Annotated in this window: 43 protein-coding genes (1 of these 43 running past the window's edge); 10 read left to right on the top strand and 33 right to left on the bottom strand. The window is 35.8% G+C overall.

The annotated features are described in order from the left end of the window. The 11 genes from NBX25_RS21705 to NBX25_RS21755 form a co-directional block, all read right to left on the bottom strand. On the bottom strand, positions 1-272 hold a 272-nt coding region (locus tag NBX25_RS21705), incomplete at its 3' end, for a hypothetical protein (RefSeq protein WP_250255394.1). Positions 273-275: 3 nt separating this feature from the next. Then, positions 276-2,468: a hypothetical protein gene (locus NBX25_RS21710; RefSeq protein ID WP_250255395.1), complete on the bottom strand. Its 2,193-nt coding sequence runs from the start codon at positions 2,466-2,468 to the stop codon at positions 276-278. Between the two features lie 330 nt (positions 2,469-2,798). Then, complete coding sequence (locus tag NBX25_RS21715; RefSeq protein ID WP_250255396.1) at positions 2,799-3,305, bottom strand: M15 family metallopeptidase; 507 nt, start codon at positions 3,303-3,305, stop codon at positions 2,799-2,801. 415 nt (positions 3,306-3,720) lie between these two features. Further along, on the bottom strand, positions 3,721-5,181 hold the full coding sequence (locus NBX25_RS21720) for a hypothetical protein (protein WP_250255397.1): 1,461 nt from the start codon (positions 5,179-5,181) through the stop codon (positions 3,721-3,723). Positions 5,182-5,395: 214 nt separating this feature from the next. Further along, the gene (locus NBX25_RS21725; protein WP_123910635.1) at positions 5,396-6,163 is read right to left on the bottom strand and encodes a LytR/AlgR family response regulator transcription factor; all 768 of its coding nucleotides are present in this window, start codon (positions 6,161-6,163) and stop codon (positions 5,396-5,398) included. Positions 6,164-6,236: 73 nt separating this feature from the next. Beyond that, positions 6,237-7,556 carry a RagB/SusD family nutrient uptake outer membrane protein gene (locus NBX25_RS21730; RefSeq protein WP_250255398.1) on the bottom strand — a complete coding sequence of 440 codons (1,320 nt, stop codon included), beginning with the start codon at positions 7,554-7,556 and terminating at the stop codon, positions 6,237-6,239. Between the two features lie 11 nt (positions 7,557-7,567). Next, positions 7,568-10,900 (bottom strand): SusC/RagA family TonB-linked outer membrane protein, encoded by a 3,333-nt coding sequence (locus NBX25_RS21735; RefSeq protein WP_250255399.1) that lies wholly within the window; start codon positions 10,898-10,900, stop codon positions 7,568-7,570. Positions 10,901-10,906: 6 nt separating this feature from the next. After that, positions 10,907-13,492 carry a zinc-dependent metalloprotease gene (locus tag NBX25_RS21740; protein WP_502799803.1) on the bottom strand — a complete coding sequence of 862 codons (2,586 nt, stop codon included), beginning with the start codon at positions 13,490-13,492 and terminating at the stop codon, positions 10,907-10,909. Positions 13,493-13,605: 113 nt separating this feature from the next. Next, a complete protein-coding gene (locus NBX25_RS21745; RefSeq protein ID WP_250255400.1) occupies positions 13,606-15,189 on the bottom strand; it encodes a sensor histidine kinase in 1,584 nt (527 codons plus the stop codon). Between the two features lie 269 nt (positions 15,190-15,458). After that, positions 15,459-16,025, bottom strand: coding sequence for a cysteine hydrolase family protein (locus NBX25_RS21750; protein ID WP_250255401.1), 567 nt, complete (start codon positions 16,023-16,025; stop codon positions 15,459-15,461). A 6-nt stretch (positions 16,026-16,031) separates the two neighbouring features. Next, positions 16,032-16,976, bottom strand: a complete 945-nt coding sequence (locus NBX25_RS21755) for an alpha/beta hydrolase (RefSeq protein ID WP_250255402.1) — start codon at positions 16,974-16,976, stop codon at positions 16,032-16,034. Between the two features lie 136 nt (positions 16,977-17,112). Between NBX25_RS21755 and NBX25_RS21760 the strand changes: the two genes are divergently transcribed. The 4 genes from NBX25_RS21760 (at position 17,113) to NBX25_RS21775 (ending at position 19,689) form a co-directional block, all read left to right on the top strand. Continuing rightward, positions 17,113-17,475, top strand: coding sequence for a winged helix-turn-helix transcriptional regulator (locus NBX25_RS21760; RefSeq protein WP_123857197.1), 363 nt, complete (start codon positions 17,113-17,115; stop codon positions 17,473-17,475). Between the two features lie 186 nt (positions 17,476-17,661). Further along, the gene (locus NBX25_RS21765; RefSeq protein WP_250255403.1) at positions 17,662-18,837 is read left to right on the top strand and encodes a thioredoxin family protein; all 1,176 of its coding nucleotides are present in this window, start codon (positions 17,662-17,664) and stop codon (positions 18,835-18,837) included. An 8-nt stretch (positions 18,838-18,845) separates the two neighbouring features. Beyond that, positions 18,846-19,478, top strand: a complete 633-nt coding sequence (locus NBX25_RS21770) for a DUF3575 domain-containing protein (protein WP_123910627.1) — start codon at positions 18,846-18,848, stop codon at positions 19,476-19,478. Between the two features lie 4 nt (positions 19,479-19,482). After that, a complete protein-coding gene (locus tag NBX25_RS21775) occupies positions 19,483-19,689 on the top strand; it encodes a hypothetical protein (RefSeq protein ID WP_065398796.1) in 207 nt (68 codons plus the stop codon). Between the two features lie 104 nt (positions 19,690-19,793). Here the strand turns inward: NBX25_RS21775 and NBX25_RS21780 are convergent, their stop codons facing one another. Further along, positions 19,794-20,990, bottom strand: coding sequence for an exo-beta-N-acetylmuramidase NamZ family protein (locus NBX25_RS21780; protein ID WP_250255404.1), 1,197 nt, complete (start codon positions 20,988-20,990; stop codon positions 19,794-19,796). A 4-nt stretch (positions 20,991-20,994) separates the two neighbouring features. Here NBX25_RS21780 and NBX25_RS21785 point away from each other — a divergent pair, with 4 nt between their 5' ends. Continuing rightward, positions 20,995-22,224, top strand: a complete 1,230-nt coding sequence (locus tag NBX25_RS21785) for an ABC transporter permease (protein WP_250255405.1) — start codon at positions 20,995-20,997, stop codon at positions 22,222-22,224. Between the two features lie 116 nt (positions 22,225-22,340). After that, a complete protein-coding gene (locus NBX25_RS21790; RefSeq protein WP_123857203.1) occupies positions 22,341-23,324 on the top strand; it encodes a PLP-dependent cysteine synthase family protein in 984 nt (327 codons plus the stop codon). Between the two features lie 56 nt (positions 23,325-23,380). Here the strand turns inward: NBX25_RS21790 and NBX25_RS21795 are convergent, their stop codons facing one another. The 3 genes from NBX25_RS21795 to NBX25_RS21805 are packed head-to-tail and all read right to left on the bottom strand — an operon-like array spanning position 23,381 to position 25,159. Continuing rightward, positions 23,381-23,908 carry a hypothetical protein gene (locus tag NBX25_RS21795; protein ID WP_250255406.1) on the bottom strand — a complete coding sequence of 176 codons (528 nt, stop codon included), beginning with the start codon at positions 23,906-23,908 and terminating at the stop codon, positions 23,381-23,383. A 33-nt stretch (positions 23,909-23,941) separates the two neighbouring features. Beyond that, complete coding sequence (locus NBX25_RS21800; protein WP_123857205.1) at positions 23,942-24,244, bottom strand: chaperone modulator CbpM; 303 nt, start codon at positions 24,242-24,244, stop codon at positions 23,942-23,944. 3 nt (positions 24,245-24,247) lie between these two features. Next, complete coding sequence (locus tag NBX25_RS21805) at positions 24,248-25,159, bottom strand: DnaJ C-terminal domain-containing protein (protein ID WP_123910623.1); 912 nt, start codon at positions 25,157-25,159, stop codon at positions 24,248-24,250. Positions 25,160-25,252: 93 nt separating this feature from the next. Here NBX25_RS21805 and NBX25_RS21810 point away from each other — a divergent pair, with 93 nt between their 5' ends. Then, on the top strand, positions 25,253-26,452 hold the full coding sequence (locus NBX25_RS21810) for a dicarboxylate/amino acid:cation symporter (protein ID WP_250255407.1): 1,200 nt from the start codon (positions 25,253-25,255) through the stop codon (positions 26,450-26,452). Between the two features lie 90 nt (positions 26,453-26,542). On the opposite strand, the gene NBX25_RS21815 is transcribed toward NBX25_RS21810, so the two are convergent. Next, positions 26,543-26,926 (bottom strand): DUF779 domain-containing protein, encoded by a 384-nt coding sequence (locus NBX25_RS21815; RefSeq protein WP_123910621.1) that lies wholly within the window; start codon positions 26,924-26,926, stop codon positions 26,543-26,545. Positions 26,927-27,247: 321 nt separating this feature from the next. Further along, positions 27,248-28,777: an aldehyde dehydrogenase family protein gene (locus NBX25_RS21820; RefSeq protein ID WP_123910620.1), complete on the bottom strand. Its 1,530-nt coding sequence runs from the start codon at positions 28,775-28,777 to the stop codon at positions 27,248-27,250. 180 nt (positions 28,778-28,957) lie between these two features. On the opposite strand from NBX25_RS21820, the gene NBX25_RS21825 reads away from it, so the two are divergent. Beyond that, the gene (locus tag NBX25_RS21825) at positions 28,958-29,887 is read left to right on the top strand and encodes an AraC family transcriptional regulator (RefSeq protein WP_250255408.1); all 930 of its coding nucleotides are present in this window, start codon (positions 28,958-28,960) and stop codon (positions 29,885-29,887) included. 115 nt (positions 29,888-30,002) lie between these two features. Here the strand turns inward: NBX25_RS21825 and NBX25_RS21830 are convergent, their stop codons facing one another. From NBX25_RS21830 to NBX25_RS21900, 15 genes are all read right to left on the bottom strand, one after another. Next, complete coding sequence (locus tag NBX25_RS21830) at positions 30,003-31,466, bottom strand: RagB/SusD family nutrient uptake outer membrane protein (RefSeq protein ID WP_123910618.1); 1,464 nt, start codon at positions 31,464-31,466, stop codon at positions 30,003-30,005. A 14-nt stretch (positions 31,467-31,480) separates the two neighbouring features. Further along, complete coding sequence (locus NBX25_RS21835) at positions 31,481-34,276, bottom strand: SusC/RagA family TonB-linked outer membrane protein (protein ID WP_123910617.1); 2,796 nt, start codon at positions 34,274-34,276, stop codon at positions 31,481-31,483. Positions 34,277-35,139: 863 nt separating this feature from the next. Further along, positions 35,140-36,474: a RagB/SusD family nutrient uptake outer membrane protein gene (locus NBX25_RS21840; RefSeq protein WP_250255409.1), complete on the bottom strand. Its 1,335-nt coding sequence runs from the start codon at positions 36,472-36,474 to the stop codon at positions 35,140-35,142. A gap of 8 nt (positions 36,475-36,482) precedes the next feature. After that, entirely contained in the window at positions 36,483-39,374 is a 2,892-nt protein-coding gene (locus tag NBX25_RS21845) for a SusC/RagA family TonB-linked outer membrane protein (protein WP_250255410.1), read from the bottom strand. A gap of 412 nt (positions 39,375-39,786) precedes the next feature. Then, complete coding sequence (locus NBX25_RS21850; RefSeq protein WP_250255411.1) at positions 39,787-41,115, bottom strand: hydroxymethylglutaryl-CoA synthase family protein; 1,329 nt, start codon at positions 41,113-41,115, stop codon at positions 39,787-39,789. A 232-nt stretch (positions 41,116-41,347) separates the two neighbouring features. Continuing rightward, positions 41,348-43,858: a M1 family metallopeptidase gene (locus tag NBX25_RS21855; RefSeq protein WP_250255412.1), complete on the bottom strand. Its 2,511-nt coding sequence runs from the start codon at positions 43,856-43,858 to the stop codon at positions 41,348-41,350. 24 nt (positions 43,859-43,882) lie between these two features. Next, positions 43,883-44,101: a hypothetical protein gene (locus tag NBX25_RS21860; RefSeq protein ID WP_250255413.1), complete on the bottom strand. Its 219-nt coding sequence runs from the start codon at positions 44,099-44,101 to the stop codon at positions 43,883-43,885. 341 nt (positions 44,102-44,442) lie between these two features. After that, positions 44,443-45,882 carry a hypothetical protein gene (locus NBX25_RS21865; protein ID WP_250255414.1) on the bottom strand — a complete coding sequence of 480 codons (1,440 nt, stop codon included), beginning with the start codon at positions 45,880-45,882 and terminating at the stop codon, positions 44,443-44,445. A 98-nt stretch (positions 45,883-45,980) separates the two neighbouring features. Beyond that, positions 45,981-46,775, bottom strand: coding sequence for a thymidylate synthase (locus NBX25_RS21870; RefSeq protein ID WP_123910612.1), 795 nt, complete (start codon positions 46,773-46,775; stop codon positions 45,981-45,983). A gap of 157 nt (positions 46,776-46,932) precedes the next feature. Continuing rightward, positions 46,933-47,583 carry a hypothetical protein gene (locus tag NBX25_RS21875; protein WP_123910611.1) on the bottom strand — a complete coding sequence of 217 codons (651 nt, stop codon included), beginning with the start codon at positions 47,581-47,583 and terminating at the stop codon, positions 46,933-46,935. Between the two features lie 16 nt (positions 47,584-47,599). Then, positions 47,600-48,040 (bottom strand): hypothetical protein, encoded by a 441-nt coding sequence (locus tag NBX25_RS21880; protein WP_123910610.1) that lies wholly within the window; start codon positions 48,038-48,040, stop codon positions 47,600-47,602. Positions 48,041-48,155: 115 nt separating this feature from the next. Beyond that, positions 48,156-49,505 (bottom strand): alpha-amylase family glycosyl hydrolase, encoded by a 1,350-nt coding sequence (locus NBX25_RS21885; protein ID WP_123910609.1) that lies wholly within the window; start codon positions 49,503-49,505, stop codon positions 48,156-48,158. A 305-nt stretch (positions 49,506-49,810) separates the two neighbouring features. Then, positions 49,811-50,407, bottom strand: a complete 597-nt coding sequence (locus NBX25_RS21890) for an IS1096 element passenger TnpR family protein (RefSeq protein ID WP_123910608.1) — start codon at positions 50,405-50,407, stop codon at positions 49,811-49,813. Between the two features lie 134 nt (positions 50,408-50,541). Next, positions 50,542-51,573: a sensor histidine kinase gene (locus NBX25_RS21895; RefSeq protein ID WP_123910607.1), complete on the bottom strand. Its 1,032-nt coding sequence runs from the start codon at positions 51,571-51,573 to the stop codon at positions 50,542-50,544. 48 nt (positions 51,574-51,621) lie between these two features. Beyond that, the gene (locus NBX25_RS21900; protein WP_123910606.1) at positions 51,622-52,296 is read right to left on the bottom strand and encodes a response regulator; all 675 of its coding nucleotides are present in this window, start codon (positions 52,294-52,296) and stop codon (positions 51,622-51,624) included. 324 nt (positions 52,297-52,620) lie between these two features. On the opposite strand from NBX25_RS21900, the gene NBX25_RS21905 reads away from it, so the two are divergent. Beyond that, positions 52,621-55,410: a TonB-dependent receptor gene (locus NBX25_RS21905; RefSeq protein WP_123910605.1), complete on the top strand. Its 2,790-nt coding sequence runs from the start codon at positions 52,621-52,623 to the stop codon at positions 55,408-55,410. A 46-nt stretch (positions 55,411-55,456) separates the two neighbouring features. Further along, positions 55,457-56,863 (top strand): beta-helix domain-containing protein, encoded by a 1,407-nt coding sequence (locus tag NBX25_RS21910; RefSeq protein ID WP_123857227.1) that lies wholly within the window; start codon positions 55,457-55,459, stop codon positions 56,861-56,863. Between the two features lie 310 nt (positions 56,864-57,173). Here NBX25_RS21910 and NBX25_RS21915 read toward each other — a convergent pair whose 3' ends face one another. Next, positions 57,174-57,671, bottom strand: the 3' portion of a protein-coding gene (locus tag NBX25_RS21915; protein WP_250255415.1) for an amidohydrolase. The gene runs 741 nt beyond the window's last position; the window shows 498 of its 1,239 coding nt (coding positions 742-1,239); the start codon falls outside the window, past its right edge — the gene reads right to left on this strand; the stop codon is at positions 57,174-57,176.

A 57,671-nucleotide genomic window follows, 5' to 3' on the forward strand; every position in this document is an offset into this window, starting at 1 on the left:
GTATAATTATATACCCCTTTATTAGGATCGTTCATATAATTGATATATGAGTCATATTTTACAAATCCAGTTACAATAGTATTATCATTACCAGGAACTTGATCGACGCTCAAATATTTTGTTTTATCAATAAAAATGTATTTTACGTTATTTACTTTAAATCCATTTAATTGACCTTTAATATCAAATACCTGATCTGTTAACTCATATGTATTTGTTTTAATTCTGACAGGTCTTGGAAGATGAGGAGTTAAAACTACTATATTGCTCATATTTTATACTATTAATTTTTTATACGTTTCGTTAATTTCAAATACTTTAGACATAGATAAATTAGGTAACCATCTGGCATAGCTGTCAGAAACATATACCATATTATCAACAGAAGTCACATTAACATTAATCAAAGGAAACTTTATTGCTAATTTTCCCTCTTGATCTTCACCAATCACGCATAAATTGTATTTTTTGTATTCTATATTTTCAGTTGAGACAAAATAATTAACCTCATCACCTAGCTCATTTTTAAAATAAAATTTAGGATTGTTTAATTGATTGTCCTTAATTATCTTAATCAATTCTTTATTCTCATCATCAGTAATTCCAAGTACCTTTTTACTTGATAGCTCGCCTTGTTTTAAACCTAGTGATAAAGCCATTATAGATATTCCGTCAGGAGTGGTATATTGCTCCGTTTTAAAATAATAAGGTTTTTCAGGCTGATAAAAATTATTCCTTTTATCCGTATAAGAAACTGTTCCACTGTTAGAATTATCCAAATAAGCACTTCTACTTTCATAAAAACCAGAAGTACTTTGTCGTATATTATTCAGCAAAGTCTCATAAGTAACCCTTGGTAAACTTTCCGTACCATTCTTCATGATGATATCTTCTACTTTTTTGGTGGTTACTGTTGCAATATCCTTTTCTCCTTTATTTTCGAAATCAATAAGCAGTAGGTTCTGATCAATAATATAAACAAGCTCATTGGTTCCTTTCGTCTGAATTTTCGGAGTCACATTAATCAATCCGAAAATATCATCAATGTCTTTCAAATCATAAGTTGTACTTACAGCAGGATCACCTGGATTTGGACCAGGAGTTTCAGAAGTAATTTTCACTGTTTTCCCTTCATAAATCAACTGTATAAAAGAAGCAACCGTTTTACCGGCACTTGTTTTATCTAATCTGAAGGTAATAGGTTTCGTGAAATTGGTGTCCATTCCGTTTCCTTCCTCCTGAAGCAGGTTTTTCCCTCTGATAAAATAATCTTCATTGGAAGTATCTTGTAAAACGCCTTGTTTTACGTACATCGCAGCGGCATCGTTATTATCAGTTGTAAGTTGAACTACCAATGATGGTTGTGCAACCAACTCTTTTACCGGCCAGCCTGCCTCAAACTGCTCTAAAGAAAGGTTCGTCGTGGTTGGTCCAATTTTAATATTATGGGTACTTCCTTCCAGATTCTGATTTCCATAGAAATTATAAGATCTCTGTCGGCTTCCCTGAATGTACAAATAAGCTGTTTCAGCTGTTTTAAAGCCTGAAATCTGACTGCCAATTTGTTCTACTGTTTGCAAAACAGAGTTATCACTCATATGGATTTTCCCTTTCCCTTGAGTATGTAAGCCATAAAAGGCTGCTACATCAAGGAACTGAGTAGCAGTTTCCCTGATCAGTTTCTTTTGAAAAGCTGTATTACCAGTAGCCTGATCTAAAACGTAGTCAGCACTTCGGGCAAAAGCCAGATTCAATTGAAATGGGTTTGGATCGTTCGCTACCGTATAGTCTCCTTCGTTCAATACGATATCAATTCCTACACTTCCTGTAGCATTTCCAAGATGCGTTCCTCTTGGGATCATAGGCAGTTCAAAAGCTTTTTTAGGCTGTTCAGTAGCATTACCTCCTGTGACCTCAACTTTAGAGATCTTAAGGAAATAATCATCAATAAGATCAGTTTCTAATTGGGAATTTCCTACCGGAAACCCGATATGCTGAGCCGTAAACTGAGGGACAGTAATTCCCAGCATATTATAGAGTCCCTTAAATTCTTTTCTGATGACGTCTACAAAACCTGTTACTCCTGTTCCATCCTTAATGATGAGGTTGGAGTCAAAGAAGTCGGATCTGTTCAGGCCTCTGTATACGATATATTTGATCGCCAATCCTTTAATCGGCTGATTAAAAGGCTTCAGGATCGCATTTACTTTAGTGGTATCTGTACCACAAGGTTGTAAAAACACCTGTCCCTGGCAAATAGTATATATTTTGCCGGTACCGCTAAGGCTTACTTTGGAGGTGGTCCTGAATACAGTACCATTGGCTCCAAACTTTTCGGCCGGGCTTTGTGAGAATGCTTTTCCTTTCTCCAAGAAGAAGAAAGACTCCGGCAAAAGATCCGGCCGTACATTAAGCCCCTTGCTGTCGGGAGCTGTTGATAAGCTTCCCGATGGAATATTTTGTGGCATTTTTGTGATTTTTGGTGTTAATAAAAGATAAGACGGTGGTAATAATAAGTCTGATAAAACTGAAAAAGTATTCTGAACCCTTAAGGTTAATGAAGGCTGTAAGAATAATAAGCCTGGTTATTTTTTAAAGAGTGTTTTCTTAAAATTTAATATGATTTTTCTTCATGCATCTTAGCGGCTTCAATAATTTTTTTATTCAGAATTTTTTAGGTTTTAACAACTGTTCAATAAGGAAGAAAAGTTTTATTTTTCCGGAAAAGACAAAACCCTTCCTGTACAATCATTCCGGTTGATTGTAATATTGATTTTCACAGTGAAATAATCCCGGGACTATTTCGTAAAAATTACATATCCGGCTTTATCTTTTGGTAAATTTTGTAAGTTTCTCCAGGTCGCGTTGATCTTACGCTCTCCTTTCCAGATAAATCTGCGCTCAAAGTGCGACAGGTCTTTAAAGGTTTTCCAGTTTCCGCCCCATTCCCAGCCATGTTTGGCAAAGATTTTCACACATTCGTACCAGTCGGCTACGCCATCATTATCCCAGTCTTTCGCAGTGTCCCAACTTGCTGCTTTTCCGTCGATAATCAGGCAGATGTCTACCGCTAATCCGTAATTGTGAATACTTTGACCGGCTTTGGCATTGGTGACTTTCTTTCCGGCTTTTGTTCTTCCCTGTGCATATAATGCATCCTGTTCCTTAAAGGACCTTAATCCCTGAGTAATCCTCACTTTTGCTCTCCCGGTAAGGGCTTCATCACATTCTTTTACAATCTGTGTGACTTCTTTCCTTACCAATGGATGGAGATTTTTTATTCTGTTTTCACTTGGTTTATCCATGGATGGTTTACTATTTTGTGATTTGGTGTTTGATTCTTAAGCAAAGCTATTTCAGACTGACGCCAAAACTTGACGTGTTATATTGCATTATAAAAAAATGTGAAATGGTGTACTACCGCAGACCTGAACCTTTATCATCAGACAGGATAGCGATGCTAGACATTTAGATAAGCAAGTGTGCAGTCATTATAGCTTGTTGTTTAATTCTAAAGCAAAAGTATAGGTCTTTAACGTCAAAACTTGACGCAATATATTTTTTTCGAAAAAATTTAATCACAGAAGCAGGACTCACCGAAACTGGCTATTTAATAATGGTGGAAGAGGGAAATTAGAAAGTTTCTACTCTATCATTAAAACAAGAATCCGGCAACAGACTTACCATTCTATTGCCGGATTTATTTATTTCTGTATTCAGTTACTTCTTACATTTACTATAGTCCGAAATAATCTGTATCAGGTTTTGTTCGTTTTTAAGATCAAGGTTTTCACTTTTAAGCTGGTCAGAAACAGACTTACAATCTTTAAGATAGTCTGCCAGCTTTTCAGATAGTTTATCATTGGATCTGTTGTCCAACATTTGCCCTTTAGGCTGCAATTCTGTTTTGATGACATATTTCTGATGCTCCACAGGATCCTGAAGGAGCATAATCTTATTCTCTTTTGCTACCAATCTGTAGAAATAGGAATTATTACCATACAGACTTCCATAATTCTGCATTTTCTTCATGAACTCTCCTTTTACATCCAGTCCGTAGTAACATTCTTCATTTCCATTGGGGGAAACACAAAAATGTACTCCTGAATCGGCATCATATACTTTGGTAGCCATACTATTCATACCTGGTAATCTTTTCTTCAACGTTACACGCTGCCCAAACCGATCGGCTCCATCCTGCGGCAATTTCTGCCCTGTTCTTTCCGGATCGAGCATTTCAAACCAGATGGTAATGGCTCCTTCTGTTTTCTTTCCTGATTTCTCCACCAAATACCCCGGAACATCATATAAATTGATACTGCGATTGACAGCATCATTCATTTTTGCCTGATGAAGTTCCTGATTTTTATAGTAAGCCTGATGTTCAAGCGTATAGCCTTCAATAAAAAGATTGGCAACAAACTCATTGATAAATGCATAATCTGAAGGCGCATAAGGTCTTGTCGCGGTAAAGGTAAATTCATTATTATCAAAGGTTTTTACCAAATAAGTTTTTAATCCCTGATTAGTCTGATACATAGAAGCCACCTTCACACCATCCAGATCTGTCACTTCCAGACATGATCCTGTATTATTGAATCCTACACAGTTAAACGCTTTTGAATACCCAATAATTTTAGACTGATAGCCTCTACTATTGATGAGAATTTCTCCGTTTGATCCCATTCTCGGATTATAGAGGCTTCTGATATTGTCAAGTCTGCTTTTTCTCGCATTATCTTCAGCAATACTGTTGGTTTTTGCAGCCAGATATTTGTCGCCCAAATTTTCTCTCGGAGTACTAAAGAACTTCTCCAATTCGGCTTTATCAAAACCATTTTCATTGAAAAGGTGATATTTTACGGCCAATTGATAAGCTACAATTCTATCTACCTTAAATGAGGTAACCAATACTTCATAAGGAATCTGGGTGGTTTTTCCGTCTGCTGATTTCATATCCAGGTAATATAAAAACTGCTCTTTTGCCAGGGTAACTCCTTTTAAGTCTGCATCAAAAACTTTTTCATTAGCCAGATTATAAAACTCAAAATGGTCTCTGTAAGGTGATTTCAGGATTCCTACTTCCTTTTCATTGAAGAGAATCTTATCTTTTTTCAGCTGTATCTTTTGTGAAAATACTACCCCCGAAAGCATTAAAGTAAGCAATACATATATTTTCATAGTTCCTTGTTTAAACAATTAGTTTTAAGTAGGGAAAATACGAAAAAAATGGATAGGGAAAAGTAGAGAAACTGGAAATGGACATTGAGATTCTTCCTTCGTAAGAAGGACAAATCTTGAAAATTCAAAAAAGGATTTATGACAATATAAAAAGAACTTAAGAATGTATTCTTATTACAAGAACTTCCCTATTCCAGCATCAATATTAGAGTCTTTACTGATTCTTAAGCCAATTCAGACATTCTGTAATCTGCATTTTACTGATAAATACCTCAGCGCTCACTTCCGGTTTCGGAGAAAGTTTTAATTCTACTTTCTGGCTAGAATGTTTGATAATTTCTGTAATCGCTTCTTTATTGATAATAAACTTACGGTTTACTTTAAAGAAAACCTGTGGATTCAGCTTTTGGATAATATCCTTGATGGTATCATCATAAATATAGGTTTGATTATCCATTGTCGTCAGGAAAAGGTATTTCCCGGACGCAAAGAAATAAGCTGTATTTTGTTCATCTACAGGCTTCAGTTTATTTCCTTCTCTTACCATAAAACGTTTCATCACTTCAGCATCGTCTCCCTGACGTAACGTGGAAATAGATTTCAATACAGGTTCAGGGTCAAAATTATTCCTGATGGAAACAAATTTCTGCAATGCCTGATGAAGATCTTCCTCTTCAAAAGGCTTCAGGAGATAATCTATTGTAAAATGCTTGAAAACGCGCATTGCATATTCATCAAATGCCGTAATAAAAATAATAGGAGTAAAAAGTTCTACCTGTTCAAAGATCTCCAGACTCATCCCGTCACCAAGATGAATATCCATAAAAATAAGATCAGCAGCATCATTTTCAAAGAAGTCTATTGCCTTTTTTTTAGAACGAAGAACTACGACTTCCGTAACAGGAACGATGCTTTGTTTATCCAAAAGATCTTTAAGATAATTAACAGCCAGCAATTCATCTTCTATAATGGCAATTTTCATAAATGCAAAAGTACAAAAAAACCGCTAGAACGATTAAGCTCTAGCGGTTTCAGGGGTTGTTAATATGAATATGTTATAAATTAGGATTATTCTTCTTCGCACTCATTGGATATTCTATCGTATATCTCGGATCATTCTGCTGAAGAATATAGTCCTTACCGTTAATGGTATGTTTAATTTCTTTCTGGTTAGCTCTTCTCAGATCAAACCATCTGTGCCCTTCTACAGCAAACTCTCTGGTTCTTTCATCAAGGATGAAACTCATAAAGTCTGCAGCATTCATTGGGGTTATCGTATTCTGAACAGTAGTATATCCTTCCGGCGTATATCTGTTTTTAAGAACTTTTAATAACGTTTGTTTTGCTTCATCAAGTTTATTCAATTTCAGTAAAGCTTCAGATTTTATAAAATACATTTCTGTAGTTCTGAAAGATACCTTAAATTCTGAACTTCCTTTTTTGATGATCTTATACTGACTTCCATTTTTTTCAAAAGAAAGTTTGAACCTTTTATCTGTATTACTATTAAATTTTGAGATCAGTTCAGAAGAGGCAAAAGATAAATTCTGTGCTGCACTGTCAAATACATCATCCAACGCCATAATAGATTCTACAGACATATAATGATGAGGTGCAGTAGCACTTGTATTCAGGTCAACCAAATCCCCTTTCATAGCTAATGCCTGTTCTGCATAATACAAAGCTTTGTTCCAGTCACTTTGATAAAGAGCTGTTCTGGCCTGTAAAGCCATTAATGCAATTTTAGAGAATCTATAGTTGATACCCGCAGTCTGCTTCTGCTCTACCATAAGACCTTCTGCCTTACTCATATCTGCATGAATCAGATTATAAACTTCCTGTACGCTGGATGGCTTCAATACAGCTTCAATATCCATTTCAAGATTGATAGGAATACCTCTGTCTGTAGAAGCTGTAGCACTATTGTACGGTTTTGCATACAGATTAACCATATCAAAATAGGTATAAGCACGCAATGCATAGGCTTCTGCAAGAATTTGCTGTTTCTCAGGAGAATCTGCCATTGTTTTAACGCCTTCGTTAATGATCTGATTCAGGTAAAAAATTACTGAATAAAATCTCACCCATGGAAATTCTGCCGTTGCGGAATCATTATTCGCATCTTTCCACATCGCAATTTCACGATAAACATTGAAATCACTAATATTTTCGTTGATCGTTATCTCATCGGTACGAAGAACTGACAAAGATTTGTGGTTAGGATATTTTGCATACGCTGAGGTAAGAACCTTACGGTAATCGTCAACATTGGTTGGAATTACTTTTCCTTCTGGCTGAATATCCAAAAATCTGTCACATCCTACAGAGGTAAAACTGATAACGGCTAATGCTATAATAGTTGTTATTTTTTTCATTTTTTCAAGTTTTAAAAAGAAACATTAAATCCTACTGTCACAGATTTAGCAATAGGCTGTGCATAAATATTACCATACGTTTCCGGATCAAAATATCCTTTGTATCCATTACTAAATACAAATAGGTTACGTCCTTCCACACTCAGTCTCAAACTGCTGATTCCCATAGGTGCCGTAAACTCTTTTGGAAGTGTATAGCCCAGACGGATACTGCTGATTCTTACATAACTGATTTCCTTTGCCCATACATCAAGCAATCCATACGTATTGGAACGGTTCCCTGCAAACCATTTATTAGCCATCCAGCCATTTGGATTGGCATCCATATCAGGACTTGTAATTCCTGGTAATGAACCTCCGGCTTCATAGATTTCTCTTGTATAGTTTCTTCCTCTGTCCAGCTCCATTCCTCTGTAAGAAGGACTACGCATTACCGTCTGCTTAAAATTGAATGTTGCAGAAACAGTAAGGTCAAAATTCTTAACTTTAAAGTTGTTGATGATTCCTCCTGTAAACTTAGGATCTCTGTCTCCTACATAAGTAAACAGATTTCTCAGTTCTTCATTTGTTAATTTTGTATCTACGAACTGCCCCGGAAGGAAATCTGCGTATACATCATACAGTTTGAAGAAATCTTCAGCAGATACCTTTTCATTTCCTCTCCAGAATAATGGGTTTCCTGAAGCATCCATCCCAGCTGTTTTTAAAGCAAAAATGGCATTTACAGGAAGTCCCTCTCTAGATGGCAACATCGCATTATCACGAGGCTGCTCACTCAATACTCTACTCTTATTGTGAGCAAAGTTGATGGTAGTAGACCATTTGAAGTTTTCTTTATCGATGTTTCTTGTAGATAACGCCAATTCAAAACCTTTGTTCGTAAGGCTTCCCCAGTTCATCATGGTATACTCAAAACCTGATTCAAGAGGAGTTTCTTTCATACTGATCATATCCGTTCCCTTTCTGCTGTATACATCAGCAGTAAGGTTAATTCGGTTTTTGAATAATCCTAAATCAAGACCAAAGTTGACATTGGTTGTTTTTTCCCAACGAAGTTTATCATTTGGCGGACTGATCACATTGATGACATCTTCTCTCATTCCCGGAAGAATATTCGCATAATTGTATTCCCCAATAAAGAAAGGCGAAGTATTACGGTCAATATTTCCCTGTAGACCATAAGACGCTCTCAATCTCAGGTTGGAAACAGGTGTTACATTCTGCATGAAATTCTCCTTCGTTACCAGCCATGAACCGGAAACAGCCCATATTGGAAGATATTTATACTTTTTGTTAACTCCAAATAAGTTCGTCCCGTCATATCTTACACTTCCGAAGAAAGTATATTTCTGATCGTAAGTATAGGATGCTGTAGCAAACATAGATGCATAAGCATTCTCTACAGGCGGCATTTCGCGGTACGTTTCATACTTCTTTTCAGCAGCAAAATTGGCACTTGGGAAAGCAATTGGAGTAGCAGTTCTGGTATTTTTGTTATATCCAAAAGCTCTGGTAAGCGTTGTGTTATCTTCTGTCTTACGAAGCTCCGTTCCTGCCATCAAATCAATTTCATGTACAGAATTGATTTTGGTGCTGTAACTTCCCTGTAATTTCCAGTTGTATTGGAAGAAATCGTTGTCCCAGTTTTGTTTGATATCTCCGGCAGGCAGAAAATATTTATATCCACCGTCTTTATAATAACGGGTTGCCTCCTTCATCTTTCTGGTAAAATACGTCTCTTGTCCGGCATATTTTTCAGTCTTGTTAGTATCATACTGAATACCTAATTGAGACGTGAATTTCAGATTTTTTGAAACTTTATATTCTAAATCCAAAATCGCCTTTAATGAATGGTTTTTCAGCGTATAACTTGTATTCTGTCTTTCTTCAAGGAAGTTGAAAGGAATATAAGTATCTGCAAAACCATCGATATCTTTATCATATCTGTAGCTTCCATCCGGATTAAATGGATTCATGTACGGATTGGCATTTCTTGAATAATTAATAGGGCTTGCAGCAGCATCTGCATCCGTCATAAATGATTCTTTCTCACTTTGAGTCCCGAAAACAGAGATCCCAGCCGTTAATTTATCGCTTAACTTATAATTATTCTTTAAAGTCAGGTTATAACGTTTAAATCCTGTACCAATCGTTGTACCCTCTTCATCATAATACCCTAAAGAGAAATAGTAATCTGAAGTTTCTCCACCCCCGGAAATACTTACTCCATACTGTTTATTGATGGCATTTCTGTATAACAGTTTTCCCCAATCAGTAGTGTTGTTTCTTAACGCATTGATTTGGTTAAGAGTCAATGGACTTAAAGCTCCCAGACCACCAGTTCTAAAATCATTAAGCTGGTTATTCTGAGTTAAAATTCTCATCACCTCTCCTTTATCTGCACGGTAAGTAAGATCTGCACGCTGGGCAAGCATCAATTCAAGATCTACTTTCTCTGATGCATTCATCAGGTTTAATTTTTCAAAATCAGGACGGGCAGTTACGAAAGTATCCGCAGAGAAGTTTAACCTCATACTCCCTTTCTTTCCTCTTTTTGTGGTAATGGAAATTACCCCGTTTGCTGCTCTGGCTCCATAAATAGCCGTTGCTGCAGCATCTTTCAGAATAGTGATATCTTCAATATCATTCGGGTTCAACCCTGCAATGGAAAAGTTCTGAAGCTGGTCAATATTATCTTTATCACTGAAGTTTGGAACATCATTTCCTTCTAATGGAAGACCATCAATTACCCATAGCGGATCCTGTGGCCCAGACAGAGAAGCTGTCCCACGGATTCTGATCTTTGCAGGTCCACCCGGAGACCCTGTTTCCGGAGTCACTACTACCCCGGCAATCTGCCCGGATAGCATCTGGTCTACACTCGCCACCCCAGCCTGGCTGATGTTATCCATTTTTACGGTAGCAACCGCTGAAGTCTGCTTACGTTTTTCAATCTTCTGATATCCCGTAATGATTACTTCCTGAATTTTATTTTTATCTGAAACTTCAGAAACCAATCTTACGATATAGTTTGTTTTATCTTCATTGATTAGAATGATACGGGATTCATACCCTGGAAAACTTACCAGGATAGATTTAGTTCCTACCGGAATTTCCAATATAAATTTCCCGTCCTTATCAGCTACTGTACCTACAGATACACTTTCGATAATTCCGTCCAGATCAGTTTTTGTAGAAACAGACTGCGTTTCTATTTTGATAGATGCTCCTGCAATTACGCTGGAAGTATTACCGTCTTCTATCTTTCCTGTAATGGTCTTTTTTTCCTGAGCCAACGCAACCTGAGCCGCTAAAAGAGGTAAAAGGATTAGAGTTTTTTTCATTGCTGTTTATTTGTTTAAAGCCTCTTCAATACGAATGATTAAATCTGTGTAATGTGCTCTTGAAGCGTCATCACCTCTGTATCTGGTATTGTTCAGTAAATTCAGAACCTTTTGCAGCTCTGCTCTTTTATACGTTGTTACTTCAGATACTCTCTTCATGGATGAATAATTGATGTTTCTAAGGTTTTTACCTTCTTCATGATAGTTGCAGATCATTGGCATATTTAATGTCTGATCTGTCTTCAATGTTTTTACGGCTGTTTTTTCGAATAATTTGTTCACCGAAACAATCAATGCATCCACGTAGTTCTTTTGTGCCATCTTCTCAAGCATCGTAAGGCTTCCTTTCTTGTTAAAAATGGCTGTTCTTACCTGTTCAAATAAGTTTTCTACCGTGTAGATTTTCTCTTTTGAACCAGAAACCTCATGCTTCAACTCGTTCTCAAGGAGTCTAAGCAATCTGTCATCCATAAACAGGGAGTAGATATTAGCATACTGCATTCCTCTCGCTAAAGTATATGGAGTCTGCTCAAATGGTCCCATAGGTGAATTTTTAACCGAATATGTTTTCTCAGTAATCGGATTAAAGAATAACCATTCCGGAAGATTGATCGAGTTTTTAACCAGATAATCCACTGCTCTTTTCTGGGTTTCAGCAGGAACTGCTTCATAGGCCTTTTTCTTATTACCAAAAACCGTATTATTCAGGTAAATCCCTCCTACATTAGCCATTACATGTCCCGTATACAAATCCCATTGGCCAATAACGCCCATGTATAACCTTCCTGCATCTGTATAATCTTTACCATCCTCATAGGTCCATTTTAAAAGATTATTGGCTACAACTTTCAGGTTTTTCATTCCATATTCGCTGGCTTTCATCGCGTCATCACCCAGATCTTCAGACTGCGAACGCGGATCTATTGTTTCCAGGTAACTTTGTTGTTCACCATAGAAATACAACGGATCGTCTTCATGCTTTTCTATTAAATTTCTAAGCGCCTTTTTCTCTACGAATTCATCAGGATACCAACGGTAGCCCCATTCAATTGCATATTTATCATAGATTCCGATCTTCGGAGTGATTGCAGTAACACCATCTTCCGGCTGTGCCACGTAATTGTAACGGGCATAATCCATGATAGAAGGAGCTGTCCCCCCCATTTTATCAGTAAATTCTTTTGAACGAAGCGATTCTACAGGGAATGCAAAAGAAGATCCCATATTGTGCTTCAATCCGAAAGTATGCCCCACTTCATGAGAGGATACAAAACGAATGGCTTCACCCATATATTCATCACTGAATTTATTTCCTCTCGCTCTAGCATCAATAGGCCCTATCTGAATTCTCATCCACTCCTGAAGAGAAGTCATTACATTGTGCCACCAAATGATGTCTGCTTCAATAATTTCACCACTTCTCGGATCTACTACAGATGGTCCCATCGCATTAGACTTAGGAGAAGCAGCGTATGTGATTACGGAATATCTTACATCATCAATATCAAAGTCTTCATCTTTTTCATCCGGCATTTTAGCGATGACAGCGTTTTTGAACCCTGCCTGCTCGAATGCCACCTGCCAGTCATGAACTCCTGCAATGATCTTTTCACGCCATTGTTTTGGTGTGGAAGGATCTATATAATAAACAATCTGTTTTTTAGGCTCTACCAGTTCACCTCTCAGATATTTTTCCTTGTCCTCATCTTTAGGCTCTAAGTTCCAACGCGTAATGAAGAATTTCTCATCCATTTTCTGCTGCTGGTCATTAAAGAACCAATGCTTTTCACTGAAAAATCCTACTCTTGCATCTGCCACCCTTGGTTTCATTGGAACTTTAGGAAGCAATACCAGATTGCTGGTTACTCCAAGTGTCACCGGAAGATCCACACCACCTTCATTCACTGAAGTACTCAGTTGAGATTTAACAACAAGGTTTTCCGGAAATGTTTTTACTCCTTCAATAAAGGAAAGACTTGATTTTACTGAACCACCAAGACCTACATTAGCCAACACATCATTAAAACTTTTCTGATTTCCGTCAAAAACCTTATTTACTTTAATGGCTACCGAAGTAGAATCACTGTTTTGGGCTTCAATATCAAAAACCTCAATGACAGATTCTGAAAAGTTGTCTTTAACAGATTTTGTAATAGCATCATTTTTAGGAGAAGAAACCTTCGCTTCAGAAGTTTTCACCCATACCTTTTTGGCGACTCTGTCCCTGTGAAAAGAAATGATCTTATTTTCATAGTTCATTCCCTTATTAAGGCCTGCCTCATTTACCTGCATTGGTACCTGAGAGAGTTTGTTCACTACCAAAAACTGACGGCCCATCAAACTGTCAGGAATTTCAAAATAAAGATCTGTTTTTACCTGAATGGTATTGAAAATCCCTTTTTTGTAAGTCCCTTTCTTAATCAGTTCGTCAATTTTTTTTGTCTTTTTTGATGATGAAAGATCTGTTTTTTCGGTTTTGTCCTTGGTCGTTTTTACAGTATCTTTTTTCTGTGCCAGAACTGCCGGCGATGCCATGGCTAGTCCAAGATACAGTGCAAGCCTGTAATTCTTCATTAAAATAGTCCGATTCATTCCAAATAGTAAATATCTTAGTTTCAGTTGGCAAAGCTATAGGTATAGTGACTTATATTATATGTATTAGGGAGTGAAAGGTGATTATTCGGGAGTGAGTGGATTTTTTCATTTTAATTCATTAATGGCAAAAAACATATAAAGTTTTCACCATCTACAGAAATATGAAGCGAATTTTGTTTAAAATATTCATAAACCTGATTCAAATAATCAATTCCGAATTTCTCTCCCAGAACAGCCTCCGTTTTGGGCTGATAAGTATTCCTCACAGTAACTCCTTTCTCATCCACTTCTATCGTAATTTCCAAGGGTTGATCTATGGTCGCAACATTATGTTTTATAGCATTTTCCGTTACAATCTGAAGTGACAAATACGGGATTCGTTTCTTTAAACTTTCAGGATTTTTTATAACCAGTTGAAAATTCAGTTCTTCATCAAACCTGCTTTTCAGAAGTTCCATATATTTCTGAATAAAATCAATCTCTTTGGCAACAGGTACAATATTTTCCTTAGGCGGAACAATCAGGTACCTATAGATTTTTGAAAGATTCATGGTAAATTTCTGGGCATTGTCTTTATTAATTCCTATCAGCATATAAAGAGAGTTCAATGAATTGAACAGAAAATGCGGATTGATATTATTCTTAAGCTGCTGAAGCTGGTTAATCACTTCTGCCTTGTGCATTTTTTCATTCTCAATAAACAGCAGATTTTTTTCAGACTGTATTTTTTCTTTTTCCCTGTAAGCTATATTTGTAGACCGCTGGAATAAAATAAAAACCGTTACAATAAGAAATAAGGCAGCCAGAAATATATAAACGGTATAAGCTTTCACCTTATTTGTATTTTCATCAATGATAAAATTGACATGATTCACCACCGCATACCCGTCAAAGTTATCTGTTTTCAAAGGTTTTATAAAGCGTGTAACTTCCATCCCCAAATACTCTGAACTAGCAACTCCTTCTGTGTATCCTGATTTTGTACTACTACACAAAGTATCCTTCGATTGAATATCTGTAAAATTGAAAACATTTTTCCCGATGTACTTCTTTTCAGGATGGGTAATACAAATTCCTTCTTTAGTAAAAACGTAGGCATACGTATTCGAACTTTTATCTACATTGGTAAAATATTGATGAAGATCATCTAAACTTACTGTAGAACCGTAATAAAGAATATTTTTTTCTGGCAGTACAAGAGAGTCATAACTTACCCAGTACATACTATCTTTACGGCTTATCAGAAGGTCTTTAAAATGTCCGGAACCATTATTTTGTATGGTGATAGAGTTTTCTGTTTTATTCCTCTCTTTGAAAAGACCGGATAGAGGGTTATTACTTTCATATTTTCCGGTGTTACTATTGTCATAATAATACCAGCTGTATGTTAACAGGTTTCTTTTTTTATTCAAATCATTTAAAACCAAAGAATAATCTCTATAGTTTTTCAATCCGTCTTTTTGAATCAATTCACGAAGCAGATACTGATAATCTTCAATATTCCTGAATTCACTTTCTACAGATTCATATTTCCTGAAAAATGTTTTTTTTGCAAAATCCTCATTATTTTTACGGTTATCTTCGGCAATTAAAAGGCTTAAAACTGCAAAAGCCACTACTGCAATCAGGCAGGTGGATAAAGCGGCAACGTAAATAGATTTTTGGGATAAGGCGTGTTTAAAGCTAATACTCAATTCTTCTGCATTCTTTATTTCTACAAAAGATCCGGTAATACCTGAAGGTAAAATCTATCATTTCACAATCTTATTTGTAGATAATTTATTCGTTTGCAAAGATATTACAAACATCCCAGGACCATAGAGTGAAATAAAATTATATTAAAACTATGTTAAATACAAACAATTCTGGCAAAAAATAATTAAGATAAAATGGTTTCCTTTCTAAAAAACAAAAACTGCCATACATATAGCAGTTTAAATAGATTCAAGTTTTTAACTTTCTCCTACATCTTTTTTAATAATTCTTCAGCATTCAGGACAGTTGAAAATTCTTCATGCAAATTGGCAAGTGCCATGAGATGAACCAATTCTGCGTCGTATTTTTCTCCATGTATGCCCACTCTGTCAAAAGCCGCAGTAGCATCTGAAATAACATAAGTTTCATATCCGAAATTCCCAGCCATTCTTGTTGTGGTAGAAACACAATGATTGGTTGTAATTCCTAAAATAACTACAGTATTTATTCCCTGAAAATCTAATTTTTCTTTCAAATCAGTTCCTATAAAAGCACTGTTTACATTTTTAGTGATAATACACTCATCATTTTGAGGCAAGACATGATCATTAAATTCAAATCCCGGATCAGATTCATGCAATTTAGATTGAGGATGGGCTGAGCTGTGCCGGATATGAAATACCGGTAAATTCAATTCACGCCATCTTTCCAATATTTTTCCACTTATTTTTTCTGCTTCTCTATTATTTCTGTTTCCACCCCAATAGCTTTCATCAAGAAATCCTTTTTGAATATCAATAAGAATTAAAGCTGGTTTTTTATCTCGTAGTTTCATATTTTTTTATTTAAAAAGTCTGCTCATCATAAACTTTTTGTATTCATCGGTCAAAGAACAATCAAAAAGATCAAATACATGTACTGCTCCGGGAACTACCCATAATTCAGTAGCAACACCTGCCTGATATAAAAGTTGGGAAAACTCAATACCTTCATCTCTCAAAGGATCTAGTTCACAAGCTACAATTGTAGTTTGAGGTAACACAGAAAAGTTACGATAGAGGGTAAGATCTGAATACATTATGCTTTTTCCTCTATTTTCTTTGTCCAGAAAATGCTGCCATGCTATTTCAGCATATCTTCTACTCCATAACGGTGAATCTGTAAATTCTTGCATAGAAGGAGTATTCAGCTTATTATGAATGACCGGATACAATAAAAACTGATGTTTTATATTATTAATATTCTGATCGGCAGCCATCTGAGTGACCGCTGCAGCTAAATGCCCACCAGCGCTTGCCCCCATTATGGTAATCTGCTCAACATTTATTCCCAACTGTCTTTCTCCTTCTCCAATCACCCATTTCAAGGCATCAAAACCGTCTAAAATAGGAACGGGAAACCGATGCTGAGGAGACAATCTGTAATCTACAGATATAATTGTTGCCCGTAATTCATCAGCAATCTCAAACATTTGGCTGTCTACCTGTTCCGGCAAGCCGAAAACATAACCACCGCCGTGAAAATAAATCAATGTTCTATTCCTGTCATACTGCTCAGGTTGATAAATATGAAGCCGTACTTCTCTACCATCCACCAAACTTGGGATGAAAATATCTTTTACCTTGATAGAATCTGGTCGGTGAACAGGATGAGTTTCTGCAAATTCTATTCTTTCCTTTTGGAGCACTTCTGGAGCATTCAAAAATATATTCTCATCGATTTCCAATGAATACGGAACATTATCAATACATGCTTTCAGCTCCTTATTAATTCTATTTAAATCCATAACATTACCCTATAATAAAAGTCTATGAAAACAGCGCATATACACTATATCTCCTGTTTTATTTGTAAATTTAAATCATCAATCCTGAACAGTACAAGTCTGCAACAGATTGTATGGAGCAAACAAAAATGTTAGTATGAGTATTAAAGAAACATCCACCAATAACGAGAATAAAAAAACGCTAGAATCCAGCTGTTCTGAAATTTATGCAGTGAATCTTATCAGTGGTCGATGGATCCTTTCTATCTGCTATCATCTCAAACAAGAAAAGCTAAGATTTTTTGAACTGAAAAACAGAATTCCCAATATTTCCGAAAGAATGCTTACGCTTCAGCTCAAAAAAATGGAACAGGAAAACCTGGTAGTGAAAACAGTGTATGCTGAGGTTCCTCTCAGAGTAGAGTATGAATTATCTGAAATAGGAAAAAAATTGCTTCCTGTCTTAAGCCAATTGGAAGTTTGGGGCAAGGAACATAAAGAGTCTAAGAAAAAGGAATAATTATTTATTATGATTTTGTTATGAAAGAAAAAATACGGACTTACTCTATCCTACTTTTTAAATTGCTTACATAATCAGGATCTCAGGGTCCAAGTCTTAAAATTAGTTAATATCATCATTCAACTTCCCGATTCCCATCTTTATATTTTGAAAATTATTTATCTTCGCTTCAAATCTTATTTGAAAATGAAGAAGATCATCTCCGGGATATCTATTTTTTGCTCTATTGTCATCTCTGCTCAGGAGACCATACAGTTTCAGGAACTACCATTTAAGGAAATTATCGCAAAAGCCAAAAAAGAAAAGAAATTGGTTTTTATTGATGCGTATGCTTCCTGGTGTGGCCCATGCAAAATGATGGAAAAAAATGTTTTTCCTCAGAAATCAGTGAGTGAATATTTCAATACCAATTTCATCAATGCAAGATTTGATATGGAAAAAGGAGAAGGAAGAGATCTTGCATCTAAATTTGGTGTACGATCTTATCCCACTTATCTTTTCCTAAATGGCGAAGGCGAGCTTGTTTCCAGAAATACAGGCTATATGGAAGAAAGTATGTTTGTAGCAATGGCCCAGGATATCAATTCACAAGGAAATAAAAAAGGATCTCTGAAAGAAAGATTTGCTAACGGGGAAAAAGATCCAGAGTTTCTAATCAATATTATGAAACTTAACTCCGATACAGATTACGGGTTTGCAAAAAAGGCTTCTGAAAGATACTTTGAAAATAAAAAAGCAGCTGACCCTCTTTCAAAAGATGAAATAGGATTTATGCTATTTTTCCTGAAATCTACAGAAGATTCCAACTATAAAGCTTTTGCTTCCAGAAAAGCAGAGATCATCAAATACCTTCCTGAAGAAACGTACAACGAATTTGATGCCCAATTAAAGCTTTCAAAAATTGTAGAACAGTCCATTGATGATAAGAACAAAAAAATCAATGATGAGTACTTTATGAAAATGGCTGAACCATTGGTAGGAAAACAAACAGCGATGACGAAGCTCAATCAGACCAAGCTTACCTATTACGAACGAAATGCCAATTTTCCGGAATACGAAAAAGCAGCATTGGATTATTACAAAGCTTCGGATGCATTTAACCCTGATGAACTTTTAAGAGCAGCATGGGTATTTGTTGATAACATCCAAACACCATCTTCATTAAAGAAAGCAACCGAATGGGCTGAAAAATCGGTGATGATGGGAGAAAATTCAGAAAACACTTATATCCTGGCTAAACTTTATTTCTTAACAGGAAATAAAGAAATGGCCAAAAATTATGCTGAAATGTCTAGGAATATAGCTATTCAGGCTAAAAGAGATTCCAAATTAGCGGAGGAATTATTAAATAAAATAAAATAAACACATTGATGAAATACAGAGTATTAATGGGAGCTTTGGCATTTCTGAGCATAGGTTCACTAAAAGCTCAGGAGCAAGATCAAAGCGAAGAGAAAAGTTTGTATGTAAAAGGTAATGCTCTTTTTTTACCAATAGGTATTCTCAATCTCGGCGTAGAAAAGCAGATTAGTCCCAAATATACTCTTCAGGGAGATGTCTTTATCTCACCATGGAAGTCTTTTTCAGGACATGAATTGCAATTTTACTCTGTTTCTGCTGAAGGAAGATATTATTTCAAAGAAGCTTTCAAACACTGGTATATTGGAGCTAACGTCTCTGTTGCTGCTTATAATGCACAGAAATGGAATTACTGGAATGACAATAGCGTCTCTGTAGCAGACAACGGAGAAACTTTTATTATTTCAAATCTGTATCAAAGAGGTTTTTCTATTATGTTAGGAGTCACAGGAGGTTATCAATTTCAGTTATCTGAAAGATGGAATCTTGATCTTTATGCCACTATTGGAACTGCACAAAGTTTTTATAAAGGGTATGACAGAACTACAGGAAAACGTTATGACATTGGGGTAGAAGGACTTAATAAAAGTGGTGAAATTTTGCCTTACAGAGGTGGAGTTATGATCTCTTACAAATTTAAATAATACAATGAAGCCATTCGGAAAAAATCATATTATCATTTCTGTGATCACGTTTGTGATCCTTTTTTTAATGAATTACCTTGGAAATGATCTTCCAGATAAATTACAAAGAGCCTTATTAACTGCTTTTGCAGGGGTTGTAGGTTTAACAATCGGACTCTTTATATTAAATAAGGGCAAAAATGATAAAAATCCGCCCCAAAATTTTGATTAATGAAAGGTTGGAAACAGAAACCGTGAAGCTGGAAGTTACTTTTAGTCATATTATCACTCAATGACCTCCATAACTTCCAGCCCCAAACCTCCGACCTATTTTAGTTAATCTTCGTACACCATATATCGGGTTCTAATCTTTTCAAAATCTTCCAGATCTTTTTTCCACGAAGCTTTAATTTCCGGAATTGATTTTCCGGCAATAATCTGCTTTCTGAATTCATCAGTCCCGGAAAGAGTATCAAACCAAAGATTTTTCAAAAAGAAATCCAGCTGAGGATTTTTGTAGTTTTGATAAGCCTTGATTACCCATTCAAGATTCAATTCTCTTAAATCCTTAGGATAATTGGACAAGTCTTCACCATAACATAATTTCCCGTTCAAAAATGGATCTTTTGCTCCGTAGCTTGGCTTTGGAGTAAATTTGTATGGAAGATTTTCAGTCCATGGTGAACCATAGATCTGGAAAGGCTGATCCGTTCCTCTTCCTACAGAAACCTGGGTCCCTTCAAAAAAACACAAACTTGGGTATAAATTAATTGCTTTATCATTAGGCAAATTCGGTGATGGCTTATCCAGCATCGGATAACGTTGTTTTTTGTGGTAGTTCTTCATTGGGATTAAGGTATATTTTGCCTGAACTCCATTTTTCAGCCACTTTTCTCCATTCACCATTTTTCCATACTCACCAATAGTCAGCCCATAAACAACCGGAACCTCGTGCATTCCCACAAAACTAGCCCATTTTTTTCTTAAAACAGGTCCGTCAGTATATCCATCATGTGGATTGGGACGGTCCAGGACCATTACTTCAACATTGTTTTCAGCACCCGCTTCCATTAAATAAGTTAACGTAGAAATGTAAGTATAAAATCTTACACCCACATCCTGAATATCAAAAACTACAAGATCTATTCCTGCCAATTGTTCAGGCTTTGGTTTTTTATTACTGGCATACAGGGAAACAATAGGAATTCCGGTCTTCACGTCTACTCCATTTTTTACTTTTGCTCCTGCATCAGCATCTCCTCTGAAACCATGTTCAGGCGCAAAAATAGCTTTGATTTTTACTCCATTCTTGACTAAAAAATCTACCAAATGAGTTCTGTCACTCATTAAGCCTGTCTGATTCGTCACTACTCCAATGGTTTTATCCTTCAATAGAGGTAGATAAAGCTCAGGCTGATCTGCCCCGGTTTTAAAATCCGGCTGAACTTGAGTTTGAGAATAATATTGGTTGAATACTCCTAAAAAAATTAGGCAAATCAGAAGTAAATTTTTAATTTTGAAATCTAAATTCATAAGCTTGAAGTTTCCTTTATATTTCTCTAGAAAAATAGCGTTTTCCAAAGATAACAAAAATAACCTATCAAGGGTTATCATCTTCATTGGCAGGCTTTCCGTAGCACTGGGAATTATTGTTTCTCTAATTACTGTAGCCACTGGATTCGGTTCTAAAAAAGCTATTAAAGAGAGACTGGCAGATTTCAGCGGACACATCACAGTAAGATCTACCCGATCCAACTCTTCCTATAATACTTCGGTTTTAGATAATCAGGGATTGAATATTGCCAAGATCAAAGAACTTCCGGATGTGGAAACTATCCAAAAATATGTAACGGTTACCGGAATTATGCGTAATGAACATAATTTTGCAGGAATTATATTTAAAGGAATTGGAAAGGATTTCGACAGTTTAAGGTTTAAAAAATTCCTAATTGCCGGAACTACACCCAAGGTGACAGAAGTAGGGTTCAACAATGATGTTGCTATTTCACAAAAAATAGCCAATGATCTTCACCTTAAAGTCAATGACAGTATCGTTACCGTCTTCTTAAAAGCCGATCAAAAGCCTCTTTACCGAAAGTTTAAAATTATCGGAATCTACAGAACAGACATTAAGCTCATCGATGAACAGTTTGTAATTGGTGGAATCAATCATGCAAGAAAAATTCAGGATATGAAACCTGACGAAATTGGCGGAATTGATATTTTCCTGAAAAATGTCAATGATATTGATAAAGATTTCCCGGACATTGAAAAACTGATCGGATATAAAAACTATGCTGAAAAGGCAACAGAAAAATTTCCACAAATCACTGACTGGATAAGCATCTTTGATACCAATATTGCGCTCATCATCATCATCATGCTGGTTGTAGTGGTTATCAATATTATTATGGTCCTTCTGATCCTCATTATTGAAAGAACCAACTCCATCGGTTTACTTAAGACTTTAGGTGCAAGCAATGCTCAGATCAGGGCTACTTTTATCAATTATACCCTTATCATCATGATCCCAGGGCTTTTATATGGAAATGCTATTGGGTTGGGATTAATTCTTATCCAGAAATTCTTTGGAGTGATTAAGCTTAATCCGGAAAATTACTACGTAAGTACAGTACCGGTAGATCTTAACCCTATTGCTATCATTTCTATTTCATTAGGGATTTTGGCGATATCTGCTCTTGCCTTAATTATTCCGAGTTATCTGATCAGTAAGATTTCTCCGGTGAAAGCCATTAAGTATAATTAACCTTATTATTGGGTTTAAAATTAAGCTTTTACTCATCTGTTTTGAGCTTTAATCACTCATGATCTCCATACAGATAATTTTAAAAGCATTATCTTTGCACCGCATATAAAACATTTATGAAATACGCAAAAAATATCCTTGAAACTATAGGAAACACACCATTGGTAAAACTTAACAATGTACTGGGTGAAGATTTTCCAGCATTAGTTTTAGCAAAAGTTGAGACATTCAACCCTGGAAACTCTGTAAAGGACAGAATGGCTCTTAAAATGATCGAAGATGCCGAGAAAGACGGCAGATTAAAACCTGGAGGAACCATTATTGAGGGAACTTCCGGAAATACAGGAATGGGATTGGCATTGGCTGCCATCATCAAAGGGTACAAATGTATCTTTGTTACCAATTCCAAACAATCTAAAGAAAAGTGTGATATTCTTCGTGCTGTAGGTGCTGAAGTAATTGTTTGCCCTACGGATGTGAAACCTACAGATCCGCGCTCTTATTATTCTGTATCGAAAAGACTGGCTAAGGAAACAGAAAACGGTTGGTATGTAAACCAATATGACAATTTATCCAACAGAACTGCTCACTATGAGTCTACAGCACCTGAAATCTGGGAACAGACAGAAGGAAAACTAACTCACTTTGTAGCAGGAGCTGGAACAGGAGGAACTATTACAGGATGTGGAACGTTCTTCAAGGAAAAAAATAAGGATATTAAGATAATTGGAGTTGACACTTACGGTTCTATCCTTAAAGAATTCCACGAAACCGGAGAATTACACTACGACCACGCGTATACGTACATCACGGAAGGAATTGGAGAAGATATCATCCCTGAAAACTACGACATGTCTGTTATCGATCACTTTGAGAAAGTAACGGATAAAGACGGAGCGATCTATGCAAGGAAACTGGCTAAGGAAGAAGGAATTTTCTGTGGATATTCTGCAGGAAGTGCCATTGCATCATTGATTCAGATGAAAGATCAGTTTACTAAAGATGATGTCATTGTCGTTTTACTTCATGACCACGGTTCAAGATATGTAGGAAAAATCTACAATGACGAGTGGATGAAGGAAATGGGCTGGCTGGAATAAGCAGTAAGGCAACAATATTATAAAGTAAAAAATCAGAGCAAAATGCTCTGATTTTTTTATGGTTGAATATTATCTTTTAAAATAGTCTTGAGTAAAGAATAGTTTCTTTCACTCATTGATTTTCTGGGAAACATATAACTGTATTTTCCTTCAAGGGAAATGAAGTCATAGTTGCTATCAAAAAATTCAAAGTCTTTCCATTCACTGGTTTCTTTTTCACCATCAATATTGACTGTGAAAAAATTCTGTTCAATTCTTATTTCGTAAATCTTACACTTTTCCAAAATATTCAGGTAGTGATTAACCTGCTTTTTCCATCTTGAGACCTTATTAACACTTACAGATAAGTAAACAGCACAAAGCAACAAGATAAAACTAAAAAAGTACAAGATACCTTGGCTTTCCTTGCTGAAATTATCTTTCAGAAGAAATGCAATCAGTAAAATAACAGCAGCAGCAATGGTTGTTATTGTTTTACTTTTTGTGGTAGGAGAAAAAAGCAGACTCCCTTGATTTCCGCTAAAATAAATATCTTCAAAAATCGCTCTCTCAGGTTTTAGTGTAATCACTTTTTCCTCACTCATAATATTGTTGCTTTAAAAAGCTACAAAACTAAGCTAAATATCTTCATATTGATCACTGATAGCCGAAAGTTTGTTCATCAGCTCTCTGTTTCTTCGTTTTAAAGCATCCAGTTTTTTCAACATATTATGAATAACTTCCAGGCCTGGAAGATTAATTTCAAGGTCATAATGCCAGTTGGCAAATTTTTCCAGATCCGGCAGGTCTTCATACATGAGGTAATGAACTTCATTTTCAATGTGTATATTCAGCAGACCATAATCTACAAGTTCATCAAAAAAGGTGATTTCTATATTGTATATTCTTACGAGTTCTTCCCGTGATATTCTTTCACTCATAGCCTAGGAATTTTTAAGTTGTTCAAAAAGCTCTCTCTGCTTATCGGTAAGGTTAACAGGCATTTTCACTTCGTAGGTTACAAAAAGATCGCCATGTTCCCCATCTTTCTTATAGACAGGAAAACCTTTACCTTTCAGTCTTACAGTCATTCCGCTTTGGGTTTCCGGTTTTACTTTAAGATTAACACTTCCATCCAGTGTATTTACTTTTACGTCTCCACCTAAAACTGCGGTATACAAATCAATAGCAACTTTTGTTTTAAGATCATCACCTACTCTTTCAAAATCATGATCTACGGGAATATTGAATGTGATATAAAGATCACCGTTGGGACCTCCATTCACTCCAGGATTTCCATGTCCTTTTAATTTAATTTTCTGCCCATCATAGACTCCGGCAGGAATCGTAATCCTTACTTTTTTACCATTGATTTCAAAAGTTTGCGGATGAGTTACAGCAGCATCTCTTAAATTCAGGGTTAATTCTGCCTGTACATCTTGTCCTTTGAACTTTCCCGAAGCTCTTCCTCTTGAACTTTTACCAAAGCCTCCTGAAGAACCGCCAAACATATTTTGGAAGAAGTCTGAAAAGTCTTCACCTTCACCAAAGTCTGCACCGGAATAACCACCACCGTAGTTCTGCTGCTGGTACTGCCTTTGTTGTTGCTGAGCTTTTTCATACTCTTCCCCATGTTTCCAGTTTTCTCCATACTTATCGTATTTTGCACGGTTTTCCGGATTGCTGAGAACTTCATTGGCTTCATTCAGCTCTTTGAATTTTCTTTCTGATTCTTTATCATCAGGATTAAGGTCCGGATGCAGCTTTCTGGCTAATTTCCGGTACGCCTTTTTAATATCATCCTGGGTTGCGCTTTTATCTACGCCTAAAATTTTATAGTAATCTATATAAGCCATAGAAACGATGTTTACTCAAATTTATGAAATTTAGGTCTGAAAATTGCATAACAAAGTGTTAAAAATAAACCTATCTTTGATAAAAACCGCTACATGAAAGAGGTACTGAAAAACTACTCCGGAATCATATTTTTACTTCTGGGAATCACAATCGGAAGCATTATAGGAATCGTTGCTCCGGGTTTTGTGGAATACATTAAACCGTTGGGAGACATTTTCCTGAATCTTCTCTTTGTAAGTGTTGTACCTTTGGTCTTCTTTGCTGTATCTAATTCTATAGCATCTCTGGAACAGCAATCTAAATTCGGGAAGATCATTCTTATCATGGCACTTACCTTTCTGTTCTTTATTCTTACTGCTGCTATATTTACCATCTGTGCCGTCTATCTGTTTCCGGTTTCCGGAGTTTCGGGAAGTTCTGAAATGATTACAGAAGCGGCAAATGAGGACAATTGGGGAAATAGAATTGTAAGTTTCTTTACCGTGGGAGAATTCACTGCCTTGTTTTCAAGACAAAATATGCTGGCACTCCTTATTTTTGCTTTCATGACAGGTTTTGCAGCCAGAAAAACGGGAGAAGCAGGAAAACCTTTCAGAGTTTTTATAGCATCAGGATATGAAGTGATGAAGGAACTTCTTTTATTGGTGATGAAATTGGCACCTATTGGGTTGGGAGCTTATTTCGCCTATCAGGTTGCTACATTAGGACCACAGCTTTTTGGATTTTATGCTAAACCTTTAGGGTTATATTATGTTGCAGGAATTATTTATTTTCTTGTTTTCTTTTCCATTTATGCGTTTATGGCGAGCGGACAGAAAGGAGTGAAAAGTTTTTGGACTAATGCTATTTACCCAACTCTTACTGCAATAAGTACCTGCAGCAGTTTTGCCACTATGCCTGCGAATTTACAGGCTGCATCTAAGATCGGAATTCCGAATTCTATTGCCAATCTGGTGATCCCAATTGGGACAACGCTGCATAAAAATGGATCTTCTATGTCATCGATTATCAAAATTTATGTAGCTTTTTTAATTATTGGAAAAGATTTCTTTGACCCTGCCAACTTACTCTTAGCTTTGGGCATCACTGTTTTTGTAAGTATTGTGGCTGGTGGAATTCCTAATGGTGGATATATTGGAGAAATGCTGATGATCTCAGTGTATAAATTGCCTCAGGAAGCTATTCCAGCAGTGATGATTATCGGTACCCTGGTAGATCCTTTAGCTACTGTTTTGAATTCTGTAGGAGATATTGTCGCCGCCATGTTTGTCAACCGGTTCGTGAAGGATTGATAATTGACATACATCTGGCTATGCATGAGATTTCCTTTGTCAGAATGACAACAACGTGAAATGATGCTATATAGCACCAAGCTTTAGAGCTTATTCGCTGCGTTGTACCGGTTCCAGGTTTTTATACTCTTCCGGAGTAAAAAGTCTGTATTGCACTTTGAATGTCTTTCCTAAAGGAGTTTCTAATGAGAAACCTCCCGGTCCGAAACCGTCAGTCACATCCAACGTAAAATGGGAGTATTTCCAGTATTCAAAAAGATCACGGTCTATCCAGAATTCATGTCCATTAATGGTTCCGATCATGGCATCATTCATTCTTGGGAAAAAACCTCCTTTTTCGAAACATTGCGGCTGGGTACCTTCACAGCAGCCTCCTGCCTGGTAAAACATCAAAGGACCATATTTTTCTTCAAGTTCACGGATGACTTCAAGTGCTTTTTCTGTTGCAGAAAGTCTTGATATTCGCGTTTCCATTATTGTTTATTTAAAATTACTGTTATTCTTTATAAAAAGTCCGGCAAATATAATTTGCCGGACCTGCTCATTCATCATGTTTAAATTGAGCCTGTGATTCTGTCATTGAGCCTCATCATATTTTAGCAAATTTGGGTTCCCCCATTTTATTGTAGTCATCTGAGATATCAGAAATGTTTCTTATTGCGTGAGGGATAGTAAGGGCGGCGAGGAACGAGCCGGTGCGCAATGTAATGAAGTACCGAAACGAAGTGAAGCCCTGCATAGCCCGACCGTTTGCCTCGGGAAAAGCCAAGGCAATCGGGCACGTCCTACATAATATTAAAAGAAACCTAACTTATTTTTGTTATAGGAGATCAGCATATTTTTGGTCTGACGGTAATGGTCAAGCATCATTTTATGATTCTCCCTTCCAATTCCGGATTGCTTATAACCGCCAAAAGGAGCTCCTGCCGGATATGAGTGGTATTGATTTACCCAGACTCTTCCTGCCTCAATCTGACGTGGAATATTATACAACTGGTGTGCATCTCTCGTCCACACCCCTGCTCCTAATCCATAGATGGTATCGTTGGCAATTTTCACCGCTTCTTCTTCATCCTTAAAGGTAGTAAAGGCCAATACAGGACCGAAAATCTCTTCCTGGAAAATTCTCATCTTGTTGTTCCCTTTGAAGATTGTAGGCTGAATATAGAATCCTTCTTCCAAGTCTTCCCCAAGGTGATTAATATCTCCTCCTACCAGTACTTCAGCTCCTTCATCTACCCCCAGCTGGATATAGGACAGGATTTTTTCTTTTTGAATTTTGGAAGCCTGAGCTCCCATCATTACAGTTTTATCCAGAGGGTTACCTACTTTGATCGCTTTCACCCTTTCAATTACTCTTTCGATGAAAGCATCTGCTATCCCTTCCTGAACCAACAGTCTTGACGGGCATGTACAGATTTCACCCTGATTAAGGGCAAAAAGAACGGCACCTTCAATAGCTTTATCTAAGAATTCATCATCAGCATCCATCACGGAGTTGAAGAATACATTAGGTGATTTTCCGCCCAACTCCAGCGTCACAGGAATAATATTTTCTGTTGCATACTGCATTACCAAACGTCCTGTAGCTGTAGATCCTGTGAAAGCCGCTTTGGCAACTTTAGGATTTGTTACCAATGCTCTTCCAAGCTCTGCACCGAAGCCATTAACAATATTGATAACTCCAGCGGGTAAGAGATCTCCTATCAGCTCCATTAAGATCATAATAGAAACAGGAGTGCTTTCTGCAGGCTTTAAGACCACACAGTTTCCAGCAGCCAATGCAGGAGCCAGCTTCCATGTTGCCATAAGGATCGGGAAGTTCCATGGAATAATCTGAGCAATGACTCCCAGAGGCTCATGAACAATCAAAGATACAGTATCTTTGTCCAATTCATTGTGAGACCCTTCTTCTGCGCGAATGACGGATGCAAAATACCTGAAATGATCGATAGCTAGCGGAAGATCAGCAGCCAGTGTCTCTCGTACTGCTTTACCGTTGTCTATGGTTTCTACTGTCGCAAGGTATTCTAAATTCTGCTCTATCCTGTCTGCAATTTTATTAAGAATAATACTTCTTTCTGTGGATGATGTATTCTTCCAAGTCTGGAATGCTTTGTCTGCTGCATCTACCGCTAGCTCCAGGTCTTCTTTTGAGGAATGGGCTACCTGGGTAAAATTCTTACCATCAACGGGTGACACCACATCAAAATATTGTCCTTTAACAGGTGGTGTGAATTTCCCGTCAATATAATTATCGTATCTGCTTTTGAACTCGGGACGCTCTAAAAGAGTCGTTGATCTTGTTTCTGTAAGAGTGCTCATATCAGTATTTATTTTAATTTTTCAATACCGCCAAATTACACGGATGCATGAAAAACCTATAGCACAATCGTATAAAAAAAGTGCAAAATAGTACAGAACTCAATTTTATTATTTTCTTAACAGCAACGTTGAATCAAATTCATTATATTTGAGTTACTGCCTTTGTCAAAAAATTTAGAAATGAATAACAATAGTAAGATTTTATTAAATACTCCTGAATTACACAAGGAAAACCAGCTATTGAGTCTTGTTGAAAACCAGACAAAATTCAATCTAAACAACTGTGAATTCAGTATCTACGAGACGCATAAAACTGCTTTCGGAGTAAAGCTTCATTTTGAAAATATTGCCTTTACCGCAATGCTGAGAGGTAAAAAACACATGAAGCTGGATAACAAAACCAATTACTTTGATTATTTCCCTGGAGAAAGTATTTTAGTTGCTCCCGGTGAAACCATGGTTATTGATTTTCCTGAAGCCGATGACACTCCTACACAATGCATCTCTTTAAGTTTGAATCCAGATTTTATTGAAGATTCTCTTAATTACTTAAACTATCATCTTCCCAAGGTAGATGAGGTCTCACAATGGAACATTCAACTGGATGAGTATTTTCTTTTTAACAATAAGGCATTGGCATCTGCCACCAACAATATTATGAGAATAGCCATGGATGATAACACTCAAAAGGATATCATGGCTGACTTCGCCCTGAAAGAACTGCTGATACGGCTTATGCAGACACAGGCCAGAAGCATGGTGGAAAGGAATATTGTAAAGAATAAATCGAGAATTGGATTTGTAGTGGATTACATTAAAAGAAATCTGCACCAGAAACTTTCTATTGAGAGTATTGCGAAACTTGCTTATGTGAGTAAATCGAATTTCTTTAAAATGTTCAAAGATGAGCTCGGAACTTCCCCGAATGATTTTATTCTACAGGAAAGAATCAGTAAGGCCAAGGAATTACTGGCTACCCAAAACAGCATTAAAGAAACAGCCTACCAGACCGGGTTTTCAGATACTAATTATTTTACCAGAGTTTTTAAGCAACTGGAAGGAGTAACACCTAAGAACTATCAGAATAATAGGATGATTGTACGAGAGTAAATTTATGTAAGGAAGTTAATAATCCCTTTTACTTAATTTAGTTTTCTTACTAAGAAAATAAAAAAGAGCTCCATTTTCATGGAGCTCTTCTTATTTATATTAAAAATATTAATTCTTAATAATCAGCATTCTGCTTAATATTCGGGTTAGCCTGAATTGCAGTAATAGGAATTGGCCATTGCCATTTAGTGCTACCAGCATCAAGAGTTTGTTTAACAGCTGGTGCTCCTGTACCATCAAAAAGATCTCCTTTACCTGATCTCTGAACAGAAAGACCTAATCTTTTCAAGGTATACCATCTGTCATTTTCAAATGCAAGCTCCAATCTTCTTTCTTTCAGGATAGCATCTAGAAGAGCCTGCCCTACTTCCGCTCCAGGAGTAAATGTAGTATATCTTTCAGCTCTTAACTTATTTAGTAAAGTAAGAGCTGTCGCTTGATTACCTGATCTATAATATGCCTCAGCAACATTCAATAATACTTCAGCTGACCTAAGATATTTAATTGGTACTATATTAGATGGACCTCCATTTCCAGCATATTTGGTAACGTGATTGTATTTCTGCTTACTATAAACACTGGTAGTGAAATAAGCAGTTTTTCTAACATCCTTATCAGTATATGCTGTATATAAATCATAATCTACAACAAATTCTGATCTCAAACTAGGTACTGCCTGATTATATGCTGCTCCCACTGTATTTTGTTCAGCCGGTGCATTCAATATCTGGAATAAAACACCATCAGTAATTTTAGACAATCCTTCGTTTTGTTTCCAAATACTGAAAAAATTATCTTTCGCTGTAATGCTTGGTGAAAGTCCTAATGCTAATTCTCCATACTTTGTTGTATTATCGTACTCACCTTTATAAAGATAAACTCTTGATAATAATCCATATATAGCAGCTTTACTCAATCTTCCTTTATCTGCGTCATTTTGTGTAATATTGTCAGCTGCAGATAAAAGATCAGCAATAATCTTATTATATACTTGCTCAACAGTCAGATTTCTGGATGACGTACTATTTAAAGGAGAATATGTTTCTGAATAATAAATTCCGATTGAATTTTTTGCTCCTGCAGATTGTGTTGGAATTTGAGAATATGCTCTTACAATATCAAAATGAACAATTGCTCTAAGAGCTTTTGCTTCGGCTTCAATATTTGCTTTTTGTGCACCTGATAATACTCCATTATTGATATACTTCAAAACAAAGTTAGCTCTGCTGATAGCAAGATAAGCAGTATTATACAAGCCTGTAGTCTGTGAATTATCTGAAGAAAACTCGAAGTTTGATGCTGCGAAATTTGTATTTCTTCCCGAAGCCGTACGAATTAAGTTATCTGTAGTAAGATCTCCCATAATTAGTTGACTCCCTGTATCTCCACTATAGTACCCTCCTACTTTAAGTGCTGTATACGCTCCATCCATAGCTTGTCTGAATGATTCAGCTCTGGTCATTGCCTGGTCCTGATCTTCATTAACGGATGATATCTGGTCTAAATTTCTGTCACAAGATGTTAACGAAACAAAGGCTGTTAACGCTGCTAAACTTATTTTTATTATATTCTTTTTCATAAAGCTATTCAATATTAAAATTCTAATTGTAGTCCCATTAGGATTGTTCTTACAGCAGGATAAGTGTAAAGGTTAAATGATCCCGGTACAAATAATGATGTAGAGTCAGCAGATCCTACAGAAACTTCTGGTTCTCCGTGGAATTTAGTTACAGTAAATAAATTCTGTCCCTGTACATATACTCTAAGTTTATTAATAGGTGATTCTTCTCCAAGAAATGCTTTATCAAATGTATATCCTAATGTAAGGGATCTTAATCTTAAGTAATCTGATTTCTCAATCCATTGATCAGAATCACGCATACCATTACTGTCTACTTTTTGGAATACTCCCGTATCACCAGGTTTTTGCCAAACATTAGAAGCAGCTTGCGCCATATTTCTTCCTGCAACAGCCAAGGTTGGATCAACTGCCGCCGCGTACATATTGTTATAAGTATATCCTCCTAACTTGAATGCGAAATCTGCACTGAAATCAAGTCCTTTATATTGAATTGTAGTTCCGAATCCTCCAAAGCTTTTAGGGAATGGAGATTTATCAGTAAGAGGAACTGCATTGGATGCACTATAAACATTGGTAACATTTCCTGCTTTATCATAATATAAAGCATTTCCATTATTAGGATCAACACCTGCAAATCTCACATTATAGAATACATAAGGAGTTTCACCTACTTTAAGATACGTATATCCTAAGTTTCTTTCAGTTTGCCCACCTGCTAACTTGTCAAGAGTTGATTTCTGGAAAGAGATGTTAGCATGTAAATTCCATTGGAAGTCTTTCTTTTTGATAACATCTACACTAAGCTCAGCTTCAAGACCTTTTTGAGACATATCCCCTGCATTAACATATTGATAAAGTCCTCCTTCTTGTTTATCTAAAGGTACAAGTTGTACAAAGTCTTTTCTCTTATTCTGATACACCTCTACAGATCCACGAATTCTTCTTTTCCACATCACGAAATCTACTCCTACGTTGGTAATAGCATTAGACTCCCATTTAAGGTCTGTGTTACCAATAATGTAGTTACCTTGTGAAGATGTTCCAGGATATAAAGCACCATTAGCACCGTATAAGCCGTAACTGATGTTGTTGACATTGTAATAATCCGGCAATGTTCCGTCATTACCAGTTGTTCCGTATGATCCTCTAAGTTTTAAATCATTAATAAAGCCTCCTTTCATGAAGTCTTCTTTTGCAATATTCCATGCAGCACTTGCAGACCAAAATACACCACTTTGATTGTTAGCTCCGAATCTTGATGAAGCATCTCTTCTCAATGATCCTGTTACTAAATATTTACCTGCATAATCATAATTGATCATACCAGCTAAACTGAACAAAGTATTTCTAGTCTTAATTCCCGTAAATGTGTTTCTATCCGAAGGTGTAGTGATAGTAGGAACATTAAGTACAGGAGATTTCAGCCCGTAAGCACCACCATTCATTGTTTCATTGAAATTATCATTATATTCGATAAATCCTAAGAAATCAAAGTTATGGCTTCCAAATGATTTTTTATAATTAATAGAGTTATTCCATGTATAGTTAAATCCATAGAATGAGTTCTTATTCAATGAACCTGTTGGAACACCATTTACGGTTAAATCAAGGTTTGACCCTTTTTTCAACCATGAAGTACCCATGTACCAATCGTAAAGTCCGTTAAAATTAGTTTTAAATTTAAGGCCATCGATAATTTTGTATTCTCCAAATAAGGTTACGGGAATTCTCAATCTCTGATCCTCCAATGTATAATTACGAATTTGCTCTACAACGTTTGACCCTGCTCTCATTGTCTGATTATAACTTCCATCTGGGTTATAAATCGGTTCGTATGGTGCATATTTATACATGGCCCCAAACGGGTTCTGAGTATTGTTTCTGTCTCTGAAATTCTGAGTAACCTGATACTGAACTCCAAGGTTGATTCCTACATTAAGTTTTTCACTTAATTTGTTCGTAAATCCGAAGTTACCTGTATATCTTTTAAGTCCATCGATATCTCTGATAATTCCGTTATCAGAATCATACCCTAATGAGTAATAGAAAGTACTTTCTCTTGACCCACCTTGCGCACTAAATAAGTAAGATTGGATACTTGAAGGTTTCAACAAATCTTTTTGCCAATTATGATCGAACGCAGCTAACCTGTCCATCTCATCCTGAGGTCTTGCTTTAAAGCCTAGATACCCCAATTGATTTTGGAAAGTCATTAACTCTCTCGAATTCATCATGGTATAGTTATTGTCCTTCAATCTTTCACTGAATCCAAATTTAGTTTCAAATGAATAATGGGTTTTTCCAACTTTTCCGGCTTTTGTAGTCACTACAACTACTCCATTTGCTCCTCTTGCACCATATTGTGCTGTAGCAGCAGCATCCTTAAGAATTGAAATAGACTCTACATCCGCAGGGTTAATTGCACTAAACTGTCTTGCAGTCATGTACATTCCATTTACAACATAAGTAGGCTCTGAAGAACCACCAACACCAGCAACCCCTCTTACCTGGATTGTAGCGGCAGCACCTGGTTGCCCTGTTGTACTTTGTACAAATACTCCAGAAGCTCGACCCTGTAAAGAGTTACCAATAGATGTTGTAGGAGAATTTCGTCTGATTTCATCCCCTCCAACAACAGCCTGAGCCTGGGTAATTTCATCTGCTTTTTTCTTCTGATATCCAGTAACGATTACCTCATCGATCTTATTCTCCTTCAGAATAGAATCATTCTTAGATTTTTGCGCATAGGCAGCTTGTCCTAAAAAAAACAAAGCTCCTGCACTTAATACATGTAACTTCACATTCATATTAACAGATTTTAATATATTCAAGGGGACAAATATGTTAATAAATATTAACACCATCAATTTATTAAAACCTGAAAACAGCCTTCTACAAAAGGATTATCCGCATATAACTCTAAAAAACGATAAAAAAAAACTTCAATTATGTTTGAAATGTTAAAGAATACCAAAGTATTTTAAACATTCAAGATATTTTAATGAAAAACAAAATAAAAATTAATATACATCGATTCAAACAATAAAGTGAAAAAAATAAACAAACAAGAATTATATAAATGAAAAAAATAAAACAAACTCTAATGAGTTTTGAGTTAAAATCAGTAAAAAAATGAGTGTTTTTTAGTGAAATAACACCAAAAATAACCTGATAAAAATCAGGAAGACCGTCTAAAAAGGCAGTCTCTGTAAAAATAAAATTAAAAATCCGTTAATATATCATATCCAAAAATTAGTCTAAAACGGCAAACTTTTGAGAGTGTTTCCTGACTTTATTTTTGTCATTTAAACTATATTTTTCACAAAATAAATTAACCCCTTTCTCTTTTTTAGTGTAACGATTATCTTTTACAAAAAAGATAATCGTCAATCAACACATATCATATTAGCATATCACTATTGCTACCTTTCAGCAAACAACAGTAAGGATCATAAATTCTGTAAAGACCCTTAATAAAGAACATGGAAACAATATATTTTCCACACTGACAAGGTTTTATAACAGAATCATTGAAAAAATGAGTGTTTTTTAGTGAAATACTATCAATCTATAAAAAGAATGAGACTACCCAAAAAAGAGCAGCCTCATTTAAAATAATTAAAATTTGTTAGTTTTTATACTTCATTTCAGAAGCTAGTTGTTTATTATTTTAATACCCAGGATTTTGATTGGTATTTGGATTGTTGATCAATTGCCAAGCAGGTATTGGCCATAAGTCTAGTCTTTTAGAAAAATAAGGACGTCCCTTACCTTCTATCACTTGCTGTGCTTTTCCAAATCTCTTTACTGAAAACCATCTGTCTGCTTCTCCATACAGTTCTTTTCTTCTTTCCATTAAAACATCATCTAATGTCACTGCAGCTAACGGGGCAATTCCTGCTCTGGCTCTCACCTGATTCACAGGGGTTAATGCATCCCCGGATGTTTTCAATCTACATTCAGCAAGGGATAAAAGTACATCTGCATATCTTATAATAGGTACATTATCTGCACCACTACCAGGGTTACTATATTTTCTAAAATAATTTCTCCCTTGAGCAATAGCAAACATTTTTCTTGTATCACTTGCATCAAAAATACTCATAAACTGTGTACGTAATGAAACTTCACCTCTCCCACCTACAAGAGCAGGATAAAAAAAGAACGCCTGGTTTCCGCCATCTGTTTCTGTAAAATTAATTTTGAAAATATGCTCTGTTGAAGTGGAAGCTGTAAACAATGCTGTATAGCTTGCAGAAAGTGAATAACCTTTAATATTTTCCAGAATGGTTTTCGCATCATTATACAAACCTATTTCCATATAGGTTTTAGCCAATATCACCTGAGCAGCATCCAGGCTTAGGAAAGTTTCGGACTTTTCGTTATTATTTTTGAAAAATTCTATTGATTTTTTCAAATCGTTGATGATAGATTGATACACAAACTCTTGTGAATCTCTTTTAGGACGGATAACATCGTCTGCAATATAAATCGGAGTTGTAACATAGGCCACTCCTCCAAATAGGCGTACTAAATTTAAATACATTAATGCTCTTGCAGCATAAGCCTCCCCTAGTACCTGGTTTTTTACAGGATTAGTAATTGTATTTCCCTGGATTGGCCTTGTTTCCACCTGGTCAATAATAGCATTACAGGTTCTAATTACAGTGTAATGTCCTCCATAAATACGTCTTACAGACAAATTAGTATCTAAAAAATTACTGGCACCTGCTTCAGCAAATTCGGAAAAAGTACCGGTATGTGTAAAGTCATCTGCAAAAAGGCCATCAAAAAAGTGTAATTCTCCTCCATAGACATATCGATTCTGCATGTTATTATATATCCCATTTGTTGCAGTTCTGGCAATAGCATCCGTTTTTATGAATCCATCTCCTACCTGTCTGTCAGTATCCACTGTCTCGCTCCCCACCATATCTCTTCCACAACTTACTATAGTAAGTAAAGAAGAAGAAACTATCAGATATTTAATTATATTTTTTTTCATTTTTAGTTTTAGAAATTTAAGTTAATACCGAATTTAATTGTTCTGTTCATTCCTTGGGTAAAGAAATCTGTTCCGGTGGCTACGTTTGATTGCCCAAAAGCATTTACTTCGGGCTCCGGTCCACTGTATTTTGTCCAGGTCCAAAGATTATCCGCCGCTATAAAGAATCTCAATGTCATGTCACCTATCCCCAGCGTTTTTCTAGGCAAAGTATATCCAAGCTGAACTTCTCTTAATCTGATATAAGAAGCATCTTCAACGAATCGGGAAGACGCTCTGTTATTCCATGACTGATTAAACCCTCTCACAGGGCGTGGTAAGCTTGCATTAGGATTATCCGGTGTCCAGTAATCTGTCTGATCAGCTAGCTTTCCAAATAAAGGGTTTCCTGAAATACCAGCAAATGTTTTAGAAGAGTTATACATATCTTGTCCAAAAACAAATATTATATTAGCTGACAAATCAAAATTTTTGTACCTAAATGTATTCCTGAAATTTCCAAAGAAATCTGGTTGTGATTTTCCTAAGAAAATCCGGTCATTTGAATCAATAACTCCATCTCCGTTGACATCTTCATACTTAACATCACCGGCCCTGATCCCCTGATCAAACAAAGCTTTAGGAATTTCATCATTTGATCTGTAAATTCCTATTGCATTAAGCCCAAAAAATGCTCCTGACGGCTGACCGACATCAATTCTCGTTGCAAATCCAAAATCTATCGGAACAGGCTGATCTCCTAAAAGCTTAGTAATCTCATTTTTATTAAACGTAATATTAAACTGTGAGTTCCATCCTAAATTTGTTGCTTTTAGTATGGCAGCATTAATACCAATTTCATGTCCTCTATTATACATTTCCGCAGCATTAGATCTATAAGTTTCAGCTCCATTATCCAAAGATAATGTTCCATTTACCAAAAGTTTACGTGATTTTTTATAATAAAAATCATACGTAAGATTGATTCTATTCTTAAATAATCCTAATTCTAGTCCCGCATCCGTCTGACCAGTTCTTTCCCAAACCAGATTAGGATTAGCAAGAACCCCTGTAGTACCATAGATAGGGTTCATATTATACGTGGGTAACAGACCATATGTATAAATTTGGGCCGTAGGAGATACATCAAAGTTTCCTAAACCTGATTGGTTTCCAAGTTCTCCCCATCCAGCTTTTACTTTTAACGAACTCACTACATCTTTTTTAAACCATTCATTATCCGAGATCACATACGCAGCTGAAACTGACGGGAAGTATTCGGTTCTATTATCATAAGCCAGCTTTGAAGAGGAATCTGCCCTGAAGGTAGCATCAATAAATAAATTATTGAAAATCTCTAAACTTAACCTTGAAAAGTAAGAAAATGTTCTGTTTCCCAATGATGGATAATAGGAAGCAATGGTTTTTTGAGAACCTGCGTCTGGTGAAGTAGCCCCTAAAGGTATATTTTGAGTTTGAATATCGGTAGCAAATGTTCTACGGTTAAAATATTCCAATCCTCCCATTAATGTGAAACCAAATTTATCACTTATCCTTTCACTGTATGTTATGGTATTAAACGCTGTAAAAGTATTGTACAACCGTCCATTGTAGTCTGCCTGTCCTTTGGCTCCTCTTCCCTGATAAGTATCTAATGGAAACAGACGTGATTCATCATAATTGATCCTTTCCAAATTAAATCGTGTCACCATATTGAGCTTGGAAGAAAATTTAGATTCAAGCCCCAATGAAGTGTTTACCCCGAAAACTTTTGTCAAACTTTTTACATCTGTAGCATTCTGTACTGGGTTTGAAAAGGTCCATGTGCTAGTATTATAGCTGCCGTCAGGATTCCAAATATTTTGTCCGGGTGCTTCTAAAACGGCAGCACTTAAAGGTGCATATATATTATTATCCCCGTTAATTCTATTGATGTTTTCATTAGAAAGTCTCACAGAACTTACCACCTTGAATATATCATTAAGTTTCTGATCCAGATTCAACGTAAAAGTCTGTCTATTGTACTCCTGCCCTTTTATCACTCCTGACTGGTCAAAATTGGAGAAACCAAGATAAAAAGTAGTCTTATCAGTGCCTCCCGACGCGCTGGCACTCAATTCATATAGTGGCTGGTCTTTTCTATAAATCTGACGGATATAATCATCTCCAAAATCAGAACGGTAAAAATCTTCAATAGACTGTCCGGAACTAGGATTCCAGACACCATTAGTTGTAGACCAGTATGTTCTTCCTCTGCTGGGAGTAGTATTAAATTCAGCTAAATCAAGCATCTTGTAATAATCTCCAGCTCTCATTTTTTCAAATGTTTTGATAGGATTCTGAAAACCTACAGTTGAATTTAAACTGAAATTTATTTTCCCTCTTTTTCCTTTTTTGGTAGTGATCAAAACAACTCCATTAGCAGCACGGGATCCATAAATAGCGGCAGCAGCGGCATCTTTTAATACTTCAATATTTTCTACATCAGCAAGATTCAATTGAGATAATAAATTTCCGGTTTGTCCTCCATAGCTCACATTTCCACTGGGAGAATTAGATGATATAGGAACTCCGTCCACAACATATAAAGGATCATTACTGGATGTTATACTGGAAACTCCTCGGAGCCTTACATTAAATCCCGCTCCCGGCGCTCCTGATGTGGGAGAAACCTGTAGTCCTGTCGTGGCTCCTTGCAACAGTGCATCTGTGCTGGCTGCGGATACTTTCGTCAAATCATCTGCTTTTACCTTAGAGATTGATGTCGTAACTTTTTTCGACGACTTGGTACCATAGCCTACTACTACAATTTCATCAATGTCTTGTACCGAAGTCGTGTCTTTTTTCACTTTTTGTGCCCAAGCTACCTGTCCCATAAAAAACAGCGCCCCCACACTTAATACTCGTAATTTCACATTCATCTTTAACAGTTTTTAATATCTAGATCACAAATATGTTAATAAAAACCATCAGACTCAACTTTCAAAACACTAATAAACAAGCGTTTAAACAGAAATAATTTCATAAAAAACAAATAATTAAATGAAACTAATTAGCAACATGTTGGTAAAAGATAAAAAAAAACAACACTCTTAAATATTAACAGAATTTTAACAATTTTAAAAAATTTAAGCCCCTTACTTATATATAAGAAATTAAATAAAAAAAATAAACCAAACGATTATCTTTAATAAATAACATTCAATACCAAATAGTAAACATTCTCAGTAAAACAACATAATTATTATAAAATAATCACACAAACTCACCTTAAATAATAAAAAAAGCACCTCATTCAATGAAATGCTTTATTCTTATTAATTATGACAATATTTATTTTTGACAGCCATAATATCTAGCCCCAATTAAAACAGGATTTTCAGCTTCTATGGAAGTAAGACCAAATCCTTTATAGTCTGGATTCACAGACTGACTTAACTGCTTTCTATGAAGCTTTTCATAGGTTTCAAAATCAATAGCCTTTCTATGGTTAAGATTTTCAAATAAATTCCATTTTTCTACTACAGCTTTCCAATTAGCAGATACTTTCCCGGCAAATACCTTTGATTTTGAACCGCTGCCGTATCCCAGAAATCCGATTTCTTTTCCAGACAAATCTTCGTTTTCATTAAAAGAAGTCTGAAGACCAGAAAGGAATGCCATAAAAATAGAAGCTGTATACATATTTCCTATTTCTGAAGAAGCTCTTTGGGTCTTTTCAATCGCCTCATTTATCAGTTGCTGATACCCTTCAGATTTGGCAACTGCTTTCTGCTCTTCCGGAGTTTCATAGGAAATTCCATTTTCCAAGCTATAGATTTCTGTAAAGACTCTTTTTCCATGAAAAGCATAAGGAAGATGAAAAATAATATACTTCCAATTCTGATAAGGTTTTTCTTTCCCCGTAATCTCTTTATAATGTTGATAGGCTTCTCTTATTCTATCCTGATAACACTGATTGGAATACTGCCCATCAAAAACTGGCTCATCCGTAAAGATCTCTATTTTGTCAGGATACATTTCCGGAGCTACACTCAGATCATCTTTTTTATATTGCCTTCTTGGTTTAAAGAAATCAAAAACACTTTCTGTAGCGACTCCCCAGTTATTTTCAATCTCTAGAAGATCAGGCTTTGCAGAGACCAATAGAGCAACCGCACCACCTCCTTGGGTATATTCTCCTGAAGAAGCCAATTCATATTTTGCATAATCACTGGCAATTATCACCGCTTTTTTATCAGGATTTACTCTTACAAAATCTAATGCATTATGCAAAGCATCTACTCCACCAACACAGGCAAAGGTCATGTCTATTACATCACAGTTTCTGAAAACTCTTTCACCATATTCTGCTTTCAATACTTCTTCAACCATCTGCATTGCATAAGAAGCGGTAGGTTTTGCGGCATCCAAAGCACTTTCTGTCCCTAAATAAATTCTTGAAATCTCTTTAGGATTGATCTGGTAATCCTGAATTAATCTTAATAATGCTTCTGCCGCAAAGGTTGCAGCATCTTCATGCACATCAGGCAATCCCATTTTATGAAGCCCCAGCCCCTTCTCCAGTTTTGCCGGTTCTATGCCTCTTTTTTCAGCCAATTCTTTAATTTCCAAATATAAAGAAGGCACATAATAGCTCGCAGCTTCAATTCCAAAACTCATAATTTTTTAAATTTTAAACGAATTTATGAAAGATAACGCAAAAAACAGCAGTGAAAATAACTGATTTTTGTAATATTATTAAAAATAAACAAGATCCAGCTAAATTTCATAAAATCACTTTTTCACCCTTTTCTTTTAGGTGTAAAATCCATTCAATATCGTAAGCAATACTGTTCAGATCCATCTATAAAAAGAAAGCCGGCATAAGCCGGCTCTAGATCTTATTTATATATTATTTATAATTTTCAATAGTCTTGTTGATAATATCAATCTGTTTATTGATACTTGCTGCGTTTTGTGGATTTTGTTTCAGCAATTCCATTTTTTTACTTAAACCATCCTTCAGCATTTGTACCACCATCATTTTAGCCTGTGGATTATCTCCTATCTGATTTTTTGCGTATCCTAAAATTTTAGTCACGCTTTCAGTAGCTTTTAAGTTATCAGATGACATGATCCAGTTGTATCCTTCTTCTGCAGATTTGCCCAGTTCCGGATTCTGAAATTTGATAAACGGATAAAATGCTGCCAATGGAGCAATTTTTGGCATTTGAGAAATTACTTTATTTTTTACAATAATGGGAAGTAACTGCGCCTGCAAATCATCTGAAGCACCATCCAGATCTATTTTATCAGCTAATGAATTAGCTTTTGAAGGATCATTAGTAAGAATAGCTCCTAACGAACTTCTTTTTACAGCATTAGAAACGGCCCCCATTCCTTTTTCAAAGAGCGGAAGATATTTTTTATCTTTTGTTTTTGCCAAAGCAGCAATTGCTGCAGCCTGCGTTAATGTTTTAGGATCATTGGATGCTAATTTTTCAACCTCAGCTCCCAGGGCTTTCATTTGTTCAGGATTGCTAAGATCAACTAATTCCAAAGCCTGAATTCTCACTCTGAAGAACGGATCTTTCAATGCTGCTGCCAATAATTTTGTTACGGCAGGACTTTTTCCTGTCTGATCTTTTATTCCTGCTAAAGCATTATATCTGTTTTTAAACTCTTTGGAATTTGTAAACTGTAAAAGATTCTGCTCAGGAGTTTTCTTATCAGTAATATCTGCTAATAAAACACCATCTGCATTAATATTTACCAGATCCGGCGCTTTGGAAACATCAAAATTGAATGTATTCTTTGCATCAGCGTTTACCCAAACATTATACCTCTTCGGCTTGCCATTATCATAAACATCAATAGCCAAAGGAAATTCAAACATCTGGTCTTGGGTTTGATTAATCGTCACAGCAACCTGTTTTTTTACAGGTTCAAATGTAAATGAATAGTTGATTTTTGGATTTCCGCTTCCGAAATACCATTGATTAAAGAACCAATTCAAGTCTTTTCCGGAAACTTTTTCAAAGGAAAGTCTCAACTGATGAGCTTCTGCATTCTGATATTCATTGGTCTTCAGATAATCATTCATTCCGGCAAAGAAAGCATCGTCTCCTAAATAGTTTCTTAGCATATTCAGAATTCCGCCTCCTTTCTGATAGGTTACCAGATCAAATACATCTTCACGTGATGCATAATTGAATCTTACCAGGTTTTTATTAAAATCTGACGGATTATGAATGTATCTGTTCACATCAGTCATCAGGTGATAATCGGCTTGGTCTTTTCCATATTTATGTTCATTCCAAAGGTATTCGGAATAATTAGCGAAAGATTCATTGACTGTAAGATTGCTCCAGCTTTCTGCTGTAACCAGATCTCCAAACCAGTGGTGAAACAATTCGTGGGCAATGGTATCTTCCCATGTATTCTCATCAATAAGCTGTCCCGGTTTTTGAAGAATATCACTTCCGTGAAGGGTTGCTGTTGTATTTTCCATGGCACCACTCACATAGTTTCTACCGGAAATCTGAGCGTATTTAGCCCATGGATAATCATAATTCATTCTTTTAGAGAAAAAATCAATCATTTCCGGGGTATTCCCATAAATCTGTTTTGCGTAAGGTTCGTATTCTTTCTCGATATAATAATCAACCGGAATGTTTTTCCATTTATCTTTTACAATAGCATACTCTCCTACTCCCATGAAGAAAAGGTAAGTTGAGTGTCTCTTATCCATTACCCAGTGATCGGTTCTAAGTCCGTTGGATTCTTTTTGAGAATCTTTCAGTATCCCATTCGAAAGAGTCACATATTTATCAGGAACCGTCATATAGATTTCCTGTGTGGTCTTTTGATTAGGTTTATCAATGGTTGGAAACCACGCAGAAGACGCTTCAGTTTCTCCCTGTGTCCATATTTGTGTAGGAAGTTCCGGATCTGTTCCTTGAGCATTAATGAAATAAAGACCTTTTGCATCATTAATAGCTACACTTCCTTGTTGTTTCACTTCGTTCGGACGTGAGGTGTATTTGATATAAACTGTATAATCCTGATTTCTCTGATAGGTTTTATCCAGTGTAATTTTCAGAATATCATCTTTATATTCGTATTTTAAAGGAGATTTTTTTCCATTATTATCAAGAGCTACTTCATGAATCAACATTGCTTTTGCATCGAGGATCAGCTCATTGGTCGCATAAAAATAAGGTGAGGCAGTCAGCCATTCTTCCCCATTCATCTGTTCTTTCTGATAGTCGAAGTTTACCTTCAGCTTTGTATGTTTCAGTTCTGTCACCTTGGTATGGGTAGCCCTGTACACTTTTTCTCTTCCTGAAGTTTCGGTTTGAGCTGATACATTGGCGGAAAACAAAATTCCAAGTATTGCAATCGATAAAATGGCCTTTCTCATCTGTCTACTTTATAATTTTAGAGTTTATTTTTTTATTATGATGTCGAAAATATCATTGACTAATGTCTCATAGTCTCCTGTTTTCAATTGTTCTTTTGTTTTGGCAAAAGCTTTTTTCAATTCACTTTCCGGATTTTCGTCGTCAACAATTTCTGCTGAAGCAACCCCTTTTAACTGAAGCACAATATTTTTCAGTACTTCAGAATCGGCATTTTCTTCAATATTTATTTTTAAATACTTCATGATCTTGTGATTGGATTTATAATTATCCCTTTTCTTAAAGGGTTGAAACCAAGTTCTTTCAAATTTAAAACTTATTTTAGAAACAATGGGTCTGTAAGTCCTTTTTAAAAGAGATTTTTATGGAAAAAGTAGTGTTAAGGAAGCTGGAAGCGATTATGAGCCTAAATTGAATCTTCAGTCATTCTAAAATAGTCCTTCTCTGCGCTGGAAAATACTATAAATTATAAATAGATTCTCCATTTTACTGCGTTTCATTCAGAATGAGAGTGAGCAATCATTATTAACAATCAAAATAAAACATTAGTCATTTTATGCCCCAAAGGATTTCCTTACTTTATGTATTATTTTTCCCTGATTACTTTTCCGTTTTTATACAAAAACACCCTCTCACAGTTCATCTGTCTGTCAGCATTATAAACCTGCACATTTTTAGCATTAATACCATTCATTTCAGACAGCATACGGGTCTCCCAATTGTTATAAAAAATAGGCTCTCTCAGTATAAAATGTGGATTGGTTTTCAGTTCGGTAAACATATCATATCTTAAACATACCACCCCACTTTCAATATTTTCGGCTTTCAATGTTTTACTCAGTTCATTAAACATTTTAAGATTAAACTGATTGGCATAAATCCAGGCATTCTTCACACTCATGTTAGTGATAAGTAGAAGAAAGGCTATTGTTGCAAAAAGAGAACTGATTGTTTTATTTCCCAATTTGAATTTAAAGCAGAAATAAATAACTCCTGAAATAACCAAAAGTGTATAAAAAAGTCTTATAGCTCCGAGGCTTCGGTTATCAAATCCAAAAAGGGTAGGAATATAGGCAGAAACATAGAAAACACTTACAGCTAATACTATTGAGATTAAAGAAATTAATCCTATATTTTTAATGTCTTTTAATTTGCTTCTAAAATCATACCCGGAGAAAACTTTATAGACTATAGAAGACATGAGCAATGCTAATAGTATCTCTATAACATGAAGGTTTTTAAGATTCACCACTCCTTTATAAATTCCAACAAAAATATCTTTTACAAACAGCTTTACCGTTAAAATAGTCACATGCAGCACTCTCTTTAATTGAAAGATATTCCCTACTTCATCTCTTTGATAAGAGTGAGCAAATATTCCCGGCTGAATCACTTTTCTAAAAAGAACAATTGATCCAAGTGCTAATCCCAGGAATACCGTTCTTTTTTTATTCTCTTTAATTAAATAAAGATTCAGAAGAATAAGTGGAAGGAAAATCTCATAACTTAATACTGAAAGAATAAAAAACAAAGAACTGAGCCAAATATTTTTCCGGATATAAATATAATAAACACTCAGACTAAAAAATATTGTTGCCAGATTTGAATTCAGCATGATTGGAGAAAACTGAATACTTGTACCTATTAAGGAACAGGAATACAGCAAAATAATCAGACTCGCCAATTCTCTTGACATCATTTTTTTTGCGACCCAATAAATAGCGATCAATGAAAGAGGAAAAAAAAGTATTCCTAAAAGATAAATAGACGCATCATACTTTGAAAGAAAAACTAAAGTCCCCGTCACCCATCCGGATACCGGTCTTGCCGCCATATTAGAAGAATCCAGATAGGAATAGATATAACTGAAATAAGGTTCCGAGATATGTCTGGCGTTGTAAGCTTCTTTTAAGTCATCCGTTACAATAACCTTTTCTGTAAAAACACACAGTGCTATATAAAGACCGTAAACAACGATCAGAATATTCAGAAATACCAGATACGTATTGTTTAATTTTTTTTCCATATTATTTTTTCAAAATTTGTGGTGAAATAAACTCTCACAAACTTCAAAAATAGCAGAAATCCGTCAATTACAAAAGATAATAAACAGTTGAAACTATATTAAATAGCTACAGGAGCCTTAATTCCCGGATGTGGATCATAGTTTTCTAAAGTAAAATCTTCAAAATTGAAATCAAAAATATTTTTCACTTCAGGATTCAGTTTCATTGTAGGAAGTGGTCTTGTTTCTCTTGAAAGCTGTCTGTTCACCTGTTCAAAATGGTTATTATAAATGTGAACATCTCCAAAACTATGAACATAATCCCCTACTTCAAGGTCACAAACCTGTGCTACCATCATCAATAACAATGCGTAACTGGCAATATTGAAAGGAACCCCCAGAAAGACATCTGCACTTCTCTGATACAACTGTAATGATAATTTTCCATCGGCTACATAAAACTGGAATAATGCGTGACAAGGTGCCAATGCCATATTAGGAATTTCAGCGACATTCCATGCGGAAACAATTAGCCTTCTGGAATCCGGATTCTTTTTGATCTGGTCAATGACTTCTGTGATCTGATCTACTACTTTTCCGCCTGCTCCATTCCAACTTCTCCATTGTGCCCCATAAACAGGTCCCAAATCACCATTTTCATCGGCCCATTCATCCCAGATGCTTACTCCGTTATCTTTAAGGTATTTAATATTAGTCTCTCCTTTCAGGAACCAAAGCAATTCATAGATAATGGATTTCAAATGCACTTTTTTAGTGGTTACCAATGGAAAACCTTTTGACAGATCATATCTTAACTGATACCCGAAAACACTTCTTGTGCCGGTACCGGTTCTATCGGTTTTATCAGTTCCGTTGTCTAAAATATGCTGTAAAAGATCCAGGTAGTTTTGCATTTCGAAAGGAATTTTATGCCCCAAATTTAGTAAAAAAGCATGAAAAAAAGCATCCATTATATGAATGCTTTGTATAAGATGCATATCCGTTTTCTATTAAACAATTGTATATCTGTTATCTACGGATATTAAAAATTTCTATTTATTTTTGATACTATTATAACACGGTAACACTAATTTTTTCACTATTTCCACTGATCGATTTCAGCTGACCGAATCTGTTTTTGTCAATAAATTTATCGTTTGAATAATCCAATTCCACCGGACCAAATTTTACCAATTTCTTGAATTTACTTTGATCGATAATATCTTTTGTTCCGTAATCTATGGAGATATCACCTATTGTTTTCAATTTTCCAAGTCTGCTGTTATCCATGATATCATCTCCCCAGTAATCTATAGTAAGATTTCCTATCTTCTTTACTTTACCTGCTTTCTCTCTGTTAAAAGCAGTGTCATCCCAGTAATCTACAGCAATATTTCCGATACTTTTTAGCTTACCTGCTTTTTCTCTATGGGTGAAAGAATCATCCCAATAGTCTATTTTGACTCCTCCAATGCTTTTAAGTTTCCCGTATTTAATCTTATCAAAAACATTATCCTCATAATATTCAATCTTCCCGTTCAGATCAGGAGCATTGAAATCGGAAATCGATCCGTCTGCATTAAGGGTTATTACAAAACCTTCTACAGTAAGTTTTACCGTTTCAAGATCATAAGTTTTCCCTGAAACAGCAGCACGAACCTGCGCATTGATCACCAAGCTACCTAATAAAAAGGCAAAGAGAAGTAAATTTTTAAATTTCATAGTACTAAAGATTGATTTACCAGATATGCTCAATATTCTGATTCATATTGTTGATGGTAAATATCTCTCCCATTTTCTTGCCAAACATTGCTTTTACTAAAGGAGATTCTGCAGAAACAGTCATGATTTTCTGTTTTTCACAAAGAATTTCTCCCATAGAAGCTGAAACATAGAATAATCCCTTATTGGTTTTCACCAAAGCACCATTCTGCACTTTCTCAGAAGGATCTGAAGTGATCTTTTGCAAAACAGCTTGTTGGTTCAATACTTCATTAAGCTGTCTCTGAAGATTATTAATTTCCTGCTGAAGCATTTCTCTGCCGGTTTCATACTTGTCACCCATTGAACTTTTGGTGTCATTATTAGAAGCACGGGTTTCTGCGATCAAATTTTCAAAATACTGGATCTTATCTGTTATTTTAGCCTTAATGATATTTATTATTTCCTGTTTATTCATTGTAATGCTCAATTAGTTGTATTGTGGATGGATAAGACCATCCCGCCAAGATCGTAGATTTTACCCCCTCCAAAAGAGGGAATGGAGTACCATTTAAAAACTGATTGTTAAAATTTTATTTTTCAAATACGGCGTAGTCTGAAACTTTGAAATTAAAGTCTTTGCCTTCATCGAAGTTTCTTTTTGTTTTTTCAAATACATTTCTGAATGTTCCTGAAATATTCCCATCTTCAATCGTAAAGTTTACAGGCTCTTTTGACATATTTAAAACAACCAGCACTTCATCTTTTCCATTTTTTCTTACGTATGCTAAGATCTTGTCATTAGCAGTAGTATTCAGTAAATAAGTGGTCACATTCGGATCACCACCTCTCAAAGCAGGGTTGAAAGTCTTTAAATTCAATAATGTTTTATAAAAATCAGCAACCTGATAGGTTTTGGTCCATTTAATAGGATCTTTCTCAAAAAACTCGAGCCTTTTCATATTGGGAAGTTCCTGACCTGAGTACAGCAATGGAATACCGTTCCATGTGGCTGAGAATACCGCCATTGGTTTTGTAATGACTGCATATTTTTCATATTCTGTGCCGTTCCAAGAATTCTCATCATGATTCGCTGTGAACCAGGCTCTCATTGAGTTGTCTCCAATATTGGAATACTGCACCAATAAGTCCTTAAGCTCCTGAAGCGGTTCATTCTTTTTATAATAATCAGCAGATTTGTGCATCCATTTCCAGGAATAGCTTGCATCGAAAACTTTTCCGTATTCAGGGCTTTCCAGCTCATCAAATTCTCCTAACCAGAAAAGAGGCTTTACCTTTTCAACTTCCGGACGTGCCTGCTGCCAGAAATCAACTTCTACCCATGAAGCTAAGTCACATCTGAAACCATCAATATCCGTTTCTGTTATCCAGAATTTCATTGCATCAATCATTGCCTGGCGCATTTCCTGATTTTTATAATCCAGTTCAATGATATCATCCATTCCGGAAGCAATATGGAATTTCCCGTCCGGATCTTTCAGATAAAATTCAGGATGGGTTTTGGTCCAGACATGATCCCAACCTGTATGATTGGCAACCCAGTCAATAATAACTTTAAATCCAAGTCTGTGTGCTTCATTCACCATCGCTTTAAAATCCTCCATTGTCCCGAATTCAGGATTAATGGAAGTATAATCTGCTGCTGCATAAGGGCTCCCCATGCTTCCTTTTTTATTTTGCTGAGCAATTGGGGTAATTGGCATAAACCAGAGCGTTTTTACTCCCATTGCTTTCAGTCGGGGCATCTCTTTTGCAAACGCTTTAAAAGTTCCTTCCTGAGTATATTGTCTGATATTTACTTCGTAGATATTAGTAGTATGTTTCCATTCTTTTGGCAGTTCTGTCATCTTCCCAGTATTTTTTTGAGTGGTACAGGAAACAATTCCCAGACCAATTACGGCTAATAAAATTAATTTCTTCATTAATCTATTTTTAACAAAAGTAAGGATTGTTTTTCAGGGAAAGAGGCTAAAAAGTAAAATTACAGAAGCTATTTTGAAATAATACAGATCATAAAAACATTTGACTTATGGGACATTTTACTTTATGATGGAAAGAGTTAGATCAGTCCTATAAATTTGAGGCAAAGTTTTTAAATAGATTCTGTTCTATTTTTTAGAAGCAAATATGGGAACCAATTTTATTGATTATTTCATGCAGGTGTATTCAGTATTAATAAAAAAGCCCCGGATTCAAAAATCCGGGGCTCTATTTTTATATCTACATCTTATCTTTCTTCATCGTTATCATCTTCATCATCAAAGATGTCATCGTTGTAGTCTTCTTCCTCATCATCATCGAAGCTGTCATCTTCATCTGAGAAGTTTCCTCCAGCTCCAAAATCATCCTCAAAGCTAAAATCATCCTCCATAAGAGGCATGGCTGATTTCTTTTTAGATCCTCCAGCGTTTCCGCTTTTGCTAGGCGCTTTCAAAGGAACATTTCCAAATCTGAAAACGGTAATAGGATAGGTAACTCCTTTCTTCTCGTCAATGATTTCTACAAGTTCACAATAAAACTCCCAAAGATCAAGAAGTCCATATTGAAACTGTGCTTTGTCTCCTACATTTTCAAAAGCTTCATCAATATATACATCTGACATAATCTCCCCATCACCATCATCACTCATATCTTCGAGTGGGACACTTTTTACGATTGTTCCATCACTCTCTAACAGATTAAAAGCAGAAAGTTCTTCTCCTTGCAGATTGAACGCACTTTTAATTCCTAAATGTAAATTCCATAATGTTTGTTTTCCTTTAACTTCAATATCACGGAAAATATCCTCTTTCGCATCTAATATTACGCGGACTTTGTAAACCATATCAGTTTCTTAAATTACTTTTTTGCCTTTATAATTATGATAAATCTCTGGTGCAAATATATAATAAATGACAGGTGACAAAAAAATATTTCAGGATTTTTTAAAATATTTTTTTTTCTTACATTTTGCCGGAATTATTTACTTTTTTCTAGCATAAAACTGAACTTCGTTCCTTCAAGATAAACACTTTCTACAGTAATGTTTTCGTTATGAGCCTCAAGGATATGCTTTACGATGGCCAGTCCTAATCCGGAACCGCCCTCTCTTCTGCTTCTGCTGGTTTCTACACGATAGAAACGCTCGAAGATTCTTGGAAGAATTTCAGACTTGATTCCCATTCCGTTATCAATAACTTCAATCAGTACTTTATTTCTTAAAATACTTGTTTTTACAATCACTTTTGCTTCCTGTCTGTTGGCATAGTGAATGGCATTTGAAATAAGGTTGATAAAGACCTGTGAAATTTTCTGTTTATCAGCCTCCACCAAGATTTGTGGATGCAAAGTCTGGATCTGTAATGTGGTATTATGTTTTTCAGCTTCAAATTCAAGAAGGTCAAAAATTTCCTTGATCAGAAGATTCACATCAAATTTGGAAACGGTAAGATTAATCTCCCCGGCTTCGAGTCTGTTGATCATATCAAGATCAGTAACAATGGCAATAAGCCTTTCCACAGATTTATCGATTCTTTCAAGATATTTATCACGAATGGTCAGGTTATCCACTCCACCGTCTCTTAGGGTTTCTACGTAGCCCTGGATAGAAAACAAAGGTGTTTTAAGTTCATGGGAAACATTACCGATATATTCTTTACGGTAGCTTTCCATTTCCTTCATCATATCAATTTCAGTAGCTCTCTGCTGATTAAGGTCTGAAAATCGTTCTCCCAATTCTTTAATGGTGATATTCTCATCATTATCATTCACCATTTCCTGCGGAAGTATCCCGGAAAGCCCTTTCACCTGCTTTCTTCCGTAATAATTGAAAAGAAGCTCCAATACGACGCAATTGATAATAAAGATAAGCACAATACAGATTAAAAGACCCGTCTTAAATAAAGGGGTCTCATAATAAATATCTTTAAGTGAGTCGAAAATGACCACTAAGAAAAGCATTACCAATGTCAGCAGACAAGAGGCAACAAGTGTAAGTCTGTAAAATTTCAATTTTACAAAGTTTTAAAGATTGAACGTAAAGATAAGGTTTTTAAAGGATTAAACAATTAGTTTATATCCAATTCCTTTTAAAGTCTGAATGGTATTAATGCCCAATTTTTCTCTCAATCTTCTGATGTGAACATCAATAGTTCTTTCTCCTACGATCACATCATTACCCCAAACTTTTTCAAGAATTTCTTCTCTTTTGAAAACTTTTTCAGTGTTAGAAGCCAAAAGGTAAAGTAAGTCAAATTCCTTTTTAGGAAGAAGAAACTGCTGTCCACTTTTGGAAACTCTGAAGTTATCTTTATCAATCACAAGATCACCGATTTCGATCAGCTTGGCATTGTCAGAAACCTGAGAGGTTAGTTTCAATAAAGCGTTTACTTTAGAAATTAAAATTTTCGGTTTGATCAGTTTTACAACATAATCATTAGCTCCTGCCTGGAAACCTGCTAACTGAGAAAACTCTTCGCTTCTTGCAGAAAGGAAAACAATAAGTGTCTTTTGGAGTTCTTTCACTTTACGAAGTTCCTGACAAGTTTCAATACCATCTTTTTCTGGCATCATTACGTCCAGTAGAATAAGATCAGGAATTATTTCCTTAGCTTTTTCTATTCCCTCATTACCATTGGTAGCAGTATAGATTTCATATCCTTCCTTTTCAAGGTTGTAAGATAGAATCTCTAAAATGTCCAGTTCGTCGTCTATTAAAAGAATTTTTTTGCTCATCTTCTAGTTTAAGAATTCCCACAAAAGTAACTATTTTCATTGATTTCATCTATTCTCCCAATGTTAACTAATTATTAAAAAGCAAATCTTGTCATTTGAATTAAAAAATCAACAATAAAAAGAATAAATAAATACATTAAAATCAAATATACGAAACATTTTTTAAAAAACAAACAAAATAAAACCTTAAAAAAAACAAAGATCAATAAGTTAAAAGAACTATAATTCATTAATACAAACTTCACAATTAATTAAAATTCTCCTAAACTTTTCTTAAAAACTTAGCCCTTATTTTGCCCTTGAAAAAGAAGTAAAAGAAGTAAAATGAAAAAACAACTCCACAAGAGCATTATGCTGCTTGCCTTGTTTTCTGCTGGTTATGCTTTTGCACAAAGCCAAATTCTTGAAGGTAGGGTACTGGATGAGAAAGACAACACTCCTATAGAAGGTGTAAAAGTAAAGGTAAATGACCAAGAAGTAGTTACAGACCTTTCCGGATACTATTCTATCAACTTATCCCCTGGTACGAACTATATAATAACAGTAAGCTCCAACGGGTACAACAAAAAGGAGATCAGTGAAGTTATTGTAAAAAATGACGGCAATACTCATCTTGATATTGTTTTGGAAAAACCAACTGCTAAAGAGAAAGAGATTGAGGGAGTTGTCATTAAATCTAATGCAAGAAAAGAAACCATAGCTTCTACCATCGGATTACAGAAAAATGCGGGTGTAGTTTCTCAGGTTATCGGTATTGAAGCAATTAAAAGAAGTCCGGACAGAAACACTGGTGAAGTTCTGAAAAGAGTTTCCGGGGTGAGTTTATTTGACGGAAAATATATTGTAGTAAGAGGATTATCTGACCGTTATAACCAAGCCATGTTAAATGGTATTCAGTTATCCAGTACGGAGCCGGACAGAAAGACATTCTCTTTTGACCTTTTCCCTGCCAATGTTATCGAAACGCTTGTCATCAACAAAACCTTTATTCCTGAATATACCGGTGAATGGGGAGGTGGTCTGATTCAGGTAAACACTAAAGATATTCCCAATAAAGATTTCTTCAATGTACAAGTGGGTGTAGGAGGTAACAACATTACCATGAACCATGAGTTCTTTATGCAGAAAGGAGGAAAATGGGACTTTCTAGGAATTGATGACGGTTATAGAAAATTACCTACCAATATGCCTGCAAAGAATGCTTTCAGTATTCTGAATGAAGGTCAAAAAACAGATATTGGTAAAGGGTTTACTAAAAATTTAGGATACAATACGGTAGGATATCCTGAAAATGTAAGCTTACAGTTAGACGGAGGTTTCAATACAAAGGTTTTCGGAAAAGATTTGGGGGTTATTGCAGTTTTAAACTACAGTAACAACAAAAGAAGAACCGTAACCAACAACCGTTTCTTTACCATCAACGACGAAATAGCCAATACAAACTTCGATTATTATACTGAAAAATATACCAACGATGTTATTCTTGGCGGGATGTTGAATCTAGCCCTGAAATTTAACAGCAACAATAAAATCTCCCTGAAGAACATCATCACCAACAATACGGTGAACCACATGTCATTCAGATCAGGAAAGGATTTTGAGTTCGATCCTATCAATGGAACCAATATTGAGGCAAGAGAAATAGGATTTAAAGAAACCATTTTCTATAATTCTACCCTTTCAGGAACTCACAAAATAGATGCTCTTGGCGGATTTACCGTAAACTGGTACGGAAGCTTCGGGATCCTGGATCAGTATATTCCTTTGTTACAGCGTTTGCAGTACAACCAATATACGAATATGCAAGGAAGTCCTTATCTGGCGTTAATCTCGAATGGTCTTTCCCAGAAATCAGGAAGTGTTTTCTATTCTACATTGAGCGATTATCTATACAATGCAGGAGGTGATATTTCTAAATCATTTACTTTATTCGGACAGAAGCAAACCATTAAGGGTGGATATTTATTCCAGGTAAAAGACAGGATATACAACTCAAGACCCTTCTCTGTAAGGCTTGAAAAATATAATCAGGGATTACTTTCCCAACCTTTTGAGACGATTTTTAATCCTGAAAACTTCGGAACTGACGGTAGATTTACATTTGATGAAATTGCCGGAAACCAATACCGATATATTGCCAACACAATCCTTAATGCAGGATATTTACAGTTTGACAACAACTTTACACCATGGTTAAGAGCTATTTGGGGGTTAAGAGTTGAAAACTTTGATCAGTTGGTAGGGAGTACAAAAAGAAGCGATGATCGATTTGTAAATACAAGGGTTACAGACTTCTTACCAGCAGTTAACCTGACTTTCAAAGTAAATCCTAAAATGAATATACGTCTTGCCGGTTCTCAGACTGTGGTAAGACCTGAGTTCCGAGAAGTTTCTCCTTTGGCATATTATGATTTTGATTTGGGAGCTACAGTAATTGGTAGTAAAGATATTGAAAGAACTAAAATCACCAATGCAGACCTTCGTTGGGAATTCTATCCAAGAAACGGTGAGATCCTTTCCGTAGCTGCTTTCTATAAAAATTTCAAAAAACCGATCGAATTGTACTTTAACCAATCGGGGGTAGGAACAAGTAACACGTTCAATTATCTGAATGTAGATAAGGCTGATGCTTATGGAGTTGAATTGGAATTCAGAAAAAAACTGGATTTCGTAAGCACTCTTAAAGACTTCACATTGGGTGGTAACTTCGCTTATATTAAAAATAAAGTAACCGATGAGGCTACCAGAATTGACAGACCCATGCAGGGGCAGTCTCCATACACCATCAACTTAAGTCTTCAGTATGATGCTGAGAAGTCAGGATGGTCTTCTACTGTACTATTCAATATGATCGGAAGAAGAATCCTTTACGTAGGAAATGATCAGGTTCCACCAATCTGGGAAGCTCCAAGACCACTTTTAGATTTCCAGATTGCTAAAAAAATATGGAATAAAAAAGGAGAAATCAAGCTAAACGTTTCTGATATTCTGAACCGTCGTGCAAAATTCTATCACGATCTGAACAATAACAAGAAGTACGATACTACTGATGCTCTTGCCATAGATCGATTAACAGGTACCAACTTTAGTTTAACACTAGGGTACAGTTTTTAATAATTCATTCAAAATAATCTAATAAAAATAATTTAATTCTTACAATATGAAAAAGTTCGTTTTATATTCTTTAATGCTTGGTGCTTTAGTGTCAACTACTGCATGTAGAAATATAGAAGAAGATGGACCGACCATCGTTCAAAATGGAGGTAACGGAAACGGAGGGGATACTGAAAACCTAATTCTTTCAGGAAAAATCACATCTGATCTTACCCTTAAAGCTAATAAGATCTATAAGCTGAGAGGATTAGTATATGTAACTAAAGGAGCAACATTAACTATTGAGCCTGGTACAAAAATCGTAGGTGAAGCTGATAAAAATGGAGCTTTAATCATTACGAGAGGAAGTAAAATCATGGCTAAAGGAACTGCTACCAATCCAATTATCTTTACTTCAGAAAAACCTAGTCCAAAAAGAGGTGACTGGGCAGGTCTTGTTATCTTAGGAAATGCACCTACCAATGCCACTTTTAAAGGACAAAACGGTGTTGGAGAAATGGAAGGAGGTATCAATGACGCTGATGGTCTTGGACTTTATGGAGGAAATAACCCTGCTGATAACAGTGGTGTATTACAATATGTAAGAGTAGAATATGCAGGATATGCTTTCTTACCGGATAAAGAGATCAACGGGATCACATTCGGAGGAGTAGGTAACGGAACTCTTGTAGACTATGTTGAGGTTGCTTACGCTAATGATGACAGCTTCGAGTGGTTCGGAGGAACGGTAAACTGTTCTCATCTTATTGCCTACAAAGGTCTTGATGATGATTTCGATACTGATAATGGTTATTCAGGGAATGTTCAGTTCGGTATTGCTGTAAGAGATTCTCAGGTTGCAGACGTTTCCGGATCTAACGCATTTGAATCTGATAATGATGCTAATGGTTCTGTTACTGCCCCTCAAACCTCAGCTACATTCTCTAACATGACTATTATTGGGCCAATCAACTCTGCTGCCCCTGGTCAAATCAATGCTTTATTCCAAAATGCATTACAGATCAGAAGAAACTCTTCTATCTCTGTATTTAACTCTGTATTCACAGGATATCCTGTAGGTCTGTTTATTGATGCTACTAAAGGGACTGCAACGGATCTTAATATTACAGGAAATAGATTATTCTTTGAAAACAATGTTTTAGCAGGAAATACAACTCCTCTGAAATTCGGACCTTCTACTCCTACAACGTATTCAATAGAACTTCTTACCACTTGGTTTAATAATGGTGGAAACTCAATCTTAGGTTCTACGGCTGATATAAAACTTACTAACGCATGGGCTCCTGGCGGAACTACTCCGAACTTTGCTCCTGCTTCAGGTTCTCCACTATTGACTGGAGCTAAATTCACCAATACTAAAGTAAGTAACTGGTTCCAAAAAGTAGCTTACAAAGGTGCTGTGGCAGACATTAATGATACTTGGTACGCTGGATGGACCAACTACAATTTATAAAATAATATAGTAATTAGATTTTATTCATAAAAAGCCTTCGGAAGTTTTTTCCGAAGGCTTTTTTTAGCATGATTATCCAAAATAACGGATTATAGCATTTTCAATATTAAGACATTTTAACATGTAAAGCCTCAACCTTATCTTTTGTAACTATAAAAATAATGGTTTGACTAACCTATTAACCTTCTGATTTTAAGTTTTGACTAAAGCCCAGCCCTTTTTGATATTGATATCAATAAAAACAGCCACCGGAAATCCCGGTGGCTGATTCACAAAAAACAAGTGTATAAAAAATATATATACATTCTATTTAACTTCTCCAGAACAGGTTCCCGTCGTGCATCAGGGCTTCTATTTTAGATATTCTGGAAACAGCTTCAGCAGAACATGAAGCGTCTGCTAAAACAATTGCGGCATCATCCCCCGCTTTAGGCCACTGCTGATTTCCTTTGTCATCCAAAGGAACAATGCTTTGAGTCGCAAACTGTAATGCTCTTGACAAGGCAAATTCAGTAGCATAACCATAGAGTTCTGCAATCAGATTGGCTTTCTGTAACATACTTCCGGATCCGAAAGTACTCCAGAAATCCTGTACATTATCATTCCCGATCAAAACATTTACACCATATTTTTTCAACGTTGGGATTGGCATGATGGTCTTTTTAAAGGGTACTGATGAAGCGATTCCTACTTTTCCGGCTGCCAGTTTCTCTGAAATTTCCTCTGCCTCTTTTGGAGAAAGATGAGCCAATGCAAATGCATGACTTACAAATGTCTTCCCTTGAAGTGCAGGATTTTCAATCGTTTT

The organism is Chryseobacterium sp. Marseille-Q3244 (assembly GCF_940807095.1).
Taxonomy (GTDB): domain Bacteria; phylum Bacteroidota; class Bacteroidia; order Flavobacteriales; family Weeksellaceae; genus Chryseobacterium.

What these genes read in the sequence shown, in the direction of transcription:
- NBX25_RS21855 (WP_250255412.1), bottom strand. Translation starts at nt 43,858, where the DNA reads ATGAGAAAGGCCATTTTATCGATTGCAATACTTGGAATTTTGTTTTCC.
- NBX25_RS21870 (WP_123910612.1), bottom strand. Translation starts at nt 46,775, where the DNA reads ATGCAAAACTACCTGGATCTTTTACAGCATATTTTAGACAACGGAACT.
- NBX25_RS21900 (WP_123910606.1), bottom strand. Translation starts at nt 52,296, where the DNA reads ATGAGCAAAAAAATTCTTTTAATAGACGACGAACTGGACATTTTAGAG.
- NBX25_RS21865 (WP_250255414.1), bottom strand. Translation starts at nt 45,882, where the DNA reads ATGGAAAAAAAATTAAACAATACGTATCTGGTATTTCTGAATATTCTG.
- NBX25_RS21730 (WP_250255398.1), bottom strand. Translation starts at nt 7,556, where the DNA reads ATGAAAAAAATAACAACTATTATAGCATTAGCCGTTATCAGTTTTACC.
- NBX25_RS21765 (WP_250255403.1), top strand. Translation starts at nt 17,662, where the DNA reads ATGAAGAAGATCATCTCCGGGATATCTATTTTTTGCTCTATTGTCATC.
- NBX25_RS21810 (WP_250255407.1), top strand. Translation starts at nt 25,253, where the DNA reads ATGAAAGAGGTACTGAAAAACTACTCCGGAATCATATTTTTACTTCTG.
- NBX25_RS21750 (WP_250255401.1), bottom strand. Translation starts at nt 16,025, where the DNA reads ATGAAACTACGAGATAAAAAACCAGCTTTAATTCTTATTGATATTCAA.
- NBX25_RS21860 (WP_250255413.1), bottom strand. Translation starts at nt 44,101, where the DNA reads ATGAAGTATTTAAAAATAAATATTGAAGAAAATGCCGATTCTGAAGTA.
- NBX25_RS21710 (WP_250255395.1), bottom strand. Translation starts at nt 2,468, where the DNA reads ATGCCACAAAATATTCCATCGGGAAGCTTATCAACAGCTCCCGACAGC.
- NBX25_RS21905 (WP_123910605.1), top strand. Translation starts at nt 52,621, where the DNA reads ATGAAAAAACAACTCCACAAGAGCATTATGCTGCTTGCCTTGTTTTCT.
- NBX25_RS21775 (WP_065398796.1), top strand. Translation starts at nt 19,483, where the DNA reads ATGAAGCCATTCGGAAAAAATCATATTATCATTTCTGTGATCACGTTT.
- NBX25_RS21835 (WP_123910617.1), bottom strand. Translation starts at nt 34,276, where the DNA reads ATGAATGTGAAGTTACATGTATTAAGTGCAGGAGCTTTGTTTTTTTTA.
- NBX25_RS21885 (WP_123910609.1), bottom strand. Translation starts at nt 49,505, where the DNA reads ATGAAGAAATTAATTTTATTAGCCGTAATTGGTCTGGGAATTGTTTCC.
- NBX25_RS21780 (WP_250255404.1), bottom strand. Translation starts at nt 20,990, where the DNA reads ATGAATTTAGATTTCAAAATTAAAAATTTACTTCTGATTTGCCTAATT.
- NBX25_RS21760 (WP_123857197.1), top strand. Translation starts at nt 17,113, where the DNA reads ATGAGTATTAAAGAAACATCCACCAATAACGAGAATAAAAAAACGCTA.
- NBX25_RS21795 (WP_250255406.1), bottom strand. Translation starts at nt 23,908, where the DNA reads ATGAGTGAGGAAAAAGTGATTACACTAAAACCTGAGAGAGCGATTTTT.
- NBX25_RS21880 (WP_123910610.1), bottom strand. Translation starts at nt 48,040, where the DNA reads ATGAATAAACAGGAAATAATAAATATCATTAAGGCTAAAATAACAGAT.
- NBX25_RS21715 (WP_250255396.1), bottom strand. Translation starts at nt 3,305, where the DNA reads ATGGATAAACCAAGTGAAAACAGAATAAAAAATCTCCATCCATTGGTA.
- NBX25_RS21890 (WP_123910608.1), bottom strand. Translation starts at nt 50,407, where the DNA reads ATGGTTTACAAAGTCCGCGTAATATTAGATGCGAAAGAGGATATTTTC.
- NBX25_RS21830 (WP_123910618.1), bottom strand. Translation starts at nt 31,466, where the DNA reads ATGAAAAAGAATATAATAAAAATAAGTTTAGCAGCGTTAACAGCCTTT.
- NBX25_RS21755 (WP_250255402.1), bottom strand. Translation starts at nt 16,976, where the DNA reads ATGGATTTAAATAGAATTAATAAGGAGCTGAAAGCATGTATTGATAAT.
- NBX25_RS21910 (WP_123857227.1), top strand. Translation starts at nt 55,457, where the DNA reads ATGAAAAAGTTCGTTTTATATTCTTTAATGCTTGGTGCTTTAGTGTCA.
- NBX25_RS21735 (WP_250255399.1), bottom strand. Translation starts at nt 10,900, where the DNA reads ATGAAAAAAACTCTAATCCTTTTACCTCTTTTAGCGGCTCAGGTTGCG.
- NBX25_RS21875 (WP_123910611.1), bottom strand. Translation starts at nt 47,583, where the DNA reads ATGAAATTTAAAAATTTACTTCTCTTTGCCTTTTTATTAGGTAGCTTG.
- NBX25_RS21720 (WP_250255397.1), bottom strand. Translation starts at nt 5,181, where the DNA reads ATGAAAATATATGTATTGCTTACTTTAATGCTTTCGGGGGTAGTATTT.
- NBX25_RS21740 (WP_502799803.1), bottom strand. Translation starts at nt 13,492, where the DNA reads ATGAATCGGACTATTTTAATGAAGAATTACAGGCTTGCACTGTATCTT.
- NBX25_RS21805 (WP_123910623.1), bottom strand. Translation starts at nt 25,159, where the DNA reads ATGGCTTATATAGATTACTATAAAATTTTAGGCGTAGATAAAAGCGCA.
- NBX25_RS21725 (WP_123910635.1), bottom strand. Translation starts at nt 6,163, where the DNA reads ATGAAAATTGCCATTATAGAAGATGAATTGCTGGCTGTTAATTATCTT.
- NBX25_RS21825 (WP_250255408.1), top strand. Translation starts at nt 28,958, where the DNA reads ATGAATAACAATAGTAAGATTTTATTAAATACTCCTGAATTACACAAG.
- NBX25_RS21800 (WP_123857205.1), bottom strand. Translation starts at nt 24,244, where the DNA reads ATGAGTGAAAGAATATCACGGGAAGAACTCGTAAGAATATACAATATA.
- NBX25_RS21840 (WP_250255409.1), bottom strand. Translation starts at nt 36,474, where the DNA reads ATGAAAAAAAATATAATTAAATATCTGATAGTTTCTTCTTCTTTACTT.
- NBX25_RS21820 (WP_123910620.1), bottom strand. Translation starts at nt 28,777, where the DNA reads ATGAGCACTCTTACAGAAACAAGATCAACGACTCTTTTAGAGCGTCCC.
- NBX25_RS21845 (WP_250255410.1), bottom strand. Translation starts at nt 39,374, where the DNA reads ATGAATGTGAAATTACGAGTATTAAGTGTGGGGGCGCTGTTTTTTATG.
- NBX25_RS21790 (WP_123857203.1), top strand. Translation starts at nt 22,341, where the DNA reads ATGAAATACGCAAAAAATATCCTTGAAACTATAGGAAACACACCATTG.
- NBX25_RS21815 (WP_123910621.1), bottom strand. Translation starts at nt 26,926, where the DNA reads ATGGAAACGCGAATATCAAGACTTTCTGCAACAGAAAAAGCACTTGAA.
- NBX25_RS21770 (WP_123910627.1), top strand. Translation starts at nt 18,846, where the DNA reads ATGAAATACAGAGTATTAATGGGAGCTTTGGCATTTCTGAGCATAGGT.
- NBX25_RS21850 (WP_250255411.1), bottom strand. Translation starts at nt 41,115, where the DNA reads ATGAGTTTTGGAATTGAAGCTGCGAGCTATTATGTGCCTTCTTTATAT.